At 51.9% G+C, this 57,671-nt stretch carries 50 protein-coding genes and 1 pseudogene (2 of these 51 cut by a window edge); 25 read left to right on the top strand and 26 right to left on the bottom strand.

Annotation, left to right across the window (positions count from 1 at the left end; genetic code table 11):
- A protein-coding gene (gene rsuA / locus Q1A69_RS06760) for a 16S rRNA pseudouridine(516) synthase RsuA (protein ID WP_299583015.1) crosses the window boundary here: on the top strand, positions 1 to 57 show its final stretch. 648 nt of this gene lie to the left of the window's left edge; the window shows 57 of its 705 coding nt (coding positions 649-705); its start codon lies off the left edge, out of view; it ends in the stop codon at positions 55 to 57.
- A 5-nt stretch (positions 58 to 62) separates the two neighbouring features.
- Positions 63 to 1,076, top strand: coding sequence for a methyltransferase (locus tag Q1A69_RS06755; protein ID WP_299583013.1), 1,014 nt, complete (start codon positions 63 to 65; stop codon positions 1,074 to 1,076).
- Between the two features lie 46 nt (positions 1,077 to 1,122).
- Here Q1A69_RS06755 and Q1A69_RS06750 read toward each other — a convergent pair whose 3' ends face one another.
- The 10 genes from Q1A69_RS06750 to Q1A69_RS06705 all read right to left on the bottom strand — a co-directional run bounded on the left by Q1A69_RS06750 (position 1,123) and on the right by Q1A69_RS06705 (position 13,125).
- Positions 1,123 to 1,578, bottom strand: a complete 456-nt coding sequence (locus Q1A69_RS06750; protein WP_299583011.1) for a hypothetical protein — start codon at positions 1,576 to 1,578, stop codon at positions 1,123 to 1,125.
- Positions 1,579 to 1,721: 143 nt separating this feature from the next.
- Positions 1,722 to 2,468 (bottom strand): methyltransferase domain-containing protein, encoded by a 747-nt coding sequence (locus Q1A69_RS06745; RefSeq protein WP_299583009.1) that lies wholly within the window; start codon positions 2,466 to 2,468, stop codon positions 1,722 to 1,724.
- Entirely contained in the window at positions 2,468 to 2,941 is a 474-nt protein-coding gene (locus Q1A69_RS06740) for a GAF domain-containing protein (RefSeq protein WP_299583006.1), read from the bottom strand. Before Q1A69_RS06740 ends, Q1A69_RS06745 begins: the two co-directional genes overlap by 1 nt.
- Before the next feature lie 140 nt (positions 2,942 to 3,081).
- Positions 3,082 to 3,534 carry a hypothetical protein gene (locus Q1A69_RS06735; protein ID WP_299583004.1) on the bottom strand — a complete coding sequence of 151 codons (453 nt, stop codon included), beginning with the start codon at positions 3,532 to 3,534 and terminating at the stop codon, positions 3,082 to 3,084.
- Between the two features lie 159 nt (positions 3,535 to 3,693).
- Positions 3,694 to 7,335, bottom strand: a complete 3,642-nt coding sequence (locus tag Q1A69_RS06730; RefSeq protein ID WP_299583002.1) for an SbcC/MukB-like Walker B domain-containing protein — start codon at positions 7,333 to 7,335, stop codon at positions 3,694 to 3,696.
- A gap of 158 nt (positions 7,336 to 7,493) precedes the next feature.
- The gene (locus tag Q1A69_RS06725) at positions 7,494 to 8,264 is read right to left on the bottom strand and encodes a DUF4194 domain-containing protein (protein ID WP_299582999.1); all 771 of its coding nucleotides are present in this window, start codon (positions 8,262 to 8,264) and stop codon (positions 7,494 to 7,496) included.
- Positions 8,257 to 9,684 carry a Wadjet anti-phage system protein JetA family protein gene (locus Q1A69_RS06720; RefSeq protein ID WP_299582996.1) on the bottom strand — a complete coding sequence of 476 codons (1,428 nt, stop codon included), beginning with the start codon at positions 9,682 to 9,684 and terminating at the stop codon, positions 8,257 to 8,259. Before Q1A69_RS06720 ends, Q1A69_RS06725 begins: the two co-directional genes overlap by 8 nt.
- A 15-nt stretch (positions 9,685 to 9,699) precedes the next feature.
- Positions 9,700 to 9,888, bottom strand: coding sequence for a DUF3012 domain-containing protein (locus tag Q1A69_RS06715; RefSeq protein WP_299582993.1), 189 nt, complete (start codon positions 9,886 to 9,888; stop codon positions 9,700 to 9,702).
- A gap of 96 nt (positions 9,889 to 9,984) precedes the next feature.
- Positions 9,985 to 11,364, bottom strand: coding sequence for a cysteine--tRNA ligase (gene cysS / locus Q1A69_RS06710; protein WP_299582990.1), 1,380 nt, complete (start codon positions 11,362 to 11,364; stop codon positions 9,985 to 9,987).
- A gap of 87 nt (positions 11,365 to 11,451) precedes the next feature.
- Complete coding sequence (locus Q1A69_RS06705; protein ID WP_299582987.1) at positions 11,452 to 13,125, bottom strand: glutamine--tRNA ligase/YqeY domain fusion protein; 1,674 nt, start codon at positions 13,123 to 13,125, stop codon at positions 11,452 to 11,454.
- 212 nt (positions 13,126 to 13,337) lie between these two features.
- Between Q1A69_RS06705 and Q1A69_RS06700 the strand changes: the two genes are divergently transcribed.
- Positions 13,338 to 13,847 carry a peptidylprolyl isomerase gene (locus Q1A69_RS06700; protein WP_299582984.1) on the top strand — a complete coding sequence of 170 codons (510 nt, stop codon included), beginning with the start codon at positions 13,338 to 13,340 and terminating at the stop codon, positions 13,845 to 13,847.
- Positions 13,848 to 13,882: 35 nt separating this feature from the next.
- Entirely contained in the window at positions 13,883 to 14,608 is a 726-nt protein-coding gene (locus tag Q1A69_RS06695; protein WP_299582981.1) for a UDP-2,3-diacylglucosamine diphosphatase, read from the top strand.
- A 23-nt stretch (positions 14,609 to 14,631) separates the two neighbouring features.
- On the opposite strand, the gene Q1A69_RS06690 is transcribed toward Q1A69_RS06695, so the two are convergent.
- The 4 genes from Q1A69_RS06690 to Q1A69_RS06675 all read right to left on the bottom strand — a co-directional run bounded on the left by Q1A69_RS06690 (position 14,632) and on the right by Q1A69_RS06675 (position 19,059).
- Positions 14,632 to 15,558, bottom strand: a complete 927-nt coding sequence (locus Q1A69_RS06690; RefSeq protein WP_299583099.1) for an NAD(P)-dependent oxidoreductase — start codon at positions 15,556 to 15,558, stop codon at positions 14,632 to 14,634.
- Positions 15,558 to 16,385 (bottom strand): glycosyltransferase, encoded by an 828-nt coding sequence (locus Q1A69_RS06685; RefSeq protein WP_299582978.1) that lies wholly within the window; start codon positions 16,383 to 16,385, stop codon positions 15,558 to 15,560. The genes Q1A69_RS06690 and Q1A69_RS06685 overlap by 1 nt, the downstream gene beginning before the upstream one ends.
- Positions 16,386 to 16,450: 65 nt before the next feature.
- On the bottom strand, positions 16,451 to 17,755 hold the full coding sequence (locus Q1A69_RS06680; protein ID WP_299582975.1) for a condensation domain-containing protein: 1,305 nt from the start codon (positions 17,753 to 17,755) through the stop codon (positions 16,451 to 16,453).
- A gap of 26 nt (positions 17,756 to 17,781) precedes the next feature.
- Complete coding sequence (locus Q1A69_RS06675) at positions 17,782 to 19,059, bottom strand: NAD-dependent epimerase/dehydratase family protein (RefSeq protein ID WP_299582972.1); 1,278 nt, start codon at positions 19,057 to 19,059, stop codon at positions 17,782 to 17,784.
- 397 nt (positions 19,060 to 19,456) lie between these two features.
- Between Q1A69_RS06675 and Q1A69_RS06670 the strand changes: the two genes are divergently transcribed.
- Positions 19,457 to 20,608, top strand: a complete 1,152-nt coding sequence (locus Q1A69_RS06670; RefSeq protein WP_299582969.1) for a saccharopine dehydrogenase NADP-binding domain-containing protein — start codon at positions 19,457 to 19,459, stop codon at positions 20,606 to 20,608.
- 316 nt (positions 20,609 to 20,924) lie between these two features.
- Here the strand turns inward: Q1A69_RS06670 and nhaA are convergent, their stop codons facing one another.
- Entirely contained in the window at positions 20,925 to 22,259 is a 1,335-nt protein-coding gene (gene nhaA / locus Q1A69_RS06665) for a Na+/H+ antiporter NhaA (RefSeq protein ID WP_299582966.1), read from the bottom strand.
- Between the two features lie 289 nt (positions 22,260 to 22,548).
- On the opposite strand from nhaA, the gene Q1A69_RS06660 reads away from it, so the two are divergent.
- Positions 22,549 to 22,770 (top strand): hypothetical protein, encoded by a 222-nt coding sequence (locus Q1A69_RS06660; RefSeq protein ID WP_299582963.1) that lies wholly within the window; start codon positions 22,549 to 22,551, stop codon positions 22,768 to 22,770.
- Here the strand turns inward: Q1A69_RS06660 and Q1A69_RS06655 are convergent.
- Both Q1A69_RS06655 and Q1A69_RS06650 read right to left on the bottom strand, forming a co-directional pair.
- Positions 22,767 to 23,207 (bottom strand): DUF2793 domain-containing protein, encoded by a 441-nt coding sequence (locus Q1A69_RS06655; RefSeq protein ID WP_299582960.1) that lies wholly within the window; start codon positions 23,205 to 23,207, stop codon positions 22,767 to 22,769. The genes Q1A69_RS06660 and Q1A69_RS06655 overlap by 4 nt on opposite strands.
- A 16-nt stretch (positions 23,208 to 23,223) precedes the next feature.
- The gene (locus Q1A69_RS06650) at positions 23,224 to 23,868 is read right to left on the bottom strand and encodes a hypothetical protein (protein ID WP_299582957.1); all 645 of its coding nucleotides are present in this window, start codon (positions 23,866 to 23,868) and stop codon (positions 23,224 to 23,226) included.
- An 866-nt stretch (positions 23,869 to 24,734) separates the two neighbouring features.
- Here Q1A69_RS06650 and Q1A69_RS06645 point away from each other — a divergent pair.
- Genes Q1A69_RS06645 through adiC form a run of 4 tightly spaced genes read left to right on the top strand, consistent with a single transcriptional unit; the run spans position 24,735 to position 31,978 of the window.
- Positions 24,735 to 26,408: an FMN-binding glutamate synthase family protein gene (locus tag Q1A69_RS06645; protein ID WP_299582954.1), complete on the top strand. Its 1,674-nt coding sequence runs from the start codon at positions 24,735 to 24,737 to the stop codon at positions 26,406 to 26,408.
- Between the two features lie 26 nt (positions 26,409 to 26,434).
- A complete protein-coding gene (locus Q1A69_RS06640) occupies positions 26,435 to 28,147 on the top strand; it encodes a thiamine pyrophosphate-dependent enzyme (RefSeq protein WP_299582951.1) in 1,713 nt (570 codons plus the stop codon).
- Between the two features lie 46 nt (positions 28,148 to 28,193).
- The gene (locus Q1A69_RS06635; protein WP_299582948.1) at positions 28,194 to 30,500 is read left to right on the top strand and encodes an Orn/Lys/Arg decarboxylase N-terminal domain-containing protein; all 2,307 of its coding nucleotides are present in this window, start codon (positions 28,194 to 28,196) and stop codon (positions 30,498 to 30,500) included.
- A complete protein-coding gene (adiC, locus tag Q1A69_RS06630) occupies positions 30,497 to 31,978 on the top strand; it encodes an arginine/agmatine antiporter (protein WP_299583096.1) in 1,482 nt (493 codons plus the stop codon). The genes Q1A69_RS06635 and adiC overlap by 4 nt, the downstream gene beginning before the upstream one ends.
- A gap of 527 nt (positions 31,979 to 32,505) precedes the next feature.
- Here the strand turns inward: adiC and Q1A69_RS06625 are convergent.
- The 3 genes from Q1A69_RS06625 to Q1A69_RS06615 all read right to left on the bottom strand — a co-directional run bounded on the left by Q1A69_RS06625 (position 32,506) and on the right by Q1A69_RS06615 (position 34,751).
- Entirely contained in the window at positions 32,506 to 33,483 is a 978-nt protein-coding gene (locus Q1A69_RS06625) for a hypothetical protein (RefSeq protein WP_299582945.1), read from the bottom strand.
- A gap of 88 nt (positions 33,484 to 33,571) precedes the next feature.
- A complete protein-coding gene (locus tag Q1A69_RS06620) occupies positions 33,572 to 34,201 on the bottom strand; it encodes a malonic semialdehyde reductase (RefSeq protein ID WP_299582942.1) in 630 nt (209 codons plus the stop codon).
- 88 nt (positions 34,202 to 34,289) lie between these two features.
- Positions 34,290 to 34,751: a DUF3429 domain-containing protein gene (locus Q1A69_RS06615; RefSeq protein ID WP_299582939.1), complete on the bottom strand. Its 462-nt coding sequence runs from the start codon at positions 34,749 to 34,751 to the stop codon at positions 34,290 to 34,292.
- 79 nt (positions 34,752 to 34,830) lie between these two features.
- Here Q1A69_RS06615 and Q1A69_RS06610 point away from each other — a divergent pair, with 79 nt between their 5' ends.
- Entirely contained in the window at positions 34,831 to 35,091 is a 261-nt protein-coding gene (locus Q1A69_RS06610) for a DUF3081 family protein (protein WP_299582936.1), read from the top strand.
- Between the two features lie 7 nt (positions 35,092 to 35,098).
- Here Q1A69_RS06610 and miaE read toward each other — a convergent pair whose 3' ends face one another.
- Positions 35,099 to 35,719, bottom strand: a complete 621-nt coding sequence (gene miaE, locus Q1A69_RS06605; protein ID WP_299582933.1) for a tRNA isopentenyl-2-thiomethyl-A-37 hydroxylase MiaE — start codon at positions 35,717 to 35,719, stop codon at positions 35,099 to 35,101.
- Between the two features lie 260 nt (positions 35,720 to 35,979).
- Here miaE and Q1A69_RS06600 point away from each other — a divergent pair, with 260 nt between their 5' ends.
- A complete protein-coding gene (locus Q1A69_RS06600) occupies positions 35,980 to 36,915 on the top strand; it encodes a hypothetical protein (protein WP_299582930.1) in 936 nt (311 codons plus the stop codon).
- A 20-nt stretch (positions 36,916 to 36,935) separates the two neighbouring features.
- On the opposite strand, the gene Q1A69_RS06595 is transcribed toward Q1A69_RS06600, so the two are convergent.
- From Q1A69_RS06595 to Q1A69_RS06585, 3 genes are all read right to left on the bottom strand, one after another.
- A complete protein-coding gene (locus Q1A69_RS06595; RefSeq protein ID WP_299582927.1) occupies positions 36,936 to 37,376 on the bottom strand; it encodes a hypothetical protein in 441 nt (146 codons plus the stop codon).
- The gene (locus Q1A69_RS06590) at positions 37,357 to 38,283 is read right to left on the bottom strand and encodes a lipid kinase (RefSeq protein ID WP_299583094.1); all 927 of its coding nucleotides are present in this window, start codon (positions 38,281 to 38,283) and stop codon (positions 37,357 to 37,359) included. The genes Q1A69_RS06595 and Q1A69_RS06590 overlap by 20 nt, the downstream gene beginning before the upstream one ends.
- Positions 38,284 to 38,401: 118 nt before the next feature.
- The gene (locus tag Q1A69_RS06585) at positions 38,402 to 38,857 is read right to left on the bottom strand and encodes a DUF1289 domain-containing protein (protein ID WP_299582924.1); all 456 of its coding nucleotides are present in this window, start codon (positions 38,855 to 38,857) and stop codon (positions 38,402 to 38,404) included.
- A gap of 306 nt (positions 38,858 to 39,163) precedes the next feature.
- Here Q1A69_RS06585 and acnB point away from each other — a divergent pair, with 306 nt between their 5' ends.
- The 9 genes and pseudogenes from acnB (at position 39,164) to Q1A69_RS06540 (ending at position 50,747) form a co-directional block, all read left to right on the top strand.
- Complete coding sequence (gene acnB, locus Q1A69_RS06580; protein WP_299582921.1) at positions 39,164 to 41,779, top strand: bifunctional aconitate hydratase 2/2-methylisocitrate dehydratase; 2,616 nt, start codon at positions 39,164 to 39,166, stop codon at positions 41,777 to 41,779.
- 1,721 nt (positions 41,780 to 43,500) lie between these two features.
- Positions 43,501 to 45,918, top strand: coding sequence for a hypothetical protein (locus tag Q1A69_RS06575; RefSeq protein ID WP_299582918.1), 2,418 nt, complete (start codon positions 43,501 to 43,503; stop codon positions 45,916 to 45,918).
- 705 nt (positions 45,919 to 46,623) lie between these two features.
- Positions 46,624 to 46,980, top strand: a complete 357-nt coding sequence (gene tnpB / locus Q1A69_RS06570; RefSeq protein WP_299582915.1) for an IS66 family insertion sequence element accessory protein TnpB — start codon at positions 46,624 to 46,626, stop codon at positions 46,978 to 46,980.
- 68 nt (positions 46,981 to 47,048) lie between these two features.
- On the top strand, positions 47,049 to 47,279 hold the full coding sequence (locus tag Q1A69_RS06565) for a hypothetical protein (protein WP_299582912.1): 231 nt from the start codon (positions 47,049 to 47,051) through the stop codon (positions 47,277 to 47,279).
- A 35-nt stretch (positions 47,280 to 47,314) separates the two neighbouring features.
- On the top strand, positions 47,315 to 47,644 hold the full coding sequence (locus Q1A69_RS06560) for a hypothetical protein (protein WP_299582909.1): 330 nt from the start codon (positions 47,315 to 47,317) through the stop codon (positions 47,642 to 47,644).
- A pseudogene (locus Q1A69_RS06555) lies at positions 47,641 to 48,317 on the top strand (transposase); the annotation flags it as partial. The gene Q1A69_RS06560 and the pseudogene Q1A69_RS06555, both read left to right, overlap by 4 nt.
- Positions 48,318 to 48,329: 12 nt before the next feature.
- Positions 48,330 to 48,554, top strand: a complete 225-nt coding sequence (locus Q1A69_RS06550) for a transposase domain-containing protein (protein ID WP_366525557.1) — start codon at positions 48,330 to 48,332, stop codon at positions 48,552 to 48,554.
- A 516-nt stretch (positions 48,555 to 49,070) separates the two neighbouring features.
- Positions 49,071 to 49,391 (top strand): hypothetical protein, encoded by a 321-nt coding sequence (locus tag Q1A69_RS06545; RefSeq protein ID WP_299582902.1) that lies wholly within the window; start codon positions 49,071 to 49,073, stop codon positions 49,389 to 49,391.
- A 309-nt stretch (positions 49,392 to 49,700) separates the two neighbouring features.
- Complete coding sequence (locus tag Q1A69_RS06540) at positions 49,701 to 50,747, top strand: class I SAM-dependent methyltransferase (protein WP_299582899.1); 1,047 nt, start codon at positions 49,701 to 49,703, stop codon at positions 50,745 to 50,747.
- A 7-nt stretch (positions 50,748 to 50,754) separates the two neighbouring features.
- On the opposite strand, the gene Q1A69_RS06535 is transcribed toward Q1A69_RS06540, so the two are convergent.
- Positions 50,755 to 51,492 (bottom strand): GNAT family N-acetyltransferase, encoded by a 738-nt coding sequence (locus tag Q1A69_RS06535; protein ID WP_299582896.1) that lies wholly within the window; start codon positions 51,490 to 51,492, stop codon positions 50,755 to 50,757.
- Between the two features lie 177 nt (positions 51,493 to 51,669).
- Here Q1A69_RS06535 and Q1A69_RS06530 point away from each other — a divergent pair, with 177 nt between their 5' ends.
- Together Q1A69_RS06530 and Q1A69_RS06525 are read left to right on the top strand one after the other, a co-directional pair.
- Complete coding sequence (locus Q1A69_RS06530; RefSeq protein WP_299582893.1) at positions 51,670 to 51,879, top strand: hypothetical protein; 210 nt, start codon at positions 51,670 to 51,672, stop codon at positions 51,877 to 51,879.
- A 364-nt stretch (positions 51,880 to 52,243) separates the two neighbouring features.
- On the top strand, positions 52,244 to 53,068 hold the full coding sequence (locus tag Q1A69_RS06525) for a sulfotransferase family 2 domain-containing protein (protein WP_299582890.1): 825 nt from the start codon (positions 52,244 to 52,246) through the stop codon (positions 53,066 to 53,068).
- Between the two features lie 99 nt (positions 53,069 to 53,167).
- Here the strand turns inward: Q1A69_RS06525 and Q1A69_RS06520 are convergent, their stop codons facing one another.
- Positions 53,168 to 54,529 (bottom strand): MFS transporter, encoded by a 1,362-nt coding sequence (locus Q1A69_RS06520; protein WP_299582887.1) that lies wholly within the window; start codon positions 54,527 to 54,529, stop codon positions 53,168 to 53,170.
- 918 nt (positions 54,530 to 55,447) lie between these two features.
- Here Q1A69_RS06520 and Q1A69_RS06515 point away from each other — a divergent pair.
- Entirely contained in the window at positions 55,448 to 56,389 is a 942-nt protein-coding gene (locus tag Q1A69_RS06515) for a peptidoglycan DD-metalloendopeptidase family protein (RefSeq protein WP_299582884.1), read from the top strand.
- A 596-nt stretch (positions 56,390 to 56,985) separates the two neighbouring features.
- Positions 56,986 to 57,671 carry the 5' portion of a sulfite exporter TauE/SafE family protein gene (locus tag Q1A69_RS06510; RefSeq protein WP_299582881.1) on the top strand. Its footprint extends 70 nt past the window's final position, so 686 of the gene's 756 nt are visible here — the first part of the coding sequence; the start codon lies at positions 56,986 to 56,988; the stop codon falls past the right edge of the window.

The raw sequence follows: 57,671 nt of genomic DNA, 5'->3' as shown, positions 1-57,671 counted from the left end.
CTCCCGGAGGGTGAATATCGCCTCTTAACCCCTGAAGAAATCGCTTCGGTACAGTAAATAGCATGTCTTCGCTTCTCCACCAGGCACTCCTCCAGATCCCCAGGGAAACCCTGTGGATCGCCGATGAAAATAGCCGAGTCCTGTTACAGCCAGGCTTTCAGTTCGATGGTGACCTGCTCACCAACCGCTGGGATATCGCCGAGCTCGCCCAGGGAAAAGTTTCCCGCAGCTTCTTTAGTGACTTCCACCTGGAAGAGCTAGACCGTAAATACCGTCGCATTATCTACTCGGTCTCCAAGGAGAAAGCGGTGGTTCATCACGTCATCGATCAGGCTCCTCGCTTTCTTGGCGAGGGCGGGGAACTGGTGCTACTGGGGGAAAAGCAGAGTGGCATCAAAAGTTATGCGGTAAAGGCTGCGGAACACCTCAGTGGTACCAAGCAGCTCCAAAAGCATGGCAATGAATATGTCAGCACTAACCGTGTGGCCCACCCCCGTGCCATAGAGCCCACCGGTGAAGCAGATTACCCGCATCTGCGCAGCCTGCCTGAGCTGGGTAACCTCTTCAGCAAGCCCGGCCTGTTCGGTTGGAACAAGATCGATAAGGGCAGCGCCCTGCTCGCTCAACAGTTCACCACCGAGTTACCCGAAGACGGCGCTCATGTAGTGGACCTCGGCTGTGGTTACGGTTATCTCAGCGCCCAATTAGCACCTTTGGGTAATTTCCACTTTGCCGCCACGGACAACAATGCCGCCGCACTACTGGCCTGCAGGAAGAATTTCCACACTCTCGGTATACCCGGCGTGGTACTTCCCTCTGATGCCGGTGATGAGCTGGAGAGCGGCGCGGCTGACTTGGTGCTGTGCAACCCTCCCTTCCACCAGGGCTTCCAGGTGGAAGGCGACCTGACCGACCGATTCCTACAACACAGCGCGCGAATACTAAAGAGTACCGGTATGGCACTTTTTGTCGTGAATGAGTTCATTCCTTTGGCAAAGAAGGGACCCCGATACTACTCCGAGGTGCAGCTCGTCAATAAAGAAAGGGGCTTTTGCGTATACCGCCTGCGCCCTTAGGGCGCAGGTAAATGGGCAGAGGCTGAGCAGCCGCCTGAAGGTTGGGCTAATAATCGCGTAAATTAAACAGGTTCATAGAGAGGGTGTGCTCCTCAAGTTCCTCCAGTTGCCGCAAGCGCTCAAAAGCTTCGCGGGCTGAGGGAGTCTCCGCGCCCTGGGCCAGGTCCCGATATTGATCGGCCAGGTAGATCTCAATATCCATAGCCAGTTTGGCAATATCGTCCAGATTATCGATATCAATGCTGCGCAGGCGTTGCAGGAACTCCTTCTCCCGCCCCTCCGGGGCAAATTGCACCCAAGTATGTAAGGCGCCTGGAGGCAGATCGGCGTGAAAATTCTCCAGCGAGTGCTTCATGGAGTCTTCCCGTCGTCGAAGCTGATCCAGCAGCAGCTCGACCCGCTTGTTGGTGGCAAGCTGCTCGTATTCCTCATACTGCAGTGACAATTTGGCGTGAAAGTCCCTTCCTTCCTGAATCACTTCCTCAACAGTTTTGTACCGCATCAACCGGCCCCAGAAAAAGTAAGTCACTTGTTCCAGTATAGGCAGCTTGTGACAAAGGGCGCCACTCAATATCATCAATGCGACGACAGTGGCACAAATACCACTACCTTTCCTTGCGTGGAACCCTCTTTAGCGCGCAAATTTCAACGCAAAAGTTTTATATGTGAATAAAGGCGACAAGTAGGGCTGCGCGGATTAATTTTTGCCGGGGCCCGAGCACTTAAATCCGCCATGGATAACGGCTTTCTGCTCACCGCCAGAATATGATTCTCATATTGGGGCATATGCGCCATCCAGGCGCCACGCAGTCGACCGCGCATCGCCTTGTGGCGCCAGGCGCTACTCTGCAATTCCTGGCGGTCGCCAAAGTTGCTCACCAATATCCCATCCCGATGCAATAGGCGCATCAATGAAGAACACCATGCTTTATCCGCAGGTATCGCTCGCTGCGCCACTCCCTGACCGTGCCCAAACAAATCATCGATGATCAGGTCGAAAGTGCCTCTGGACGGGTCGTTGAGCTGCTCGGCCACATACTCTCTGGCATCGGCACACACCAGCTCAGTATTGCGCACAGCAAAGAAACGACGCGCAACATCGAGATGTACCGGGTCCAGGTCCACGCCGACGATACGTTTGACAGAAGTGAATGTCTGTAGCAGGCGGATCAAAGCCCCCCCTCCCACACCGAGCACCAACACGGAGTTCAGGCGGTTTTCGGGAAGGAAAAAGGCCGGCAGCAGAAGCAGCTCCCACAGTGAGCCTTTTAGAGGGTCGCGGGGATTCCATTGGGAGTGGAAAACCCCATTGCTGTACAGGCGCACACTGGCGCCATGATTGCGGACCTGATAACAGGTGTCACCGACCTGCCTCTGCCAAAGCAGCGCCATTAACTTTGCGGCAGCTCAGAGGACTTCAGCAATACCTGGGCAAAGGCCTGCAAGCCCACTTTGTCCTCTTCGGTAAAGCGGGCGACGCTTGGGCTATCGATATCCAACACACCCAGACACTCTCCGCTGGCATTGTAGAGGGGAACCACTACCTCGGAAGCGGAAACCGCATCACAGGCAATATGGCCGGGGAATTCATGCACATCCTCGACCAGCTGCGATTCGCCAGTGGAAACTGCGGTGCCGCAAACACCAGCACCGACAGGAATACGGGTACACGCCGGTTTGCCCTGGAAGGGCCCAAGGCGCAATTCATCGCCGTGCAGGAAATAGAATCCCGCCCAGTTAATATCTTCCAACTCCATAAACAGCAGGGCGCTGGCGTTGGCAGTATTGGCCAGCCAGTCACTCTCAGTCGACAAAAGGCCCTCGAGCTGGCTATTGAGCGATGAATAAAATGGATTTAAAGACATTGGCCGGATCGCCCCTCAAAATCAGTGGCTGTGGACGGTGTTCGCTGCACACAGCAAACCCGCGAAATACCCGGCGCGGGATGCGCCAAGAGACCGGTATTTTGCGGGGTTTCGATCTGGAATCAATAGCAGGGTGCAAATTACTGATAGGGGTCCAGCACTTCCTCCTCCGAGGACTCCCTCTGGTAGGCGTCCGCATCGATCGTTGGGCGCGCCCAATCACTCTCTTCCGAACCCTTATTCCCACCGGATTGAATTGCGGGTCGGGCTGTAGTGACATCGGAAGCAATCAAGGCCCCGCGCTTTTTCTCAAAACGCGCTTCCACCACGGGCTTGGGTGGCATAGGTGCAGCGGCCTCACGGCGAATACGCTTGGCAATCGCACCCAGGTTGGGCCGGCGACGCTCGGCAAGCTTCACGGACTCAAGCTCACTGTTCAACCGATTGACCTCCGCCTGCAGGTCGCCCATCTGTGCCTGCAATTCGGTAATTTGGGTCAGCACGCCTTTTACTTTACGACTTTCCTTCTCGTATAAAACAGCGGCGCCGCCAAAGGCCAAAACAAAAATGACCAAAATGGAAAACTGACGCATAGGAATCTCCAGAAACTTCCCTTGTTATTTTAAAGGGCATTTTTACAGCAATTTTTGTGTGTCTTCCGAGAGATTGCGCATAAAAAACAAGTTCAAAGGCGAAGGGTCAACCACCCCTCCACCCTAGAATCCAATAAAGACGCCGAGCCGCCGAGCGCTCTAGCTCTCGACCAAATCCATAAAGTCCAACGACGCCTGTTGGCGAATGGTACGGCGGTGATTGGCCCAGAGTTCGGCGATGCGCTCTTGGTTGCACACCTTGCGATCCACATACACCCTGGTATTCAGTTGGCCGATAGGCTTGGCGCTCGGGCACTTGCTGAACACAAACTGGTTTGAGATCAGGTCCATAAAGGGCCCAGACTTGCTACTGGGCATAATGAACAGCAGCTGTAATCCCAGGGTTTCCGTAAGGTAGCGAATCACCTCCTTGGAGCGGGACTCATCCATTTTGGAGAAGGCCTCATCCACCAGCACCATCTGCAAATGGCTGCCGCTTTCGCCAAAGCGAAAGGCCGAAGTGACTGCGGCAGAGCGAATAATATAGGCCGGGGTTTCCAACTGGCCACCGGAGCCAGTGCCATACTGGCTGAGGGCGATAGGCTCCTTGCCTTCCGGTTCTTTATAGATCTCGTAACTGCGGTAGTTGCGGTAATCACTGATGCGATCCAGCTCGCGCCGCGCCACCTGTTCATCCTCACTCAACAACATATTGAGCAGGCGATCGCGCACCTTGCGGTGCTTAGGGGCCAGGTCCGTATCGAACAGACTCTGCTCTTCACCCAGATTCGGCAGTTCGATCACCGCCTTAAAGAAATTCCAGTATTCCTTAAATTCCGCTACCCACTGGTAATCAAAGCGGAAACGCTCGCGGTCGGCGCCAAAACGATGATGTTCCAACTCTTTGTTGAGGTCATCCAACACGCGTTTACCATCGTTAATGGACTGGTAAATAGCGTGGCACAAGTGCGTTACAAAAGTGGTGTTAAAGGATTTTTTCAATCCCAGCAGTTGATCGTGACGCTCTACCAACAGGTTATTCTTCAGGCGGTTACGCAGGGTCTCCACCTGATCACCGAGCCCGCGAACCAACTTGAACAGGGCATCTTTGTGACCACCCGTGAGATCGGGCTCAAACACCAGGGTATCGACGCTGGCACAGGTGGCGTTGTACTCCATCACCGCGCGATCCAGCTGGCGACTGTATTTTTCCAACAACCCTTGCCAACTTTCGATATCGGCAGAGAAATCAAAATTGTCTGCCGCGCGCTCCACCTGTTCATCAGCCGTGATTAAGACTTGCTCAGCATCAAAAGCCGGGTCGATGGCGGTAATGCGCCTGACCATCTCCTCACTTTCACTGGCGGCATCATCCAGGGATTCCAGCTCGCTGGACAGGGCGTATAAGAGTTTTTCATTACCCTTTAATTTCGTTTCCAGTGAACCGGTTTTCCGCTGTAGATCCGATAGCTGCTTCTGCTGGGTTTTTAGCTGGGCCTTGAGCTCATCTACTTGCTGTTCGAACTGCTCGAAATCCTTCAGGTCCAGGTTTTCCAGCGCACGCTCGGCGCTGCGCCACTCCCGCTGGGCCGATAGCGCGGAGTCTACAATTGAGAGCAGCTTGAGATTCACCAATCCCCGCACCGCATTGGTCACGCGGCGGTAGAGTTGATGGCGCTCGTTAACCAGCGCGGCCTCCTCAAGCAGTTGCTCCATGGCCCGCTGAAGCGCTGCCAGGGCGCGGGCGCGGGCGCCCTGACCGAATACCAGCTCGGCATCGTCCATATCACAACGCCACATGCTGTAGTTGCCACTGGCCATTCCGTCGGCGGTAAGACCGCGTCGGGTACCGCGCAGCTCGTGCTCATCCTCTACTTGAATCACCGCGCCGTAGGAAGCGCGCAAATAGTGTTCGGCGGTTTTATGGGTGAATTCCATCAATTCGATAATGGAATTGGCCGGGGTATCGAGACGCTCGGCATCCTTGCGGGCTTTATCCCCCTGGATAACGCGGGCGCGATTATTGCGCCCCGGCAGGCTGCGCACGATACGAATCGCCCGCGCCTCATATTCCGGCTCGACAATAATGGAGAAACGCGCGCCGCCCAGGTAGCCCTCTATCGCCATCTGCCAGCGTTCATCCAGAACTTCCACGTAATCACAAAGGACGCGCGGCTCCGCCTCAGGACACTGCTCGCGAATGGCCGTCAATGCCATTTCCACCGCCTGGGGGTAGCGAACACGGTTAGCCTGCAAATGCTGAATGCGACTTTCCTGGGTCCGCAACTGTTTCTGCAGTTGTTGTACTTTTTGCTCCCAGCGGGAAGCTTGGTGGGCGATTTGCTCTTTGGGGGAAGGCGCATCGCTGGCGGCACCCTTGCCACCGCTCTCCAGTAGATCGCAGAGTCGGTTCTGCAGGACTTCACTGCTGGAAGCCCGCTCGCGCAGGGGCTCCAGTGCAGCCAGGTCGATCCAGTCTTTACCCAGTAGTTTGTGCAGATCCGGCAGGTCTTCTTCCCGGGCCACCTGCTTGATCGCCTGAACCAGGGCCTTGTCGGAGAAAGCGGAGATTTCCAATTCGGCAGAAGTCGAATTGAGCAGATTTAACAACTCTTCGGCGGCCTCACGGTTCTCGTGCCAGCGCGCCTCTTCGGCTGAGAGGGGGGGGTGCTGCTGGGAGAGAAGGCTCAGGGCGCTGTTGATGCGCTGCTCCAACTCGTCTTTGTTGCGCAGCGCATCAATCCCCAGACGCTGGGCCTGCAGCTCTACCAGTTGGCCATTAAGCTGCTCCACCCGCTCGGAAGCGATACGCACTTCCCGTTCATTATTTTCCAGGTCGCTGCGCAATCTCTGCTGGTCGTTTTTGCCGCTCAGATAGCTTTTCTGGACCCGCCGCTGGCGTTGGCGTGCACACAAATATTCCTGTACACGCAGCTGTAGCCACTGCTCCCGGTAGAGTTCCACCGACTGGGCAATGGCCTCCAGAGAACTGACCCGCTCTACAATCTGACGGGCTTCCTGCTCCATGCTGTGAATGGTTTTCATCAGCTCGGAAACCGAGCGGATAGCATCGCCTAAATCGCGCTTTTCCAGCACCTCCTGGGCGACAAAATCGTTGATGCTTTTGACCGGTTTGTAGGCCATAAAATTGGCAAAGGTGCGCGCGGCGTGCATGGCCTCGCGATCAGAGACCGCGTCGCGGCGCCCACGCAAGGCACCGTAGAGTCGGCGAAGGTAGGCCTTTTTCTTGTCGTATTGTTCGATTTTTTCGAACTGCTTGCCCAGCACCTGATTGAATTTATCCAGTGGCAACAGGTGTTTGCCATCGGTGTAATCCCGGACAAAATCCCCCAGCACCAATTGTTCGCCAGGGAAGACAAAAAAGCGCAAGTCACTCTGCCGCGCCTGGGCGGGTTTGCTGCTACTGTCCAGGTGCGCGCGAATACCCATCACGGCGGTAAAGGGCTCTGCGCCGTCTTCACCGCTGGTGGGATGGAAAATACCGGCAATATAACAATCGGTGGGTTCCAGACGGGCGTAGCTGCCGTCATCACAGCCGAGTACATAGGAAGCCAGGGTGCGCACCTGCTTGCCGCCACGCCCGCGCTGGGTGGTTTCATCCTGCCCGGGGTTAAAGGTAAACAGGGTATCATGGGCGGCAGTCATCAAGGTCTGGATGGCATCGGCCGCTGTGGTTTTGCCGGAACCGTTGCCACCGGAAAACAGGTTGATAGGGCCAAAGTCATACTCCAACTGCGGAATATTGCCCCAGTTAATCAGGATCAGTTTTTTCAGGAACATAATCTTTTAAAAGCACCGTCTTTTCGCAGGCAGGAACCCGACAACCCTCTCCAAGGCTCCTGGATGCCGTTCGCGCAACTCAGGTGGTCGAATATTTTTTGATGATTCCTGGCTACTAACTTGTGGCTAGTGGCTAGTGGCCAGGAATTTTTTCTTTTTTAAGAGGAAGCTTCGCTCTCAAACAGGCTGTGGTCTTCGCTGTTCGGTGTTATCCGCTCGGAGGCCTGCGGGTCTTTCACTTCAACCTCTTCAGGTATATCAGACACCCCGGCGTCGGCGACATCACTCTCGCCCAAGGATACCGTTTCACCGTCCACCAACTGGCGTAATACCGATTCGCTGACAAAGTGGGCAATCGTCGGACGCACTCGCAACCAAACTTCCGCGCTGGTTTCCACTTCTTCACTGCTAAACTGCACTAGGCGCAACTGACGCAATTTTTTCAGCAGGTTTTTGCGCTCCGCATGCTTATCTGGCAGAGACATTTTCAGCAGGTTACGCATCCCCAGCTCCAGGGCTTCCAGGGAGAGTGCCGCGCACCCGTTTTCATCCACCTGCCCTTCCCGCAGTGCTTTGTCGTACTCAACCCGCAGGGCGAGAATCGCGGCTACTTCCTGCTGACCGAGCCGCGCACGGAATCCGCCGTGATGGGGTTCCTCCTGATCCGGCAGGCCGGGTACTTCGGCACCGGGCGGATACACGCGGATAAACTGGAAACGGCTATCGTGCTGTAAGCGCAACCCCAAGGGCGCCAGCCACTCGCGTACCAACGGCTCACAGCGCTGAAAGCGATCGTAAAGCGCGGTCTCAATCATGCTTTCATCCCGGCAGATCACGCCGTAATCCAATAGGCGTACTAGCAGTTCGGAAAACTCACTGCGGTTCAGGCGGCACTGCGCCAGCGCCTCATCCAAAGCCTCTTCAATCACTGCTTTTCAGCTCCAGAATATATTCGTCAAACTCGGTGAAATAATCGTTGCTGGCGATTTCACCGGTAAAGGTCACCTGCAGGTCTGCGGCACCACTCTGGTTAACCGCCGCCGCTTCGATCACATGGCTCATAGCGAGCAGGTCTCGCGCATCCCGCAGCGGCAGGTTGCGGCTATTGATCTGGCGGCCGCTACCGAGGGCACCCTGCAAATACTCCCGCAAGTGACTGTTATTGAAGTTAAACGCCTGATCGAGCAACTGTTGCAACTCGATCTCACGGCGATTCTCCTCACCGATAGGGGACTCTTCCTCGACCCGGGTATTCACCGGCTGGCGGCGGTTGCGCTGCCACAGCTGCGTTTGCTTGGGGTCAAACAAACGCAGCTGGAAACCACCCAACTCCTCGCCCAGCCGTTCGAGAAGTTGTGTTTTTTGCTGGCTATCGCCGAGACGCTGGCACAGGTCGGCAAACTCGCCCTCGGCCTGGCTGTGCAGGTAACTGAGCTGGCGGATAATAATATCGGCACGCTTGGTAAAGCCCTGCAAGGCGCGGCGCAACGCGGGCAACTTTACCTCGCAGGCGCGGCGCATGCGGTCCTCGATGGTATCGAGCATCAGCCACAATAGGGAAGAACCCTGCTGCACGAGTTCCGGCAGCAGTTGGCGCAGGCGCTTCTCCCACGCCGCTTTCTGCACATCCTCTTTGTGGCGAATACGCTCAATCACCCGGTTGATGGAGTCCCGGTGTTTTTCCACGCTGTCTGCCGAGAGGCGGATGGCCAAGTCTGGCTGAAAGCGGCTCTCCATAAAGGAGAAGAACTGGTCGGTAGCCTGTTGCACTAACAGCTGGGCTTCCACCTCGCGCACCATTTCCCGCTTGCGCTCTTCCAGCTCGGCGATCATATCGGTGAAATCTGCCACGATACGCTCGGAGTATTCCCAGGCATCGATCAAATCGTGGACTTCTCCACGGCTGGCAAAAGCTTCGAGGGCATTCAAGGTGTTGCGCGTATTGCGGTGGCGGGTGCGCACACGGGTGCCGTTCACTTCCACCAGAGGCTGGGTGAACAAACGGCCGCGACGGCTGAAAGGGAAAGTGGCCGTGAGCGTGGCGCTGTCCACCTGCTTTTCCAGCCAGCCGAATTCCACCAGGCTGTTTAATACCCAAACGGCTTGATCGCGCAGGTTGCGAAAGCGCCCTTCCGGGTCTTGTACACCCTCCTCGCTATCGAGCTGCGGTGCTCGGGTCAGGGCCTCGGCAAAAATTTCAAGAATCTGTTCGCGCAGCAAAGACTCACCGTAGTCAGCCTTGGCGGTGTACAGACGCTCATACAAAAGACGCAGACACTCCACCACCTGCTCGCGGTACTTACCGGTCAGCGGGCGGAAAAAGTGTTGATGGGGATCAACGAAGAACAACGACTGGATGCCTGCTTATTCTTCTTCTGGCTTTTGGTTGAAGACGCAATATTTGGTGTAATCACCCGTATCATCAAGCGTCCACTGCCCCTTGGGCACTTTATCCATTTTCTCACACCAGGCATCGGAGCCGCGTTTGGGCTCACAGGCAGTGAGAGCGACAAGGGCTACCGCGGAACTGATCAGGACGAGTACTTTTTTCATAGTCTGCTTCTACCAATGAAATTCGAATGGCACTTTCTCCCCGGTAGCCACAAAGCGACAAACCCGGGAGAAACCTTTAGGCAAATTTTGGGCGCTCTATGATTCCCGGCGCCACTTGGTACCCTCGCGGCTGTCCTCGAGAACCACACCCTTGGATTTTAACTCCTCACGAATTCCATCGGCGCGGGCAAAGTCACGATTTTTCTTGCTCTGCACTCGCTCTTCGATCAGGGCTTCGATTTCTTCCGCGGAAATCAATTCCTCGCCTCCGCGGGCCTGCTTAAACCAGGCTTCCGGGTCCTGTTGAAGGATGCCCAGCATATCGCCGGCAGCCAGTAGCAAACCTTTCAGACGCGGCTTATCGGCATCTTCTGCCTTATTCAGGTCGCGGGCAATCTGGTGCAGCTCACTGATGGCGATAGGCGTATTCAGGTCATCTTCCAGCGCCTTGATAAAAGCACTGCCGCTCAAGTCCGCGGTTTCGGCCTCAACCGCTTCGGTTTCACGCAGGGCGCCGTAGAGGGTATCCAGGGTGCGCCAAGCCTGATCCAGCAGGTCCGCACTAAAATTCAGCTCGGAGCGGTAGTGGGCCGACAGCAGTGCGAAACGCAATACCTCACCGGGGAATTGGCCCAGCAGATCTTTGACCATGCGGAAGTTGCCCAGGGACTTGGACATCTTTTCGCCATCAATATTCACGTAGCCGTTATGCATCCAGTAGCGCACAAAATCCACACCATTGGCGCAGCAACTCTGAGCGCGCTCGTTTTCGTGGTGTGGGAAGGTCAGATCGCGACCACCGCCGTGAATGTCGATGGTGTCGCCCAGGTGCTTCTTGATCATCGCCGAGCACTCCAGGTGCCAACCCGGACGACCGCGGCCCCAGGGGCTGTCCCAGCCCGGCTCCGCCTCTGAGGAGGGCTTCCACAGTACGAAATCACCGGCGTATTTCTTGTAAGGTGCCACTTCGACCCGCGCACCGGCGAGCATATCGTCAAGGGAGCGCCTGGACAGCTGGCCATATTCTTCCATGGATTCCACCGCGAACAGCACATGGCCCTCAGCGGCGTAGGCATGGCCCTTTTCCAGCAGGCTTTCGATCATGGCGATCATTTCCGGCAAGTGCTGGGTGGCGTAGGGGACAATATCTGGCTCCAGGTTGTTGAGCGCGGCCATATCCTCATAGTAAGCCTGCGCATAACGCGCCGATAGTACGCCGATTTCCTCACCGTTATCCCGTGCGGTCTTCATGATCTTGTCGTCAATATCGGTAATATTGCGCGCGTAAATCACATCGCTGAAATTTCGCTTCAGCATCCGGTAAAGGGTATCGAACACCACTACAGGGCGGGCATTGCCGATATGCACGCGGTTGTACACGGTGGGACCACACACATACATGCGCACCTGATCTTCCACCAGTGGTACAAAGGGTTCTTTCTTCCCGGTAAACGTGTTGTAGACCTGTAGAGGCATTTCTTCTCTCGAATTCTTTTACTGTCTGGGACGGGCCAATCATTGGCCCGCCCGCCAAAACTGCCACTCGGGCAATGAAGTGTTTGGTTACTTATTTTGTTCTTTGGCCCAGCTGTCGCGCAGACCAATGGTGCGGTTAAACACCGGCACCTCTGCACTGCCATATTTGCTGTCGCGACAGAAGTAACCATTGCGCTCAAACTGGTAACCCTGCTCCGGCGCGGCCTTGGCCAGACCGATTTCCGCCTTACAACCTTTGAGGATCTGCAGGTTGTCCGGGTTAACACAATCGAGGAAATTTTTACCGCCGGCATCTGGAGCGGAATCATTGAACAGGCGATCGTAAAGGCGCACTTCACACTCCACGTTGTTCACCGCAGATACCCAGTGGATCACGCCTTTCGGTTTGACGCCGTCGGCCGGGTCTTTACCCAGACTGTCGAGATCTACCGAGCAGATCACCTCGACAATCTCACCGGCATCATTTTTGACCACTTCTTCGGCAAAAATCACATAGGCGTTGCGCAGTCGAACTTTCTTGCCCAGCACCAGGCGCTTGTACTTCTTGTTGGCCTCTTCGCGGAAATCCTCTTTCTCAATATAGAGAGTGCGGCCAAAGGGAAGTTCACGGGCCGGCAGATCGTCGCGTACCGGGTGGCCCGGTGCGGACAGCATTTCTTCCCGACCTTCCGGGTAATTCTTCAGGGTGACCTTCAAAGGCTCCATCACACACATAGCGCGCGGTGCATTCTTGTCCAGGTCATCGCGAATGCTGTATTCCAGCATACCGACGTCCACTACGGAGTCGGATCGTGTTACACCGATCATCTCGCAGAAGTTGCGAATAGAAGTCGGCGTAAAGCCGCGGCGGCGCATACCCGACAACGTCGGCATACGGGGATCGTCCCAACCATCCACATGCCCCTCATCCACCAGCTGCTTCAGCTTGCGCTTGGACACCACGGTGTAGTTGAGGTGCAGGCGGGCAAATTCGTACTGGCGTGGACGCGAAGGCACCGGCAGGTTCTCGATCAACCAGTCGTACAGCGGCTTGTGATCCTCGAACTCCAGGGTACAAATGGAGTGGCTGATACCTTCAATCGCATCGCACTGGCCGTGGGCGAAATCGTAGCTGGGGTAGATACACCACTTGTCACCAGTCTGGTGGTGCGCCATTTTCTTAATGCGGTAAATAATCGGGTCGCGCAGGTTGATATTGGGCGCGGCCATATCGATCTTGGCGCGCAAGCTGCACTGACCCTCTTCCATCTCGCCATTGCGCATTTTCTCAAACAGCGCCAGGTTCTCTTCTACGGAGCGATCGCGGTACGGGCTGTTTTTGCCCGGTTCTTTCAACGTGCCGCGATAGTGGCGAGCCTCTTCGGCGGATAGATCGCAGACGTAGGCCTTGCCGGCTTTAATCAGGTGCAGGGCCCACTGGTACAATTGGTCAAAGTTATCCGAGGAGTATTTGGCTTCGCCATTCCACTCAAAACCCAGCCAGGAGACGTCGCGCTTAATCGCATCGACAAACTCTTCTTCTTCCTTGGCCGGGTTGGTGTCATCAAAGCGTAAATTACAGGTGCCGCCAAATTCCTGTGCCAGACCAAAATTGAGGCAGATGGATTTGGCGTGGCCAATATGCAGATATCCATTCGGCTCCGGTGGAAAACGCGTTGCCACCTGGGATACCCGGCCCTCTGCCAGGTCTTCGCGAATAAGGTTCTGTAAAAAGTGAGCGGGCTTGCTCTCGGATGTCATAGGATTCTCTTATTTACAGCTGTGCGAACTTAAACGGCGAATTATACCCTAGTTGAGCCACAGAATATCCTCTTTAACAAAGCGCCAAACCGGGAAATTCGCCGATGGCGCACACTTTTTAGACAATCCATTATGATATCGCGACTCGGCGTTTTACACCTCCTGACGAAAAGGTATCATGCCGGCCAAAATCAACCCCCATAGGACATTTTATGATCACCTTGCACACTACCCACGGAGATATCACTATCGAACTGGATTTCGACAAGGCCCCCAAGACTGCAGCCAATTTCCTGCAGTACTGTCGTGATGATTTTTACACTGGGACCATTTTCCACCGGGTGATCGATAACTTTATGGTTCAGGGCGGCGGCATGACCCCCGACATGGAACAAAAAGCCTCCCGCGATTCCATTGAAAACGAAGCCGACAACGGTCTGAAGAATGACACCGGTACCCTGGCTATGGCGCGCACCATGGATCCGCACTCTGCCAGCTCTCAGTTTTTCATCAATGTGAAGGACAACGACTTCCTGAACTTCCGCAGCAAAGACACCCAGGGCTGGGGCTACTGTGTATTCGGCAAAGTGGCCGAGGGCATGGACGTGGTCAACAAGATCAAAAGCGTAAAAACTGGCAGCAAGGGTTTTCATCAGGACGTCCCACTGGAAAGCATCGAAATCACCAGCATCAGCATCTCTGACGATTACGCAGACAAGTAATTTTACGAGTCCACACAGACTCTAAGGCGGGAACATTGTCTATTTATTTTATTTCCGATCTGCACCTCGACGAGAGCCGTCCGGAGATCACTCGGGCCCTGTTTGATTTTCTGCGCGGCCCGGCCGCCGGCGCCGAAGCACTATATATACTCGGTGATTTCTTCGAGGCCTGGATCGGCGATGACGACGATACCCCCTTGATCGATGAGGTTGTGCGGGAGCTGGACCGTTACAGTGGCACCGGGACAAAACTGTACCTGATGCACGGCAATCGAGACTTCCTGCTCGGTAACGACTTCGCCCAGCGCGCGGGGGCGGAGTTATTGCAAGATCCAACCCGCCTCACGCTTGCGGGCCACCGGGTATTGCTGATGCACGGCGATAGCCTGTGCACCCGCGACGAGGAATACATGACTTTCCGGCGCCAGGCACGAGACCCCGCCTGGCAGCAGGGATTATTAGTCAAACCGCTACAGGAACGCCGCGCTATCGCCGCACAAATCCGCGCCGCCTCAAAGGCCATGAACAGCCGCAAGGCAGAAGACATCATGGATGTCACCCCTGAGGAAGTGGAGCGAGTGATGGCTGAACAGGACGTGGACATAATAATCCATGGCCACACCCACAGGCCCGGTCGCCACCCATTCACCCTCAACGGCTCTCCGGCGGAGCGCATCGTACTGGGGGATTGGGAGAGTAATGCCTGGTGCCTGAAGGCGAGTGAAAATTCACTGGAATTAATGCACTGGCCGATCGGCTGATCCCCGCAGTGCCAACCCCTGCACTATTGGTAGAGCCGCCGCTCCAGCTGCACGGCTTCTGCCAGTAGACGCAGGCTATGGTGCAGGCGCTCCGTTCCACCAAAGTGAAACCCCTTGCCCTGTAAATAGGCGCAGTCCATTGCCGCTGGTGGCTCTCCCTCGGCTTCAGGCGGGAGGGGACTGCGTTTCCCCATCATAGACTGAAGAATCTCCGCCACCTCACGATACGTCACCAGGCGATCGCTACAATTTACCGCCTGCCCCTTGGCATCCTCCTCAGAAAGCACCAGCTCCACTGCCCTGGCAACATCCTCACCGTGCACTTCAGTCGCTGCCCTGGCCTTCGTATAGGGTTTGCCGCTGACAACCGCACGGGCAATGTCATACCACTTGCTGCGCTCCAGGGGATTCACCACGCCGTACACGCCGGTGAGGCGCAGAGATACCGCATGCCATTGGCGCTGCTGAGCCCAGGCGGACACCATCGCCTCCACCGCAGACTTATAGGCCCCATAAAAAGTCTCCGGGCGCGCCGCCTGATGCTCGTAGAGGCTGCCGCGCAAATGCCCGGTGGCATACACCGCCCTGCTGGAAATAAAAACAAACTTATCCACGGCCGCTGAATGCGCTTCCTGCATCAGTCCCAATGTGCTGTTCAGGTTGGACTCGAGATATCTTGAGAGATCTTTCCCCTCTCCACCGCGATAGCGGCCCGGTATGTGATCATAGGCGCAGTGCACCACGGCATTCAGCCCACGCACAAACTTCGATGAAACATGGCGATCGGCCATATCCCCCGCAACCCACTCAAAGCCACTACTCGTTGCGCAGGGAAATAAACCGGACTTGCGCCCCGTGCGCGAAAGCGCCCGCACTCGGTAACCGTGATCGAGAAAATAACGGACAATGAATTGCCCCACATAGCCACTGGCGCCGGTGATACCAATCATCACAAAACACCACCCGCTGACTGGCGCTGCTCACGGGCGAGCTGATCGATTCTTGCGCTGATATCACGGCCCTGATTCACCGCCCACCACAACTCGACCAGCGGCTTAAGCCGCTGGGTTTTGGCATGCGGTGCTTGCCAGGGTTTTTCATACTGGTAGTGGATGACATGAATACTGCTCCACAACCACAATTGCGGCAGATTCAGATAGAGATACTGCAAAGCGTTGTAGATATATGGCAGGCCGTGCCAACGGGGGAAGAATACCTGTAGAAACGTCTGATCCGTACGCCGCCAGAAAACGCCTGGCCTGTCCAACAATGCGAGCATTTTACGGTAAGTCGTCTCACTGGGCACGGCGGTAAACAGACCGGAATTCATGCGCGCGAACCCATCCAAACCCTCATACACGTTGGGCGCCGCACAAAATTGCGGATACTCCATCAGATGGTCAATATTGCGCAGTACTAAAATATCCGCATCCAGAAACACAACTTTGTCATATTCCGCCAGGCGCCAAAGCGCTAACTTACAAAAATTATTGAGCGGAATATGGAATTGGGGTTTAGTTCCACAATCGAATGGAGCCCGCTGATGGAGCCCTTCGCGCCCGTGACGCTGGATAAAGCCCGCAGAAAAATTCGGAGCTTGGACTTCCCGCACCAGACACCCGGACTGCTCAAGTGGCGCCGTGTCGACACTGCCCGCAACCACCATGGAAACCAAAGGGAAAATACTTGCCACCCGCTCCAGGGAACGCTTCAAGGCAACAGCACCGATCACATAGTCCTGACTATTAACGAGGGTAACAAAAGCACATCGAGGCATGGACACTACTACAAATTTATAGGATTTTAGTGGCTGAGACCTGGCGAGGCCCACAAGAGTGCCTCTTACAAGGAGGGCATTTTCTCCCCCGAGCCGTTGATCAAACGCATGCGCCAACGATTCACTATGCTCTCCACCAGTTCGCCGCTGAAGCAGTTCACATTATAGATAAAGCTCGCGCGCAGCTGACCGCCAAACACCGCCAATGAGAGGTAAATACCGTAAGGGGTCAGGCGAGTAGGCAAAGGCGTCGTGCGTATTTTTAACTGATCATTTACCGTCACCCAATCCGATATTTCACCCGTATACACTGCAGTGAACCCTTCCTGATGCTCTTCTGCCTGAAGAAAAGTAATCAGGAAGCAATTGGAAGCATTTAGTCCGTGTCCAATGCTGCCGTGGGGGCCAATGGAGTCGGCAGCGTAAGCACTGCGAATTGCCCGCCTAATCTCTACTGAAAGGCGATTCAGTTTTTCCTCCCAGGTTTCATTCCGGCAAACCGCTAAATTGGCGTAGCGGAACATGGGACCCAAAATAAACCGGTGTTCGCGCTTCAACCGCAGCGACAGATTGGTATTCATCCAAAAGTCGTGATGTAAAAATTCGCACAAGGTGAGCTGGTAGGCGGCGCATAAGTAGGCAAAAAGGCTCACCTGAGCGGCGCTAGCATTGGCCTGTATTTGTGCAAACTCCCCCCCCTCAATTTTGTGATTCACCTCAGCGCAAATGATCGAGGCTATTTCTTCGTCGGAGGCCTTCTCCACCGCCTCCCGTTGCAACTCCAACTTATTTCGCCAGTAATAATATGCCTTTTGCCCGCGTGTTGACTCCAGGTACATCTCCTCAAAATTGACATAGTCGGAAAAATCCGTGATTTGCACTTGGGATTCATAAACCTTGCCCGCCGACATACTCAGATAGGCCGTCAGGCATTCAGCCCAAAGCAATGACAGACTAATACCATCAGTAATAATGTGATGGCACTTGGTGAGGAAAATATATTCATCTTCACCGGTACGAAAAAGGCTTAGCCCAATTAATTGGTCCGAGCCCAAATCCATGGGGGAACTACTGAACTGTCGTAGAAAGCTGGTAATGTGGGCCACACTCATGTGGCGAATATCCATATAGTCCAGCTCTACATCGCCAAGACTGCGAACAACCGGTTCACCTTTGTAACGACAGCGAAAAATAGGATACGTATTTACAATCCCTGGCACGGCTTTTTCAAACAGTTCGACATCCAGGTCGCCTTTAATCTGCATGGCGCGTGCAATCAAATCCGCCAAGGACTTGCGGTGATTCAAGTTATAGATACCCTGCTCAGTTATCGACAGGGGTACCTTCGAAGAATCCTCCCAGCCCGCCATGTCTTTCTCCAGTTAGCCGCGAAGTTCTAGCCATCCGCAGGCCGAATTAAACCTGGGGGCCCCGCTAATACCCGACATAGATGAGGGGTCCGCGCTGTGCCAGCACCTTCCTGGGGGGCATTACCGGTACGCCAATAGGAGCGGCAGGGTATCAACTCTGGATTGCAGCGATAGGCATACTTTTCCGCAACTTCGGAGATTTCCTCCATCAACCCCTGAGCGAGATAGGTCGGCTTCAATCCCAGTTTGCACAGGCGGGCATTCTCCACAAACAATTCATTTTCCGCAGCCTCATTGCGAGGATTATCGACAAACGCCACCGGGGCTCCACTGGCATCCGCAATCATTCTGGCGAGATCGCGCACCCGATAAGTTTCGGTCATTTGATTCATGATACGCACCCGCTCACCGGGATCGGGCGGGGAGCTTATCGCCAGGTGGATACAACGCACGGTATCGGAAATATGAATAAAAGCACGGGTTTGCCCACCAGTGCCATGTACCGTTAATTCATGCCCGGTAGCCGCTTGCATCAGGAAGCGGTTTAACACCGTGCCGTAATCGCCATCGTAGTCAAAGCGGTTGATCAAACGTTCATCCAGGGAGGTTTCCACCGTTTGGGTACCCCACACGATGCCCTGGTGTAAGTCTGTAATTCGCATACCATCGTTCTTGTTGTAGTAGGCAAAGAGCAGCTGATCCTGGGATTTGGTCAGGTGGTAAATACTGCCCGGATTACTCGGGTAAAGAATCTGCTGGGAAATCCGCTGGCCATTATCCAGTGGAATTTCTACATCCAGGTAACCCTCGGGGATTTTCATACCCGCAGAGCCATACCCATAGACCCCCATAGTGCCGAGATGAACAATATGACTATCGACGCCAGCATCCACCACGGCAGCGAGTATATTATTGGTGGCATTGATATTGTTGGAAACGGTATAGCGCTTGTGGCGCGAGGATTTCATTGAGTATGGAGCGGCGCGCTGCTCAGCGAAATGGACAATAGCGGCGGGCCTGGTCTCAGCAATCAATTCAACCAAAGGCTCAAAGTCACAGGCTAAATCCAGCTTGAGGAGATCAATCGTTAATCCGGTCATCTCCCACCAGCACTGCAAACGCTGCCCCATACTCTCGATCGGTGTCAGCGACTCCACCCCCAACTCTTCATCGATACGGCGCCGGGAAAAGTTATCCACGATAGTGACGGCATAACCCTTGCGCGATAAATACAAAGCTGTAGGCCAGCCGCAGAAGCCATCACCACCCAACACTAAAATGCGGGAGTTACCATTTTGCCGCATATTTGCCTCCCCTGAGAAAAGTCTGCGCCAAACACTGAAAGACATGTATAAATAATATACACCCCCCCCCAGCTTAGCCGCTGACAGTGCCACTTATTAGAGGCAGCCATCCATTCCGTGGCGCGGCCAATGGCGGCGAAAGAAGAAAAAATAGCCTTTTTCACAACCTTTTGATGAATAAGTGCTGCTCACAAATTCTCAAAAAAAGCGTGATCGCCCCGCGCTTATGCATCACACATCAAGGAATATGCTCTTTTAGGCTGGGCGTCTTGACTGTACCCAATGAATCACAGCGACGACCTGATCGGCTGACCGCTGAAATCAAGATTCGCTTGATTTACGCCATCCCCTCATTGCATGATCCCCTCTGACCTCAGGGGAGAGGAGAGCGACCCAGGTGATTAACAACCTGAACAAACGCGTATTGATACTTGGCGGCTACGGAAACTTTGGGGCATGCATCGCGCATATGTTGCGTTCCGAACCCAATATCCAGCTGATTATTGCCGGCCGTAATAAGACCTTGGCGGACCAATGTGCCGAACACCTTGGTGAGCCCGCCGAGGGATTGCGCCTGGAGCGTGATGCCATCAACCTCTCTGCGCAACTCAAAGCGCTGCATCTGGATCTTTTAATCCACTGCGCCGGGCCTTTTCAAAGCGAAAGTGATTATCGGGTTGCCAAAGCCTGTATTGAATCCCGCACTCCCTATATTGACATCTCCGATGGACGCCGTTTTGTCTGCGATTTCCACCGCCTGTCTCCGGCCGCAGAGGCAGCGGGAATCGCCATGGTCTCCGGTGCCAGCAGCCTGCCCGGCCTGAGCTCCGCCGCACTCGCTGAAATCCAGCGGGAGTTGCCCGTGATCCATTCGGTGGACATTGCTATAGCGCCAGCACACCGCATCGACCGTGGCCTGGCTACCGTGCGCGCAGGTTTTGAATCCCTCGGTCACGGTTTCCCCCAGTTGCAACGCGGCTACTGGCGGGAATCTCACGCGGGAAATAATCTCCGTCCCATCACCCTGGCTCACCCGGTGGGCAAACGCTGGCTATGCGACTTTGACGTGCCCGACCTTGAACTCTGCCCAAAGCACTTTCCGGAATTACACAGCGCCCGCTTTGCCACAGGTCTGGAGCCACTCCCCCTGCAAGTCGGCCTGTCTGCCTGCGCCAAACTGGCGCGTCTTCACTTACCAGCAACCAGTGCGCGTCTCGCCCAACTGGGCCACAAGATCACTGACCGCTGGCCTAGGGGCACCCCCCATGGCGGTATGATCGTCCGTGCCGAGGGCGAAAACGATCATGGGGAAACCGCTACACGCTGCTGGCAAGTGCTCGGGTTGAATGGTGATGGCCCCTGGATTGCGGCGGCGCCTACTGCCGCCCTCGCAAGAAAGTTTCTCCACGACAAAGCCATTAAGGCCGGAGCAAGAGCCTGCTGGCAACTTCTCAGTCTGGATGAAATCCTCCTTGAACTGAATGACTATGCCGTTGTCACCGCAATAGAGACCCACTCGCGCGAACGTATGCCGGCCATCGCCAGCTAGGTGAGAGACGATGAACGTTCAGCCCTACCCAGGCAAACTGTTCGGCCAATTACGGGCGCACAGTAAGTCATTCAGCCCAACGGCTTGAAACGCGCCCTAATACCCCCCTCACTAAAATACAGCGCCAGCGGTCACTACGTTTTTGCGTGGTACCTCAGCTAAAGCCGAGAGCGTTGTAGAGAAAATTGCGGTGAAGCATTCCACCATAAGCCGCCATGGACAAATAAAGGCCATAAGGGGTAATTCCGGTGGGCAGATTGATCGAGCGTATTTGGGTGATTGACTGTTTTTGGGTAAATCAACCGCGACTCTATGCCTAAGGCGTTTTCCCACGCGCAGGCAGCCACATCAACAGTGTGAGACCCGCCACTGCGGAAAAAACGGATGCGAGGACGATTCCCAACTTAGCGCTGTCAATTAGACTCTTACCGAAAGCCATATTCGCTATGAAGAGCGCCATGGTGAAGCCGATTCCGGCGAGCAAGCTGCCGCCTATTAGCAACCGCCAGCTGAGTTCTGGTGGACGAATCGCAATGTGCGAGCGTATAGCCAGCCAACTAAACAACAGAATACCAACAGGCTTACCAAGTACGAAACCTAAGAAAATGGCCACTGTGACCGAATTACCAAGGCCGTTAAAAGTCAGCGGCAACCCGGCGTTGGCAAATGCGAAGAGCGGCATGATGGCAAAACCCACCCATGGATGTAGCCATATCTCCAGGCGCTCTAGTGGAGACAGCGTTTCACGTACGGCAACCTCGGCTATCTGCAATGTCTCTCGATCTTTAGTGTCTGCACTGCTTTCGTGAACGCCTGGATGCGCAATCACCTGATCCAGTATCTCGTACAATCGATTGTCGCTGACCCATCGGCGCGCAGGAGTCATCAACCCAAGTATCACGCCAGTGATGGTGGCGTGGATGCCGGACGCATCCACGGCAAGCCAGATGAGCCCGCCCACCAGGAAATAGAGCGGAAAACCGCGAAATCCGAGTATTGCCAAGGCACGTAAAACTACTAAGCCAAGTGCAGCCAGCGCCAAAGCACCCCAGACAATGTTGCCGCTGTAACCGATGGCTACGACAAGAATGGCACCGATATCGTCAACGATCGCTAAAGACAGCATAAAGACGCGTAAGCTTTGCGGTATGCGCGAGCCAAGCAGAGCTAGGCAACCGATAACAAACGCCGTGTCAGTTGCCATGACAGTGCCCCACCCATTTTGGCCGGGTTGACCTGATTGCAGCGCAAGATATATCAAAGCGGGGGCGATCATACCGCCCAAGGCGGCTGATATTGATAGAGCAGCCATACGAGGGTTGTTTAACTCTCCGAGAACCAGCTCGCGCTTGAGTTCCAATGCGACAAGAAAGAAAAACAGCGTCATCAGGCCATCATTAATCCACTCTCGCAGTGAGCGTGCAAACTCTAACGAGCTAACCCGGAAACCTATGGGTGTCTCCCAGACATGTTCGAACGAGTCGGCCCAAGGTGAGTTGGACAAAACGAGAGCGGCAACAGTGAACAATAGGAGAACAGCCCCTCCGGCTGACGCAATGTGCAAGAATCGTACAAAGGGTCTCTTCAGCCGATCAACCAGCTCCTTTGGCAATCGAGTGGTTTCTGGATTTTCTTTTTGATCTTTAATCATTAAAAGCTAATGAACTCCACTCAACGTCAATTGCTAAAGGATTAAAATTTGGAGTTTTAACTTGGAGTGAGCGACAGCCGTTAGAATTAGGTTGGCCATAACGCAGCCCATCGAATACCCAACCACCCAGTTGAGCGCTTAAAGCTTATTGTCCGTCCGCCCCATCAGGCAAACGTACCGGTACTGGCTCGGGTTGATTTCTTTGCCGTTTTACGTCATCCGACTCGAACGCTAGCTGCGCTGCGCCTAAATGAACTCGATCCTAATGTCGAAGTGGGCGTCCGTACCCATGGTGAAGGTCACCCTCTGCGATGCTTTAATCATAGACGGCGAGTATTCGATCGCCACCATCGTGCCCGGTGCCATAGGTGATATCGTGACCACGCAACTATCGATTGGTGTCATGGAAACCGCGCGAGAAGCGGTCTCAAATGCCAATTGTTCTGCGGCAGTTACGACAGCGAAAATCATTCAGTACAACGGTTTCAGACATTACAGCTTGGGCCCTTAACTCACTTGGTTATCCCAATAAACCTCATTCAACACGCTTAACATCTGCGTGACCACCCCAGCCAGATCACTGCTTGTGTCGCCAGTAATCTGCGGCAGTGCCGCCGGACGGTTGGCCACCTGCCAGCCGCTACTACCGTTGATATACAGCAGGCCGTCCGCTTTAATCAGGGCCACTTTTGCCGGGAAAAATTGCCAGTAGCCGGGGTCTGCCACATAGCGGGCCAGCTGGCCGTCTTTGCCAGCCCAGGTGCCGGTGCCTGTAGCAACCAGGCAGCGGTCACCGTCGTTGGCGGAGGCTGGAGGATCGTTCTGTATGGCTTGCACTTCCAGCTGTAGCAGCGCGTCTACTGTATCCAGGGCCTGGTTGAGGCTGGCGGCGGGGTCTAGGGTGCCCTCTTGTGCGTAGGGAATGCCGTTGTTCGGTGTGTTGCTCATGGTGTTTGTTTCCTGCTTATACGCTGATCTGTGCGGCCGGGCCTGGGCCGGTGATGCTGTTTAGCTGACTGACGGTGATCGTCGCGGTGCCTGGATCTGCGAGGTTGAGTGTGGTTGCGGTGGTGTCCGTGCTTTGGCTGTTGACCGTTACCCGGTAGCCGCTAAAAAACTGGCTTTGATCGTAGGCGGCGCGGCCGCCGAGGCGCCCTACTCCGAGCCATTGAATTACCAGCTGGCCATTTGTACGGTGCGCGCTGAGATTGGCCGGTGCGGATTCGGTATGGCTGGCGCCTGTAAAAGAGCAGCTGGTGAGGGTCTCTTTATCGCTGCCAATACTGGTGGCGCGGAAGGTGAGCGACTGGCCGAGGTTGTAGCGCTCGGTGGGAATGTAATTGAGCGTGTTGCGTTCCAGCAATACAAAGCGCGTGCCGGCTGGGTGGTTGGCTGACGTAGTGCCGAGGCGCCCACGTAGGAAATAACCCAATTCCCACACGCTGGGGCTGACTTCTTCGGCCTCGCCAAAACTGACAATTTCATTGCCAATCAGCGCCCTATTCTGGCGGTTGAGCAGATCCGCGAGGGTGCGGTTATCCAGTGCGTCGCCGCTATCGTAGAGGCGCAGTTGCACGCGGTAGGGACAAAACCACAATAAAAACAACATGTTAGTTAATATCTTCCGATTAATTGCCCCCCAAACAGTCAAGCACCCGTATTTGTCTTCTTTCGTTTATGACGATCCACCCCGAGGACGCATCGTTATAGATCGCCTGCAACCCCTCGTGCTGTACCTCCGTATTCAGGAAATCAACCCGTAGGTGCAAGGGGGTGGAAAATTATGCCGATGCTCCCATGGAGCCAGTTGAATCTGCAGCGTATGCCCTTCGTACGACAAACAGTATTTCCCTATATAGGCACTGTAATTTTTCCGCTCAAGTTTCCTCACCAATCAGGGGCAGATTTTCCTGAAGAACATGGGACCCAACACCTGCCCGTGCTTGCTTTCCCCCAGTGACAAGCGGATTCCATCGGTAATAATATGTCGGCATTTGGCCAAGAAACTGTATTTATCCACGCCCAGACTGAACTCCAGTAGTTGGTCCAACGCCAGCACAATTGGCGCATTACTCTATTGAGTCAAAAAATTGTTTTATCCGAGCATCGGTCATGCCATAGACATCAAATATATCCAACTTGATCTCTGCATAAATCCACCGAGTAGACCCCCTTGTGTTGCGACAGCGAAAGCATGATTCTCTCCAATGAACGCCCAATCCATCTTTTTTCTGCCAGTATTTTGCCAGGTAACGCTCACCGAGTATTACAGTCCTACCGTGTTCAGAAATAAACAGCGAACTGCACTTATCACGGGTAAACAACCCGAGAGCATAATTTACATGCCCATAAGGAAAGATTTAACAAGATTCAAACCTGGAGAGGCCTGTTTTGCGGCAGATCGAGGAGCGATAGCAGCAAAGGCGCGCTCGATGATCTAGGTTCATTATCGGAACTCCATGTAATGAGCTCACTATGATCATCTCCACGGCCTGGCGCGCCTACGCCAGTAGAAACGGCATCAAACGCGCGATCATTCCGGTGACCGCCCTAGTTCTCACTCCGATATTTCTAATACTCACCATCGCAGTCGATGCCTGGTGGGTAATCGCACTTCTCCTCAGCTTGTATCTCGTACTACTGGGAATTTATGACATGCTCCAACCCCGCTGGAGCCTGACGCGCAATTTTCCCGTGGCCGGGCGCATTCGCTGGATATTTATGAATCTTCGCCCCTATTTTCGCGCCTATATGGTGGAGGGAGACGAAGAGGGCAAGCCGTTTAGCTATGAGGCTCGGCGGCTTGTGTATGCTCGTGCCGAGGGCTATCCGGATATGCACCCGTTTGGCACCGAGCTGGATGTGCAGAGCCAGGAGTATATGTGGCTCACACACTCCATTAATCCCGCCAAGAATGCCGATGTAAAATCCCGTATCGAAGTGGGTTCCGGCCGCTGTGCCCAACCTTATTCGGCCACACTATTAAATATTTCCGCCATGAGTTTTGGCGCCCTTTCCGCCGCAGCGATCGAAGCTCTGAACAAAGGCGCCGCGATTGGGGGCTTCTATCACGATACCGGAGAGGGCGGCATCAGCCCTTACCACCGCAAGCACGGCGGTGATCTGGTGTGGGAATTGGGGAGTGGCTACTTCGGGACCCGCCGGGAGGACGGCAGTTTTGATCCCGACCTTTTTCGCGAAGCCTGCGATGACCAGGTAAAAATGACGGAGATTAAGCTGAGCCAGGGCGCCAAACCCGGCCATGGCGGTGTATTACCCGGAGCAAAAGTCACCCAGGAAATCGCCTCAACCCGCAAGGTGCAACCGGGGGTGGACTGCGTCTCTCCGCGCGCCCATTCAATGTTTTCAACGCCCATTGAAATGCTCGAGTTCGCCGATCAAATGCGCACCCTCTCCGGCGGGAAACCGGTAGGTATCAAGCTGTGTGTGGGCCAGGTTTTTGAGGTCCTGGCCATTATGAAAGCGATGCTCGAAACCGAGAAGTATCTCGACTTTATCGTTGTAGATGGCGCGGAAGGGGGCACCGGCGCAGCCCCTTTGGAGCTGTCCAACCATGTGGGTATGCCGCTTTTACCGGGGTTAATCGTGGTGCGCAATGCCCTGGTGGGCACCGGGTTGCGAGATAAAGTGCGCCTGGCCGCCAGCGGCAAAATCTACTCGGCCTCAGAATTGGCCGCCTGCCTGGCGATTGGGGCCGACTGGTGCAACGCCGCCCGCCCCTTTATGTTTTCTATCGGCTGTATCCAGTCACGACGCTGTCATACCGACACCTGCCCCACTGGCGTGACCACTCAGGACCCCCAGCGCCAGCGCGGGCTGGTCGTGGATGTTCAGAGTCAGCGCGCCGCAGCATTCCAGGCAAAAACCCTGGAGGCCCTGGGGGATATTATCGCTGCCGCCGGTTTAACCGAGCCGCGGGATTTACAGCCCTACCATCTTTACCACCGTATCAACGGCACCGAGTCTTACCCGATCGATCGCATCTGGCATTTTCTTGAAGAGAAAGCCCTGATAGATGCGCCCAAGGAGACGTCCTATGGGCACTGGTGGCGCGCCGCGCAGGCCAACTCATTCCTGCCCGCCGTAAAACTGGCCCATGACGACCACACCGCCTTGCGTCGTTTGTAGACACCCGCCTAATTTTGGAGAGTTCCATGGAGACCGTTTCGGAGATTATTGTCGATACCCTGGTCAAGGCCGGCGCAAAGCGCTGCTACGGCATCGTCGGCGATACCATCAACCATTTCACCTCTGCCGTGCGCCAGTCCAAGCTGGAGTGGGTACACGTACGCCACGAGGAGGTGGGCGCCCTCGCCGCCGGTGGTGAGTCCTATCTGAGCGGTGAGCTGAGTGTCTGTGCTGGTACCGCCGGTCCCGGTAGTCTGCATTTTCTCAATGGTATCTTCGAGAGTCATCGCAATGGCGCACCGGTGTTGTTGATTGCCTCCCGTATCGACCGCGCGGAACAGGGGTTGGGTTTTCCGCAGGATGTCGATCAAATCAAGCTCTATGAGCAGTGCTCAGTGTACTGCGAAACCCTTTCCGACCCGGAACAGGCTCGCCGTATTATTAGCCTGGCGGCCCAGGCAGCGCTCAACCAACGCGGCGTTGCGGTTGTAGAGATCAGCGGTGACATTTTCAAAACCAAGATCAAAGATTCCCTTCCTTGGTCGGTGCACCGCCCTAAATGGTTGACGCGCCCAGCGGACGGAGAGCTCGACACACTGGCGGACAAACTGAACCAGGCAAAAAATATTGTTATTTACGGCGGTATCGGCTGCCGATTTGCCCACGATGCGGTAGTAAAACTGGGCCAGCACTTGGCCGCCCCAATCGTTCATACCACGCGCTCCAAAGAGTTTCTGGAGTACGACAACCCCTGCAATGTGGGTATGAACGGCATTCTCGGCAATCCCGCCGGTTATCGTGCCATCCAGACCTGTGACCTGCTGCTGTGTCTGGGCAACGATTTCGCATATACCCAGTTTTACCCGGAAAAAGCGACCATTATCCAAGTAGATATCCAAGCCTCTCACCTGGGGCGCCGCACCCCGATCCACATGGGCCTAGTGGGGGATGTGGGTGCGACCGTAGAAGCACTGATGCCGAAACTAAAAGAGCGGAGCGATAAAAAATTCCTGGAGGATCTGCTCGAACGCTATCAAAAAGACCTGGAGCAATTGCAGGAGCGCGGCCACGAACCCGACCCCAAATTGATTCACCCCCAATTTGTCGCCCAAACCCTGGACAAGCTGGCGAGCGAAGAAGCCGTTTTCACTGCCGATGGGGGGTCGCCCATGGTATGGCTGCTGCGTCACTTACGCGCCAATGGCAAACGCTCCTTTCTCACCAGTTTGTCCCACGGCACCATGGCCAATGCCTACCCACAGGGCCTGGGTATGGCCAAGGCCAATCCGGGGCGTCAAACAATCGCCATGTGTGGCGACGGCGGCATGACCATGTTAATGGGCGATTTGCTGACCCTGGTTCAAGAAAAAATCCCCCTAAAGCTGCTGGTATTCAACAACCATTCCCTTGGCTTCGTGGAAATGGAGCAGCGTATCGAGGGATTGTTGGATAGCTACACTGGGCTGAAGAACCCCGACTTCGGCCGTTTGGCGGAACTGATTGGTATTCAAGGAGAGCAGGTTGAGAAAGCCGGGGACCTCGAAAGCGCCATGAAACGCTGGCTCGAGGCTGAGGGACCGGCTCTGTTGGACGTTACCGTCAATCGGCTGGAACTGGTCATGCCCCCCGAAGTAACCGCGCAACAGGTCTCCTCTACGGCACTATTTGGGCTCAAAGCCATACTCAACGGGCGCGCAGATGAAGTAATCGATTTACTGAAAGACAACTTCCTGCGATAAAACGGCCGCCCTGACGCGCCCGAGACTTAAACCAAGCGGGAAGCCCATGCAGCAGCTCGGAAAACCAGTGTCCAGTACCATGCTGGCCCTGCTCGCCAGCGGCGAAATCGTCAGCAACAGTGCACCGGGTCGCGCCGCCGCACGCCTGCAAGAGGAGCTGGCCCAGCGTCGCATCGACCTCATCACCACGGTCTCCAGCGACGACGCCGGTGCCATGCTGCGCGCCAACTCGGCGATCCAGTGCCTGCTACTCAATTGGGACCTGCCCGGCTGCGGTAATCCTCCTGCACTCAATGTGCTGGAACAGCTCAGGGCCCGCAATCTGCAGTTACCGGTCTTCCTGCTCACCGACCGTGAAACCGTCAGCAATATGCCGCGCCGCGCTCTGGAGCTGGCCAACGACTTCATCTGGATACTGGAGGACACCCCCACTTTTATCGGTGGACGTATTCAGGGCGCGATCGAGCGCTACAGCCATGCCGTCTTACCACCGATGTTTGCCGCCCTCACCCACTTCGCCCGTGTGCATGAATACTCCTGGCATACTCCCGGCCACACCGGCGGCACCGCGTTTTTAAAATCGCCAGCGGGCCGCGCCTTCTATGATTTCTACGGCGAAAACATGTTGCGCTCTGACCTGTCTATATCTGTGACAGAACTGGGTTCACTGCTCGATCATACCGGGCCCATCGCCGCCGGGGAGCGCTATGCGGCAAAGGTTTTTGGCGCCGACCGCACTTACTATGTCACCAACGGCTCATCCACCTCCAACCGCGTGATTGTGATGGCCTCAGTGACCCGCGGACAACTGGCCCTATGCGATCGCAACTGCCACAAATCGGTAGAGCACGCCATTACCATGTCCGGTGCCATCCCCACTTATTTGGTCCCGCTACGCAATCACTACGGCCTGATCGGCCCGATTCCCCCAGATCAGCTGACGGAGGCCGCGGTAGCGCAAGCCATTCAGCGCAACCCCCTGGCGAGCACTGCCGACAGCCAGCGTGCCGTGCATGCGGTGATCACCAATTCCACCTATGACGGCCTCTGCTACAACGTACGCCGGGTCGAGGAGTTACTGGGCGAGTCCGTTGACCGGCTGCATTTTGATGAAGCCTGGTACGCCTATGCGCGCTTTAACCCCATTTATCGGGACCGCTTCGCCATGTACGACAGCGACGCTCCGAAGTCCCACAATGGCCCGACAAAATTCGCCACGCAGTCCACCCATAAATTGCTGGCAGCTTTATCACAGGCCTCCATGATCCATATTCGTGACGGGCGCAGCCCCATTGAGCACGGCCGCTTTAACGAAGCGTTCATGCTGCACGCCTCCACCTCCCCGCTGTATTCCATCATGGCCTCCAACGATGTGAGTGCGGCAATGATGGACGGGCCCGGAGGCACTGCACTCACCGGCGAGTCCATCGTCGAAGCGGTGGCCTTTCGCCAGGTATTGGCGCGGCTCAAGCGAGAGTACAACGACAAAGGGGAGTGGTTTTTTGACGGCTGGCAACCGGACCGGGTGATAGATCCATCAAATGGGCACAAACACGCCTTTCACAGCGCACCTGCAGAACTCCTCTGCAATGAAGCCAGTTGCTGGCTGTTAAATCCCGGCGATTCCTGGCACGGCTTTGGCCAGCTGGAAAAAAACTACTGTATGCTCGACCCCATCAAGGTCTCTATTACTACACCCGGTATGCAGCGCAATGGCCAGCTGGCAGACCGGGGCATTCCCGCCAGCATCATTAGTAAATACCTGGACAACCTCGGGATCATTGTGGAAAAAACGACGGATTTCACCATCCTGTTCTTATTTTCCATTGGTATTACCAAGGGCAAATGGGGCACCCTGATCAACGCCCTGCTTGCCTTCAAACGCGATTACGATGCCAACCAGTCCCTCAGCCAATGTCTTCCAAACCTCCTGGCCAAGTACCCCATGTATGCCGAATTGGGTCTGCGCGACCTCGCCCAAAAAATGTTTGCCCGTATGAAAGAATTGCGCAGTACCGCGAAGATGTCCGCCGGCTTTTCCGCCCTGCCCGACGTAGATTGCAGCCCAGTGCAAGCCTATGAGGCCCTGGTGCGCGACCATGTGGAAGTGCTTCCCCTCAACCTACTCGCTGGGCGCACTGCGGCAACGGGTGTTATTCCCTACCCGCCCGGCATTCCCCTACTGATGCCAGGGGAAAAATTCGGCCAAGCGGGCAGCCCCGCGCTGGAGTACCTACAAGTTCTGGAATCTTTCGATCGGGAATTTCCCGGCTTTGGCCATGACAACCATGGTGTCGAGGTGCGCGATGGGCGTTACCACATTTATGCCCTGCGCCGGGAGGCCGCGCCATAGCCCCCTGTAACCCCGAGAGCGCTAAGATTGGTCTGCTACCGGCTACCCTGATGGTGGCCGGTAATATGATGGGCTCCGGAGTCTTTATGCTGCCGGCCAATCTGGCGAATGTGGGCAGCATCTCCCTGATCGGCTGGCTGATCACTATTGTCGGCGCCGTCGCACTGGCATTGGTTTTTGCCCGACTCGCCGCCTTGGACCCCGCCGCGGGAGGCCCCTATGCCTATGCGCGCAAAGCCTTTGGCGACTATATTGGCTACCAGACCAACCTGGTGTACTGGCTCGCCAATGTGATTGGTAACGTCGCGCTGATTACTGCCGGATTAGGCTACATCACCCATTTCTTCCCACCCTTGAAAGACCCCCTTACCTTTGCCCTGGCTCAAATAGCGCTCATCTGGCTGCTCACCTATGCAAATATCCTCGGGCCCCGCACTGTTGGACGTATTCAGTCGCTCACCACCAGCCTGGTGCTGATCCCAATTCTCGGCACCGCACTCTTCGGCTGGTTTTGGTTCGACAGCCAGACATTCAGCGCGGGCTGGAATGTCTCCGGAAAGAACGATACCAGCGCGGTCATGGCCACGCTCACCTTTACCTTGTGGGCATTTATCGGCGTGGAGACGGCCTCGGTATCCGCCGCTGTAGTGAAAAACCCTAGCCGCAATGTACCTATTGCCACCGTGGGCGGTGTGCTGCTGGCATCGGTGGCCTATGTGCTCAGTTCCTCAGTCATTATGGGCATGCTGCCCAACAAAGCGCTGATCGCTTCTTCCGCGCCCTTTGCCGATGCCGCGCGGTTGGCACTGGGCAATACCGCGGCAAATATTGTCGCCATTTGCGCGGCCATTGGTTGTATCGGCTCACTGGGCGGCTGGATTCTATTGGTGGGTCAGTCTGCCAAGGCCGCAGCGGATGACGGTCTGTTCTCCAGTCTCTTTGCAAGGACCAACCGCAAAGGAGTACCCTCCACGGGTTTAACGCTGGTGGCAATCCTGATGTCCCTGCTGGTGCTCGCCACGATATCCCCCAGTGCCAGCCAACAATTTGGCAAAATTGCCTCGGTGGCGGTCATCATGACCTTGCTTCCCTATATTTACTCGGCCGTGGCGCTTAGGATACTCGCCTACGGAAAAATGCCTCGGCATCAATACACGCTATTTACCGTTATTCTGCTGATCGCCGCGATTTACTGTCTGGTGGCCCTGGTGGGATCAGATGGCCAGCAAACACGCTGGTCACTGATTTTTGTTATTACCACCGTCATTTTCTATGCGCTGGTATTAAACCGTCGGCGCAGCGTCGAAGAGGGGCACCTGCTGCCCGGTGGCCCTGAGCCCAAGTGGGTACACTACTTTACCCTCGGCACAACAATTATCGCACTCTGTGTATTCTTCTGGTTTTCCGTTGGGCAATATACTGATTTATCGCTTCGTCCCCGTGCCCCACAGCCACTTGAACACTCTAATAACCGCTAAAAATCCGCTGAATAATCTCCGCCATCCTCTGGGGTATCCCTACGAATTTGATTCTCGACGAGCGACTACATTTAATACTTCGGGTTTAATGACATCGCTAAAATTCCAACTTTTCTCGCAGAGCGCTTCTTTGAATTCAACGACAAGAAAAGACTTGCGCATCATCCGGCATCACTGGATCGTGAAATCAGTACCGTCACTGTAGGGGTTACTGGCTTGCTGGGTGGTGCAATAGGTATGGCTGATGATCAATCCAGCCTGAATACAACGGGCTTCCGGACCCACTTCTAACCGTTTTTTTTATGACTACGGGTTCTCTACTTACAGTATCCATTGCTACGTCAGACCAGCACAGAGAATAACAACAATAAAATACAAAATTATGCGTGCTTGGTGTCTTTTAGCGGCGCTGGCTTTCCCTCTGACAGTTACTATCGTTTCCCGACGGTCTCCAAGCCCGCTTTCTAGCCGCAGATACCGCTCTGCTAAGACCGGTCAAATAGGGAGGAGGCTAGGAGCGGAGTGTCTCAACGCCCTCCCCTTAGAGTTTTATAACTCGCTCTTTGGCCGAGATCCTTCCACTGCCGTTTAAAATCATCCAGCACAACACCAACGATAATCTCGGCGTACTCCTCAGAGTTTTTACTCAAGCGCTTTAGTGCCTCTTTTTTACAGAGAGGGATAATGAGGGCGGATTTTTCACGCTTATCACACTTGAGTAAACGACTGCGAATCTGCTCGGCCTCACCACCGGTACAGCTAGCATCGGTCAGCACAAAAATGTTGATATCACTGTCGAGATTCGAAGCAATGGTGTGCCAATTCGTATCAAACTGCCGGAATACTACCCCGCGAAAACGCCCTACCCCAACCTCATTTCCGGTAATAAAGGGCCAAGCATGAGCCAAAGTCCAAAGATAGGATTTGCTTAGAACATACTGTAAATGCTGGTTGCGCACCAACCCCAACTGACACTGTCTTTTGAAGGTCTCATCATCCAGTTTTGCTTTGCTGCAGATCGACTTGGGAATGAGTTCCCCCTTGTAGCTTGTGGTTGGAATCACCACGACAAAATCTTCCACCACTTTCTTTTTCTCTAACGTTTTTTCGATCGCCGCCTGTAAATGCAAAACAAATTCCTCTGTCGTGATTACGTCACGAGGAAAACTTGTTCTGACACGCCCCAGGTTCATATAGAGAGACTCATTGCGATAGGCTTTAATAATCGGCTCTAACTCTTCTTTACTAAACAACAATTGTTTGCCCAGAACTGTTTTTTTATTGATTTTTCTTGCGTAACAATCCAATAACAATTGGTCCGCTCGATAAATACCCACATTCTCAGAGGCGACACAACGTGAATATTCAATATCCTGCAAACCGAGAAAGCGCTCAACAACAGTTCGGCTGATATCACGCCCAAAAAGCTCGTATAAAACGTCCTCCTCCCTAGGTAAAAAACAGTCGCCAGCGGGAGGTAACTTTTGTGATTTCTTATCAGCCATCAGCGCAGACGATTTTCAGACTGCGAGGAAAAACCTTGAAACGGAAGGAAGTTATCCAGAAACCCAAACAAGCTGTATCTCCATCAACTCAGAGGACACTACATACTTCGTCAAATTCAAAGCGCGGGTTGCGTGGGTGAAGTTTGGCATCTACGCCATAGCCCAGGTTACACAAAAAATTAGATTTTATATGGCCCCCAGGGCAATGCTCTTGCATAAACCCCGGTGCAGAGGACGGATCACTGAAAAATTCCTGATCAACAAGGGCGTTATCAAACCCCGACATGGGGCCACAATCGAGCCCCAGGGCTCTGGCCGCCAAAATAAAATACCCCCCTTGAAGCGAGCCATTGCGAAATGCCGTCTCTTCTGTAAGTTCGGGATTACCGACAAACCAGTCCCGCACCGCTGCATGGGGAAACAACTTGGGAAGATGTTCGTAAAATCGCATATCGTAAGCAATGATCGCTGTCACCGGAGCCGACAGGGTTTTCTCAATATTTCCCTCGTTCAACGCCGGCTTGAGCCGCGCCTTCCCCTCCTTGCTCACAATAAAAACAATCCGCATCGGGCAACAATTCGCACTGGTGGGTGCCATTCTGACCAAGGCATACAATTTCTTCAGGAGCCCTTGCGGCACAGGCCTATCCTGCCAATAACTATAGGTTCTGGCCTCAAAAAATAACTGGTTGAGTGCTGGGGTGGTTATTGGCTCCATTCCTGGTATTCCTATGTTTATTTTCTGGTAAAAGTCTAGTTCCCGCCCCATTACTGGGAGAATAAACAGACCGCGAAGACAAACCGTGTTAAAGCAGCACAATCATGCCGAGATGACAGCCAATAACGAGATAGGTGACGATACCCCGTGTGCGGAAATACTGCTCGCGGCCGGGTAGGTTCGGGTTCAGGCGCGCCTCCATCCAGGCCACAAAGGCAAAGCCCACCGCGAGAATAGGCAGTCCCCAGACGGTCTGGTAAAGCAGCAGTGCAACCCACCCGGCCAAGGCCACCAGATTGCTCAGGAATACCAAAGCCATCCGGTGTGGATGCCCTGGGCGGTTAAGTGCACCCCCCCACCAAATACCGCACAAAAAACTGAGAATCACCGCGCTGTAGGCGCTAAAGAAAAGACGGCCACCAATTCCCAGGAAAGATACTCCCACAAGCTCTATGAGCAAGCCGATCACAAATGGGCATAGCCCCAGATATGCCAGAGCATCGAACAGGCGGGTATCCACCACCGACGGCTGATAGCCACTACTATCCATCTTGTCTAAGCTTCCATTGCTATGCGGGTGAAAAATTCCGATAACAGAACAACAAGTCTAGAGGCGTGGGGAGAAAGATATGGAAGAGGAGCACAAAGTAGACGTCAAACAGGCACTGCGGGTATTTGACCGTGCCACCCGCGAGGGGCGCAAGGAGGCCGATGGCTGGCACTATCAGGGGCTGACGGTCAGCACCGACTTTGACGGCTATACCGTCTTTATCAACTCAGCCAAAGTACGACTGACCGTATTTTTCCACAATAAATTTGCCGTGGACTATTCGAGCGACAAAGATCTCCAGGATTTTATCCGCCTACTCGCCAGCCTGGACCAGAGCTAACTCGCCCTTATCCTTTTCCCGGTACACCGCTATGAAAACGGAACTCGCCATCGGCGCTCTGCACAAGCTCCCGTTCCAGCTGTAACAGGGCGGTGACACGCGGTTCTATATTTTCATCAGCCGCCTTTTGAGCGAGATGCAGGTAGTCGCGGAAGTGGCGGGCCTCCGACTTCAGCAGCGATAGATAAAATTTCTGCAACTCGTCATCCAGGTGGGGCGCGATACGCGCGAAACGTTCACAGGAGCGCGCCTCGATAATTGCGCCACAAATCAGAGTATCCACCAAACGCCCCGGCTCTGCCGTGCGTACTTCTGCGCGCAGCCCGGCTGCATAGCGGGAAGCGCTCACATGGGGATAGACAATGCCGCGCTTTTCCATAATGGCCAGTACCTGCTCGAAGTGGCGCAACTCCTCGCGTGCCAGGCGCGACATCTTGTGCAACAGCTCAAAATCCCCCAGATAGCGGAACATCAGATTGAGCGCGGTGCCCGCCGCTTTTTTCTCGCAGTTGGCGTGATCTACCAGCATCATTTCCGGCTCGGCCAGCGCGGCCTCAATCCAGGCGTCAGGGGTGGCACACAGCAGAAACGCGTGAATCTCGGATAAATCGGGAACTTGGGCACTCATGGGATAGGTATTTCATCTGGGATAAATCAATAGGCGCGGGATTATAGCCGCACAGCGGGAGAAAGGCAGGTTCCGAACGGAAATAGGCCAACTTCCCACAGCCCCGGCATACCCTCCCACCACTGTGCCCGGCTCCCAAGATACACACTGGTAACCCACTCTGCCCGAGTTCCCCCTCGGGGTGATAGGTTTTCAACCCAAGATTGATAACGATTTATTAAGTGGATTAAAATAAACATACTAAACTGTGGAAGAAAGCGATGACAGACTACCGGGAACTGGCGAGGACCATACCTCCGCTGCTGGAACAGCTTCACAGGGGCGCCTCAGATCTGCGCGACGCCCTTGAGCAGCTGCAGGATGCCGGAAAGCCCTGGCAGCACTATCTGCTGCAACCACCATTCGCTCAGGAAGCTGCCCAGACACTGCAAGCGAGCTTCGAACGCCCCTTTTCATTGGCCGCTGCCCTCTATGCGCAACTGGATTATGCCGAACCTCTCGGTTCGGGTGCGGACGCCCGCGCAACCCTGCAAATTCCCGGACTGCTCGCTGTACCGGAAAAGACGCTGAACCTTGCCAGGCAACTCAACAACCACAAAGAGGCCTTTGCCAATGCCATCGCCGAGTACAGGTCGGCTCTAGAGGCCCGCCCGATGGCGGAACGCGACCGCAATGTGCGTGAGATACTGGCCGGGGCCGGCTACCCCCGCGCCCACCTGCGCCAGTGCTACCGCTTGGTTTTACTCTGCCGTGAGCGGCCCGACGCCCTCACTCTGTCTTGGATAAAAGCGCGTAAATCGATACGCAAAGTGACCGTTGAATGGTGTGAGAAAAAGCTGGTCCAATTGGACCCAACGGGCGCAGACCCCGGCATCCAATATCAGCGACAACTGCTCGCCGGAGTACCTAAGAGCCAACAGGAGGATCTGCGCCAGGTACAAGTGCAAAGCCGCCCCAACCTTCAGGTTGCGGAAATTTTCTTTAGCCAGGAGGTGGATGAAGAGGAGCGATACCATCAGGTGGGTTACTCCTCCATGCCGGTACTAGTGTCCGCCAATGAAGCCGGGCAGCTGCCGGAATTTACCCGAGTCGATCATCAGCCCAGCGCGAGCCGGCGCCGGCAGAGGCGGGACCTGGCTATCGCCAACGAGCCTTTCCTGCCTGCCCTAAGAGTTTTTTTGCGCCAGCCGCGTTAAGGCGGATTCGCCAGGGAGGATCACTGTAGCCGCTTTTCAAGCCATGACAGTGATTTCTCAAGATGACTGCGGCACTCTTCCTTGAGACCCGAGTGGGCTTTTTCCAGGGCGCCCAACACCTCATACCCCATATAGTCCAGCAGCGCACGATCGGCATCGAGGCGCTGCTGATAGACTTCCCTGGTCTTATCCTCGGCCAGCAATGGCCCAAGCTTCTGCAAAAATTGCTCGCCAGCTTTGAGATCCGGGTCCGGCTCCGAGGGTAAACCGCCTTCAGCGCGAATCGCCTGTTCCACCCGTCGCGCAAGCGCGTGTCGTTGAGAGGCTATTGCGCACAGAAAATCGGCCGCGGCCTTCTCTTCGAGTTGCTCGGCGGCAGCCCGGTAGTCATCCTCACTGCGCGCAAAAGCAACGAACAGATCGTTGAGCGCGGCCTGGGATTCAGTGCGAATCAGTGTCATTGTCTTTCTCCCTATCACTGAGGAGTTCATCTGAGTTGCGCGGGACCAGGATTTGCAGTGCCGCAGGGATCACCTTAAAAGTTGCCGGAGTCTCCGTAACCGGTTCGCCATCGGCATGGATCTCCAGGCCCGGCTTGGTCTCGATTTCGATCCGCTCGGCGCTGGCACTAAAAATTCTTTTCGCCAGATGGTGTTTGCCGTTGCGTACCAACAATGCCATACCCAGTAATTCCATCAGACCGCGCGGGCGCAGGCAGTAAAGATCGAGCTTGGCATCGTTTATACGCGCCTCCTCCGCCACGAGGTTACCGCCACCGTAGTAGCGGCCATTGCCCACGGCCAGCTGTATTGAGCCCATGCGGTAACGCTTGTCGTCCAGCGTCAAATCCACGCGAAATTTCTGCGCGCGCCCCAGAGCAATAAAAAAAGCCCTCAGGTAGCTGAACACTCCCCAGCGTTTTTTAATGTCGGAATCCTGGGCCTCGGTAACTTTGACCCCCAGCCCCATATTGGCCACATTGAAAAAGTAGTGGCCATTGACCACACCGAGGTCAATGGCCTGCCGGTGGTTATCGATGATGACATCAAAAGCCTGTCCCAGATCGACAATACCGAGGGACCGGGCCAGATCATTCGCGGTACCCAGCGGCAAAACAGCCAACGGCAACTGACTCTCTATGAGTACCCGGGCAGTAGAGCTGACGGTGCCGTCTCCACCGCCGACAATCACTAAGTCCAAGGATTTGTGCTGCTGCCGGATTGCCGCCTCGGTTTCCTGGGGCCCTTGGGAGCATAGGGTTTTCACCGCAATCCCAGCTGCCTCTAAACGCGCCAGACCACTGTCAAGGTCTGCCTCGGCACCATTTCGACTGTTCGGATTGAGCACCAGCAGCGCCCGCCGGGAAATTTCATGATTTGAGCTGATAGCCGGCTCTCCATTACCGGGGAAGGAGCGTAATTCTAAAGGGATAAGCTGCCTCAGGAAAACAGCAGCTGTGTTATGCCGTGAAAATGCGGGTGGCGCATCAGTCCCTAAATAGGCCTGGGGCGATATAGCGCTGGTAATAGGCCACTGACAGAGCGTAGAAATCTTCATCAATACGCCGGCGGATTTCCACCAAACTGACGCCCTTCGCCAGAGGGGTTGGACAAAGCCCGTAAGCACTCAAATCCTCAATCTGGCTGGCCCCCGCACGCAGGAGTTCAAACACCCAACAGTAGGCATTCTGACTGTCATCAAAGCGTATCTGCTGGTGGCGCAGCTGCGTGAGCAGCAGCGGCTGATCCACAATTTCCAGCTGACTGCGCACCGCATTGATTAAATAACCCTCTCGCCTTGCGGCAATGATGCGACGCTGCTCCTCGGTATAGGCATTCCAGTCGATCACCTCGTGGGCGAAACGCTTACAGCCACGACAGACATCATCACCAATACCTGTCGAGCAGACACCAATACAGGGGGTACGAACCTTTTTGTACATCAATCAACCAGATTTAGCCGTTCAGGCAGCGAAGGCCTGGATTAAAATTGCGCGTAGACTATTTTGTTTCAGCCACTAAGAAAAGAGGCAGGATAGCTGTTGTCAGCACACTAAAATTCGCCCTGCAAATAGTCGAAATTCACTTAAATTATTGATTTTTCGATAAACTTAACAGCTCTAGGGCTTTCCTGTAGTATTCGCCACCCCGCCTTCAGCGGCCTCGAAAAAAAAATCCCGGCAGAAGTACAAAGATCGGGAATTACACCCGCTGTTGGTGCCACCCCACACACCAAGAGGGACTTATCCGTGCTTGAAGCCTATCGCAAACACGTCGCAGAACGCGCCGAACAAGGCATCCCACCGAAGCCGCTCGACGCAGAGCAAGTAGCCGGCCTGGTTGAGCTGCTGAAAAATCCGCCAAAAGGCGAAGAGCAGGAATTGGTTGACCTGCTCACCCACCGTGTACCCCCGGGTGTTGACGAAGCCGCTTACGTGAAAGCCGGCTTTCTGTCCGCCATTATCAAAGGTGAAGCGGAATCCCCGCTGATCGACCGCAAGCACGCGGTAGAGCTGCTGGGTCAAATGCTGGGCGGCTATAACATTCACACCCTGGTTGAAATGCTGGACGACAAAGAGCTGGCTGAGCTGGCCGCAGAGCAGCTGAAAGGCACCCTGCTAATGTTTGACGCCTTCCACGATGTGGAAGAAAAAGCCAAAGCCGGCAACGAATTCGCCAAAGCCGTCATTCAATCCTGGGCAGACGCCGAATGGTTTACCAAGCGCAACAAAGTGCCCGAGAGCATCAAAGTTGCCGTGTTCAAAGTCACTGGCGAAACCAACACCGACGACCTGTCCCCGGCTCCCGATGCCTGGTCCCGCCCGGACATCCCCCTGCACGCGCTGGCCATGTATAAGATGAAGCGCGACGGTCTGGAGCCAGAAGAAGCCGGCGTTACCGGCCCACTGAAGCAGATCGAAGAAGTTAAAGCCAAAGGTCTCCCCGTTGCTTTCGTTGGCGATGTAGTCGGCACCGGCTCTTCGCGCAAATCCGCCACCAACTCTGTGCTGTGGTACTTCGGTGAAGAGATGCCGGGCGTACCCAATAAGAAGGGTGGCGGTATTTGTATCGGCGGTAAAGTTGCCCCTATCTTCTACAACACCATGGAAGATGCCGGCGCACTGGTATTCGAAGCCCCCGTTGATGACCTGGGCATGGGCGACATTATCGAAATCCGCCCTTACGACGGTAAGATCCTGGCCGAAGACGGCAAGGTCCTGTCTGAATTCGAACTGAAGTCCGACGTACTGCTGGACGAAGTTCAAGCTGGCGGACGTATCAATCTGATTATCGGTCGCGGCCTGACCACCAAAGCGCGTGAGTCCCTCGGCCTGCCCGTTTCGGATCTGTTCCGCAAGCCCGATCAGCCAGTAGATACCGGCAAGGGCTACACCCTGGCGCAGAAGATGGTCGGTAAAGCCTGTGGCGTTGAAGGTATCCGTCCAGGCACCTACTGCGAACCGAAAATGACCACCGTGGGCTCCCAAGACACCACTGGCCCCATGACCCGCGATGAGCTGAAAGATCTGGCTTGCCTGGGCTTCTCTGCGGATCTAGTGATGCAGTCTTTCTGTCACACCGCCGCTTATCCAAAGCCGGTGGACATCGACACCCAGCACAAACTGCCAGACTTCATTATGAACCGCGGCGGCGTTTCCCTGCGCCCGGCGGACGGCATCATCCACAGCTGGCTAAACCGTATGCTGCTGCCGGACACTGTGGGTACCGGTGGTGACTCCCACACCCGCTTCCCTATGGGTATCTCCTTCCCGGCGGGTTCCGGCCTGGTAGCCTTCGCCGCTGCCACCGGCGTTATGCCACTGGATATGCCTGAGTCGGTATTGGTACGCTTCAAGGGCGAGATGCAGCCCGGTATCACCCTGCGTGACCTGGTACACGCCATTCCACTTTACGCGATCAAGCAGGGACTGTTGACTGTAGAGAAGAAGGGCAAAAAGAATATCTTCTCTGGCCGCATCCTCGAGATCGAAGGTCTGCAGGATCTAACCGTTGAGCAGGCATTCGAGCTGTCCGATGCCTCTGCTGAACGCTCTGCAGCCGGCTGTACCATCAAGCTGTCTGAAGAGACCATGTCCGAGTACCTGCGCTCCAACATCACCCTGTTGCGCTGGATGATTGCCGAGGGCTATGGCTCCAAGCGCACCCTGGAGCGCCGTGCGCGCGCCATGGAGGAGTGGCTGGCCAACCCGAAACTGATGGAAGCCGACGCCGACGCCGAGTACCTCGAAGTCATCGAAATCGACCTGGCCGAAATCAAAGAGCCTATCGTCTGTGCACCGAACGACCCGGACGACGCACGCCTGCTCTCCGACGTCGCTGGCGACAAGGTAGACGAGGTATTCATCGGCTCCTGCATGACCAACATCGGCCACTTCCGTGCCGCCGGTAAGCTGCTGCAAGAACACAAAGGCGGCATCTCTACCCGTATGTGGATTGCTCCTCCCACCAAGATGGATGAGCACCAACTGATGGAAGAGGGTTACTACAACATCTACGGCGCAGCCGGTGCCCGCACCGAAATGCCCGGATGCTCCCTGTGTATGGGTAACCAGGCGCGCGTGGCCCCGAACAGCACTGTGCTGTCCACCTCTACTCGCAACTTCCCCAACCGCCTGGGCGACGGTGCCAATGTGTACCTGACCTCCGCTGAGCTGGCTTCTGTAGGCGCCATCCTGGGTAAACTGCCGACTCCGGCTGAATATCAGGAATACGCCAAGAACCTGGATTCCATGTCCAGCGAGATCTACCGCTACCTGAACTTCGATCAGATTGAAGACTTCCAGAAGTCTGCCGAAGAAGGCAAGCGCATTGCCGCCACCGAGATCCAGGAAGTTGTTGTTTAAGCAATAACCTTATCTCACTAAAAAGCCCCGCTATCTAGCGGGGCTTTTTTATTTCTATTCCCACATTATTCTCAAGAGAAAATTCCCTACCCAGCGGTAAAGTACTCCGAATGAAACCCCCTCCCAAATGTTCAATGGAGTAATCTAATGCAATCCAGATCCAAAAAATATTTTCTTTCTTATCGAAACTGATGCTCTACCTTTACCCTAAACTACGCCTTGATTTTTTTAACCCTAGCAACTTACTCGCTCCTGGGAGAGGCTTTAAATAGCCTGACGCCTTTCCAATGTGCCGCACCCACCATTAAACTATAATTCTTCGCGTTGCTTCGCACCTGTGCGACAAGAATCACCTTACATTCTCCCCTCTTCACTATGCAGCAATGATCCGTCGCAGTAATATCATGATAGTTATTGGCTTCTGTATCGATACCATCAGTCAGTCCGAGAGTGCCATCTATTCCGGTATGCACTCTCATTCCAAAGCGCCAGTGATTACCCTTTTAGTCTGATACCTTTAAGGTTTTCATGCCTTTTCATATTCCTGATGGAATTTTAAGCTGAGACAATAATCGCATCCACCATGGTGCCCTCACACAGCACATTGCTGTTTCATCTGAATATTAATTGACTTGCTCAGACAGACCCGCGCCCAGATAACTCACTTCCAAAAGGTAACAAAAGTTAAAAATAGTTAACTAGCTTGGGATCTAATCGCTCGTATTCAATCAGAAAATTTACGGGTAGTTTTAATCTCAAATAGCACACCTTCCACAGCAATATCGCAGAGACTATAAAAAACTGCATGCAATCAATGCGAAGAATGACGCCGTATAAATACGACTAAAGGCTACAGCTTCCCTGCAGACAGCAAAAGGCTATCCAAGCTTCCAGATGAGGCCATAAAGTGAGTATATCTGCCTGGAAAAGGAGCTGTTCTCGACGGGTTTTACGGCGCTTCAGAAAACACTCTGTTTTAGAAAAGGTGAAATGGAACATGATGCATCACAGTTTTTACAGATTGCAGAATAGAATCTATAGTGCAACAGACATCACCCCGATAACTATCGCACCAATCTGCCCGCCTGAAGAGGTTGTTCGCACCATCACAACCGACAATAGAAAAGAAATCATGGAGCATAGAAAATTAGTGCAATTTCAACCCGAAATCTATTTTGCTCCGCCTTAAAATTTATAGGGACGCGGGAAAATTGAAAGCACTAACCGTTTGCCACTTTAAGACTCCCTGAAAATGCAGACATTAAGAAAGCATCACCGAGCGGGACAAGAGGACAGCAAGAAGGTAGCCACCGTACCCAAGAAAAATATTGGATACAAAACACCAAATCAGTTAATGAGCTGTCAGAAGGCGGAGTTATCTAGCTGGACTGTAATTCTCCTCAAATACGAAAACAAGCCGCTCACTTTCCACCAGTTAACTGGTGAAAATCCATACGGAATAATTTAATCGAACAAATTTGCGACCCCGTCGCCCAGATCCACTTTTACCAATAAAACATATAGGCACAAAATTAATAAAATCTGGCCATTTTCATTTTGGGCCTCATAGAAAGTAGCAGCGCTATTGGTTTCTTGTAACTGGCACCATAGATTTTACAAATCTGGCTCTAAACAGAGCCGGCTCTATCTTGCTAAAATCATGTAGCTACAAACAGTTAGCCGATCAAATTTTACAATTATTCAGATAGGATCTAAGCACTATGAGCTTTCTTAGGAAGATTGGACTGTTCACAGGGATTGCCCTCGCAATATCCCACCAATCTAGTAATGCGACCGAGCTAACCGGGGCCTGCTATGATTACGCTACAAGAGAGGCCAAATCGGCTGTGGCATACGATAGCCAGGCAGTAGGGATTCTTCTCGCAAATAATGTTGTATCAACGGCACTGGGGGCTTCAGGTTCTTTTTCACTACTCGCAGGCTTGTATCCTTTTGTTTATAGCGCAACAAACGGTGGGATATTTGAAGAGACGACAGATGGTGCAGACCCACAAATCGTAGGCTGCCTAGCACAGCTTGATAATAGAATTTCGAATTTGGAAGCTGCTTTTCTTGAGCAAGATCTAATCGAACTTAAATCTATTCTGTCTCTTGCAAAATCAAACATTATAGACTTAGGAAATTTAGCATATCACAAAACGACTGCGGATAAATTTCAAGCCCTAGCAGTAATAATCGGCGAGAGAATATCGACAGAACTGGATAAGATCAATAGTGAAACTGCGGCGAAAACTAAAGCTTCTTATGACTCCATAATATTTAATGTCGCACCGGCTTACCTCTCTATTATCCAGATGGAATTACTGCACAGAAAAGAGTTTAATCGTTTCTGCTACAGTCAGGCCAACTATCCGACCTGGGCTGGCATAGATAGCGATCAACTCATTAATCCTATAGTTTTAAAAGCTATATTAGCTGAGGATTCATTATCAATTGATGATTTCTTAATAACACCTGATGGATCCCCGACGGGATGCAATGCAGACTATAACACCTATTTGACATTCAATCGGATCGTGGGTGAAGAATTCGACTCCTATAAAAATATAATAGAAAAACTGGGTATAACAATTGTAGAAAATGATAGTTTTCCCGGGCTAATCTCGACATCAGTCAATATAGGAAGTTCGGACTTAAATGCATATAGGGAAACCTTTATAACCGAATGTAACGGCAATAAATATACAGACAATTATTACAATAAAACGTATGATGCCGGCTCCAACTCTCTCTGCAATCAATGGCGCGACACATATCTAGAAAGAATTCGTGATGGAAATGTGTTTGATCTTGAAGCTGAAAGAAATCTCATTATTGAAAATCTAGCATCTATTGTGGATTCATGGGATTGGTATAACCACGTTTTACCTGAGTTTGTCGCACAGATTGAGGAAGATACAGCAGAACTTTACGAAGCATTTGCGGTTGAAACATATAGCGGGGTAAGACTGAAGCATAGACCCACAAATAAGTGCGTGGGATTAGATGGCAAAGTACAATACATTTGTAATTCAAGCCAAAACCACTTTATGATTCAACCTTACCTAGATGGATTTAGGATTGCTAGAGTCACTGATAATCGCAATTTCAAAGATAAAGGTGCAGATTCAGACGGTTTTGTTATACGCTCTAGTCTAGGGACAGATGCGGTTTGGAAACTACCTAAGACTACATTATTCGATGCGTATTCTCCCATAGCCAATGAGAATACGGGAAGATGCTTGATTGTTGGTGAAAATACAGAGCTCACAATGGGTGATTGTGCTACCGCTGATCCTGATGCCTGGGAGATTAATGGAGTAGATATTCCCACCCATGGGCCGTATGTTCGCCTGCGCCACACTGGAGAAAATGTCTGCATAGCTAGTCACGGAACAATAAATTGTGATGACAATGCTCTTATTTATCAGCTGCACCCATATAACAATGGTTATCGTGTAGCGCTTGGATCAAAGAACATGAAAGATAAGGGCGATGGAATACGCTTTTTAGATGGATTGGGAGACGTAGCCACCTGGGATCTTTTTGACCTAGATACCGATGGCAACTTTAGCTTGAGAAATCGACAGACCCAAGATTGTCTAGCTTATGAAGAAAATATAGGTTTTGTTGCAGGTACCTGTGAGTTTCTCCCATCATTAGGAGAGTTATTTGCTATTGAAACAGTAGATTTACCTACCGCTGAGAATGCAAGAACCATTAAGATTCTAGCAAGTGGATTTGGGGCCGGCAATCAATGCTTAAGTAACTTAAGTGGCACAGCAGGACAATCTACTGCATTTAGAATAGGTCACTGTGGATTAAGTAGAATCTCAGCCTCTCCATATAATGGTGGTTATTTAATCATTGACCTAGAAAATGATAGCTATATCGAAGATACAGATAATGGCTTTAGTTATACAAGCTTAGCGATGAGTGAGAGTACAATCAATTCTACCACTTGGGATTTTATTGGCCCATTCCAGCACTCTGATGGCAGTAGTTTTTTTCAAATAAAAAATAGAGCTACTGGACATTGCTTAGCACCTGAACTCAATGGATCAGTCTCTTTACTTGGAAAAACTGATTGCTCTAATGACACATCAAAAATTTGGACTTATTATAATGATCAAGAATAGAGTTAGATAAAACCGCAACAACTGAAAGGCGTTCGCTCTCGTGAGCGCCTTTCAGTTACCATTAAAGGATTTATACTTAAATTATTTTTCTGTGTAAATCAACAACTTCCCAACAGATCGTTATATTTAACATTGAGAACACATTTATCAGCTAACATTTTTCTTTCAAAGGGTTTCCGCCGAGTTGACTATTTCACACTCTCTCCCTAAACATCAGTATCAATCTTTTGATACCTGCCAGTCGCTCAATATCCCTTTGCCATCATTTGAAATGGCTTACGCACACCCACAAAAAACACTTCCCGCACACCAAGTCATTGCAATCTCCAACGTAAGCGGTACATAAACTACATTATTCAACTTGCTCTGACGAGCTGCCATGATACCCACTCTATCAATTTCGGAGGGAAGCCCCATGAATCAGCAGCAGTGGCAAAGTCATGTCAGGGCCTACGAGAAAAGCTCTCAATCCAAGCGCGCCTATACTCATAAGCACAACCTAAACTACAGCCAGCGCCTCTACTGGTACCGCAAACTAACTGAACAAACTTCGGTGTCTGATACCCCTGACTTTGTTTCGTGGATATCAAGTCCCTTATGGTCACAACGGGAAACCTGAGTGTATTAGCGTTCCCTAATGGCATAAGGCTGGTGATCAATAGCCCGGTGTTGTTGGCGCAAATTCCTGGCCTTATGGACCTGTAAATGCGATGTGGCTACCATTTAATACCAAAATCTGGTTTTACCATCAGCCGATCGATTTTCGAAAACAGATTGATAGTATCTGTGCTTTTGGTGGCTGATACGTTATACAAAGATTCAACATCCGGTCAGCTCTTTGTCTTTCGCAATAAAAAGGCCGATAAAATTCGTATGCTCTACTGGGAAGAGAGTGGATTCTGGCTCGTTTATAAGCGAAATGAGAAGTCGAGATTTATCTTTCCTGGCATTTCGAATGATGCCATAGAGTTGTCGGTTTCACAGTTTCAGCGGGTGCTTTCCGAGTTGGATTTTATTCAGCAAGAAGAACCAGAAAAACTCTATTTTTCACGCTTTTATTGATACGTATAGAGCCTGAAAAATAGTTACCCATGACATTATCCACACATAAATTGTCATCGGAAAGCCCAATGACTACCGATGATACGCTACAGTGCCAGGTTGAACCGCTTTCATGTAAACTTAAACGCTCACGCCAACGGAGTGAGCAGTTTGAAAAAGCTTACAGTCCGCTATTGTTTCTATTCAAACAACGGCAACGTTTTCTCTATGAAAGTTCCTTAGAGGAAAACGAGGCTGATAACAACAAAGACCAGGATGATGTGCTTAGTATTGCAGCACACAAGCATCTTAAAAAATAAAGAAGATCTTTGCCGAGCACTTACCAAGAAAAGAGGTGGTAATTCCTGTCTCAGAACAGGATAAAACCTGTGCATGTGGCTGCCAAAAGAATCTCGTTGATTATGAACGTCATGAGCGCTTGAACTACAGGCCCCCGGTATATGAAGTGATTGTCGAGTGGCGGGAGAAGGTTGAACGCCTCAAAGGCTGTGCAGGCCAAATAGTTATTGCTTCCAAACCAAAGCATATCCTGCCCAAGGATAAGATTACCGAATCCGTTCTAGCCCACCTCATAGCCAGCAAGCTTGATGATCGACAGCCGTTCTATCAACTGGAAGAACAGTTTGAGACCCCGCCGGCTTTAGCTTTCCTCGTCAAACCATAGCTCGTACTGTTATCGATTGTGCCACTCCCCAACAACCACTGATCAATTTTCTAAAAGACGGCGTCATTGGCTACGATATTGGGGCTTTGGATGCCACGTCATTCCAAGTTCTTAATGAACCTGGCCAGCCAGCAAGCCGAAAATCTTATGTCTACTACTGTTTCCGAGGTGGCCCTCCGGGAAAGGAAGCGATCCTCTATGAATATAATGCCCTTGATCACAAAAATTTTGTGAATGACTGGTTTGCCGGCTTTAAAGGCACACTACATTGCGATGCTGACCCATTTTTTGAATTGTTGCTTGAGCAGACAGCTGTAAGCCCAAATCATTGCAATGCACATGCCCGGCAAAAATTCGAACCCATAGCGAGAGCGGCGCAAGGGGATGGGCTGGCAAAACGGGCAATGCGCTTTTATAAGAAGCACTACCGGGTTGAGAGGAGGGCCAAAGAGAATCAGCTGACCGCAAAGCAGCGACACGATCTGCGAGAAGAGAAGTCCAGGCCGATTATGACGGCCTTTAAGTGCTGGCAGGATGAGCACTATCCGCAAGGCTACCCAAATCCCCGCTGGGCAAGGCAATGAAGTACTGCCTGAAGTATTGGAATGGGCTATGTGTATTCCTCAACGATGGCCGCTTAGAAATCGGCAACAATTTGACTGAACAGGAAATCAAACCCTTTGTCATGGCTCGAAAGAACTTCCTACTTGCATCTTCGGTCAATGGCGCTAAAGCATTATGCCTGCGCTTCAGTTTGATTCGCACTGCCAAGATTCACGCCCTTGACCCCTACAGGTATTATGTGGAGATACTTGAGCAGATTCCTCACTGCCAATCCGTTGGGGATTATGGGGCACTGCTACCCTGGCATATCCAGCTTGAGAAAGTTGGGATGGCCGCAGCCGCATGATATAGCGATGCTGCCCGCAAGAAGGCGAGCGTCTGTTGAATAGCCGTATTTGTCTGTTGAAGAAACGGCCCTTTAAGCCTTCCATGAATTGGCATTCTGCGATGCCATCCCAGTACTTTAAATACAACCCTTACCTACGATCTGGTGAGATCGCTTGCAAAGAACAGGACACACCGATTCGATCACTTCTGGTACCTCCCACCCAGGCACCACCTGGTACGTTGTCTCTTTCTGGGGGGAGGAGACCCCACGTAATCATAGTTCAATCAGCAGGGGCGCCACTGAATAAGCGCCCAGCATGGGCTCCTGCGACCATGACCTGGGAATGGCCAAAAAAGATCGACCAGTGGGCCATTGCAAGTGCGATTTAAGCACACCGGGTGCGCCATTGATTGGTCCAATTCAGATAAAGCATCGGGTTGCTGGAAGAAATATTCCTCCCACAGGTCTTTTATTCGCCTTACACTTCCGAACAGCTACCCGGTAATCACAATCCAACACTGGTGAGTCGCCAATATGCTCGGCATTCATCATATGAGCGACACGCTGCAGTGCGTCGATCATCATCGTCTGTTCTCATTCATGCGGATCGCCGAACTGTCGCGCGAAATGATCCTTGAGCGGAATGGGGGCGTCACTCAATACCTCAAACCTGGTGTTGTTTCCAACAGTAAATTGCAATCCCCCGGCTCTTTCTCTATCTCTCTCTACCAGGGGCGAATTCCATCTGCCAGTGATCTAAACCGGTCAGCATGCCGGGTGGGATTTCTCACAGCCGCCACCGGCCGCCAGGCAATCAGCCGATGCCTGGACCACAACGAGCGAGTGTTCAGATAAGGAGGGAGGTGGCCCGCACGAACGCAACCGTAGCGGACCGGTGGCCGATACAACTCCGCTCCGACTGTGGATTAACCGGCGAGGAATACGTTACCCAACAAGCCTGGCGAGATACAAGCTTGACATGCTGCCCACTGCATCCCAAAGGCGGCTGTGGTTTTGCCCGTCACGGCACCCATGCACAGGTGAGAATTACACCACATAGTCCAGGTTCGGCAAGCCCCGTCGATAGAAACCAGTAAGGGGCGCCACTCGGAACAGGCCGTTTATAGGCTCTATACATGAATTCTGGAGTGAGGAGCTAGAAGAATGAGGAAGCAAAAAAAAATTCAATATTTGCCACGCTTAAGCTTTGATGACTACAGCAAGTGGATGGTACGTAACCATCAAAAATTCTCCACGGCTGTTTGGTTTGATCATCGAGATTTGAAGCTCTTACTGGAGGACCTGCTGTCCATGAGCAATGAGTTTGAAGGCAATGATGACACAGGACGAGGTGAGTCTTACCGTGAGTCCCAAAAAAATATTGCGGCTCGGGTGAAGGGCATAAAGAGTTTATTTGAAATTATTTTTTCTTCTCAAGATCCAAAGTCTCTTCCAGAAAATTTTATTGTTCTTGATGTTTTGGGTGGAAATGGAACTCTCTTTAGAGCTTTTGAATTGATCTATGGGACTGAAATTCAAAACCCTATGTTTACCAGTGATATGGCCGGGGAGATGATACAAAGTGCCTATGGATTTGGAATTCCCTGTATTCGTCAAAAGGCGCAGAATCTCCTTTTGAAAGACCAATCAATGGATGGAGTAATTTTAGCTTACGGAACTCATCACATCCCAAAAAAAGAACGCCTACAAGCTGTGCAAGAGGCTCACCGAGTTTTGAAAAATCTTGGCAATTTGCTGATTCACGACTTTGAAATTGGTTCAGCTATGGATCACTGGTTCAAAGAAGTGGTTCACCGCTACTCACCCACAGGTCATGACTACCCGCATTTTAGTAAGGCGGAGATGAACTCGTACTTTATCGAAGCGGGCTTTCGTAATCATGAAATTATTGAGCTGTACGATCCTTTTTGTGTCAGCGCAACCAGCGAAGAATTGGCTATTGATGCCTTATTAGATTATGTCGGAAATATGTATGGCTTGCACAAGCTGGTGGGAGAAAAACCTTTTCAGTCAGAAAAAAAATTTCAATTACTCAAATTGATTGAAAAATATTTTCGCTACTCAAATTTTGATTCGGTACTCGGCGCTGGCGAGAGTGCGACGAGGGAATTGAGCATTAAAAAAACGGGGGATCAATTCATCGCAGAAATACCAAGGGTCGCCTTGGTCGGGCTGGCTAAAAAAGATTAGTTTTCAGTTATGGATCGCCTGAGGACTTCTCGAAAGGAGTCTTGGGCAGCTTGAGGTATTTCCTAAGGTGATTCTCCACTCGGGAAAATTCCGATTTAGGCATAATAATGGTCACCAGCCCGAGGTCTTCGTTGCCAAGCGCTTCTAGTTCGGATTTATTTAAGTTACTTTTGTAGGCCCTACTCGAAGGCATTTGGTATTGCTCCAGGGAGTCCACAATATCGAAGAGTCGATAAGCCATTTTAAGACTAGGTTTGTTGTTGGCCTTGATCGTAAAAAGGACTCCTTCTGCTCCAGGGACTTGAGAAACCATCTGCAACAATGCTAAGCCAGCTGCCTTTATTCCCAACCCCCTCCCTAGGGAGTTGGGTCCCATAAAAATACTCAACTCCAGCCAGTTTTCCAACGAGCTTATGATTTGAGGAGGGTGATCTCCATGGAGCTTTCCTAAAAATTCTGGCCTCGATTTTCGAATGGAAAAAAAACCGATCAATTGCTGACTATCAGTATAGATTCCATAGATTTTTTCTTTGTTGGAATGACCAATGGGATCTTCTTTTTCAGCCTGTGTTAAATTTAAAGCACGGCTTTTAAACTTCTTGGCAGCTAGACTTTCACTGTTACCAATGTTGGTACAAAAACGCCTTACCATTGGATGAGTAAAGATACTAATGAAGGCTTCTTGATCTTCATTTGGAATTTCTTGTATCTTAAAAGGAAAATTGTGTCGGTTTTCCAATAACATTGATAGCCCATTTCAGAGTTTCTTTAAGAGTAATTATAGGGCGGCCCCAGTTCTTTGTCTGGTGACAATTACGGTGACCGGTCCACGACAACTATCTTAGCCGGTTGATTGACACAATCCCGCACCTGATATTCGCAGTCGGAGTTATCCATCACTCGACGACAAGAGGCGTTATACATGCAGCCTCGTAAACAAGGGCACACCCAGGCCTTCGCCGCCGCCTTGGTCGCCAACCTGATCGACAGCGGCATCCGCGTCAAACTCTTCTCTGCCACGGCCCTGGTGCAACTGCTGCAGCTGGCCAAACGGGAGTTGGATCTACTGGTGGCCATGGCGCACCTGGAAAACTACTGGGTATTGGTGATCGACGATATCAGCAACGTGTAGAAGACCGAGGCTGATACCCCCGTACTGTTCGAGCTGATCGCCCACGACCCAACTTGAATGCCTCGAACAGAATCCTCACCTGTGTCCTAGTAAAATTGCTTACACCCCAACAAAATTAGAAGTTGTACTGTCGAATTAACATGCCCGACCCTGTGCTTGATGTTAGATTCATCATAATCGGATTATGTAGATTGCCTTACTTAAAAATTAAGTTTTATATCAAATCGGTAAATCTTAAAAATAGATCCAAGCCATATACGTTAAGCTTGACGATGCTTAAGGTTGCCAAAACTTAGCAACAAAAGTAAAATCCCAGGTTGCACTATGACATTAGATTTTTAACCACCAAGAAAAGTAATTTTTAGTGAAAAAACTCTTAAAGAAGCGGGCACAGCCACTCCCGCCAGAGCCAACAACTCCTGCAGAGCCACCTCACCCGCCAAAGATTTACTTCTGTCATGTTCCTAAGTGTGCGGGGTCGTCACTAAATTCAGCCCTCAAACAACAACTCTCAAACCCAAATGAAACTGCTCATTTCGATATTAAATTACGTGAAAGTAACCGTGCCGCTAAAATTTTAGACACGTCGATGATGTCTGTCAGGGAAACCATACTCGCCTACAACCTATCTATAAAATCTAATTTTTACGGTCGCGGGCATAGCTACTGCCGTCCGGATCTCGTAAGCAAGTTCTCTGATGAGTGGGATTTTTTGACGATATTAAGAGACCCCATTGAAAGATGGATATCACTTTATACCTACAACACCTTCAAAGAGAGTGAATGGGCAAAAAACACACTCCCCCTGAATGACTATATGAAGTCTCAAAAAGGAATTTCTGCCGGCCAAAGCTTCATTCACTATTTCTCAGACTTTAGCCTTTCCCCAAACTCAAACCCCTCAAACTATATTGATCAAGCCATTCAAAACCTACAACAATTTTCCATTGTTGGAATAACTCAACATCTTGACCTGCTGGCCCAACAAATCAATAAAGACTATAAAATAGAATTAGAGATTCCTAAAAACAACGTAAGCCCCAATCACACACTTGCCCAACAGATCCAGGAAGAATCTAAAACAATCAAACAAATTGAGCAAATTTGCGCACATGATATAGAGATTTACAAAAGATTTACCGGAGAGTTTGGGCCTATTTTTTCAAGAAAATCTCAAAATACCGCCTAGCACCCCAAGAAAGCCAACTTCACTCTGGCTGATCCGATCAACATTGACACCCCGAATACCAACTTAGAGATTAAGCCCCCTAGTTGGCCCCGACCATATTCAGTTCCGTTTTTTTCCATTGATAAAGAATGCACTAACCACCATCCCCAGCAAGGCAAGATGGGCATTCATTAGAAAGGCACGACCGATACCCGTTGCTAAGTCCGGAGCCAAGGCCACAATCGTGGTGTTCAGACCCAAACCTATAGCACCCCCGATAATCTGGAACATATAAATCGTAGCCGCGGCGAGACTCGCACGATCATAGCGAAGGATTAGAATTGCCGCCGTAGTAATTGTGGGATAAAACAACCCCATGCCAACCCCCATCAGCACCAATCCTGGTATGAAAATTACCGGCTGGAGCTGTACAGTGAGCTTAGAAAGCACCAACATACCAGCCCACATGCACAGCGCCCCCATACAGGCCAATAACTTAGCACCCAATCTTTCGTACAAATACCCCGATACAAAAGAAATTACCCCAAAAAATAACATCATTGGGAGCAATGCGAATCCAGACTGTAAAGCCGAGAAATCCCAAACCTTATTGAGAAACTGGGGAACAAACATGAGCGCGCCAATAAAGGCTACGGAAACCAATAAAGTCGCCACCCCCTCCGCAAGGAACCTTTTATTTTTCACCACATCCTTAGGAATGAGAGCCTCTCTTGATGTGTGATAATCCAACCAAATAAACACTAAGAGAGAAAAAGCAAACCCCAGGAATAACAGGAGCACCTGATAGCTCCCGAACCCCTTATCGATCGCTAAATCCAAACCAATGAGCAAGGCTAATAAAGATAAGGAAAGGAAGAATAAACCTGCTATATCGACATGCTCGCCAGCGGTCGTCGGGCGGTCACTACGGACCAACCTCCAACAAACCAACATCGCTACCATCGTCACAGGAAGGTTCAGAAAGAGTATCCAGCGCCAACCCAAGGTATCTGTTAAGATCCCACCAATGATTGGCCCCAGGGCGTTCGCGGCTCCGCACCCAAGCATCAGTAAGCCCCCCGCTACACCGGCATGCCTGTTTTCCAATAGGTGATAGGTCATTCCTATTACAGAAGGCCACATCATAGCGCCGCCAATGCTTAATAGGACGCGACACCCCATCAACATCCAGATAGTGGATGAAAAACCACCCAGCAATGAAAATAGAGAAAAAAGCGACGCTCCTATAAAGAAGGTTCGCCGTCGGCCCAGCATATCCGCTAAGCGCCCACAAGAAATGACAGAAACCCCAAAAGCGAGCGCATATGCATTAACCAACCACATCGTTGTAGTGATATCTACGCCGAATTCTTTTTGGATGGCCGGCAGGGCAACGGAGAAGGCCGTATAGTCATAACCAATAAGAAAAATTGCGGAGATTAACGCCGCCAGGCCCAGGCTTCTCGCTTCAACTATATTCAACGCTCCCAAGTGCATTGCTATCACTCATCACAGGGGGACTAACGCAAAACCCCATAGAATTTATATTCAGGAATTACTGAGTGAACCGCTAGACTGATATTCGAGGTTCTCACAGCTGCCCTATAGGCTCCATCGCTACCAAGCCATACCATATGCGAACCCCAAAAGATACTGGAAAACCTATAGCGGGGGACAAAGTGCAACAAAATATTGATTCGCTCACCAATTCAGAACAATCCTCCCCAACCATCCCCAACCATCCCCAACCATCCCCAACCATCCCCAACCATCCCCAACCATCCATAAGACTACACGAAATATGGAATCCTATTATTTCTTCTACATACTCTGGCCGGCCATCATTTATACTAGCAAACTCCTGAGACACTTAGGCACACCCACAATTAAACATACCTTCCGCTTATAATCGCCCTCTGATAGAACCACCCCAAAAGTAAAAAACTGAACTGTTCACTCGAAAAGATATAAAATATATTATTTAAAGCAACACAGTCTAGATTCAAGTAATAATGGCTAACCACAGCAAATAGCATTCCAAGAATACGAGAACAAGCAGTACTTTCCCGGCAAGGAGAGATGATGTCTATACAGAAGATTCACCCTATGGTTTTAGCGTTGGTCAGAAATCAGCAAAATACCAGAGAATATTTTTTAAAACATAAAGAAAACCTGGGCAACCCATTTGTTAGTGTGTAAAGCTATTATAAAACCCGCGCATTTAGACCAACCTCTATCTCCCCCTCAGATTCCCCCATTACCATTCGGTCGCCAGGCCCTATTGGGGCAATTTAAATCTTACATCCCACATTCTATCGAGTGCCGGCTAACGGCCACTCAAGATTTCTTTACTTATTTATAACAGATTAGTAAAGTAACGGGTTTAGTAATGATCGCCAAATGAAGATAAAAATGTTAACGCTGAGACACCTCCTCCTAGTAGCCTCTTTCATGTTCACACAAAATGCACTTTCCGGGCAGATTTATAAATTTAAAGATGAAAATGGCAACTGGACTTTTTCTGACAAAAAACCAACTAGCGAACTTGAGTTGGAAATCATAGAAAGAAGGCCGGCCATGGTTAAAAATAGAAAACCTAAAATTTATTTATCCGAAGGATCTAATAAACACACAATCTCCGCTATCAATCCCTATCATGCACCCATTGAAGTTGAAATAAAAATTATTTCAGAAAAAAGCGAAGAAATAACCTTCAGAAAAGTTATGCCCCCCTCCTCCAAAATCAGTCTCTACGATAGCAAGGACGTAGTTGACCGTTTTTTATACTCCTGGGTCTTGGGATCCCCGCAAACCACCGAAAGTAGTTATATCTACCACTTACCAATATCTTCTTTACAGGAACATAGAATCAGTCAATCTTTTAATGGAAATTTCTCGCATCACAAACCCTCAAATAAATATGCTGTAGATATTGCCATGCCAATAGGGACCTATATCAGTGCAGCCAGGGGGGGAACTGTTATCTGGGTAAAAGATGATTACCATATGGGCGGAGCAAAGAAATATTTCTTAGATAAAGCCAACTATGTATCGGTTTTACACAGTGATGGAAGCTATGCAACTTATGCGCACATACTACAAGAAACCGCCATGGTAAAACCCGGTGATAAAGTAAAGGCTGGAGACATTCTAGCGAGGTCAGGTTCATCAGGCTTCTCAACCGGCCCACACCTCCACTTCGTTATCCGAAAAAATATTGGTTTCTCTGCAGTATCCGTACCATTTAAGTTTTTAAATGAGGATGGTGAATCATTTGTACCACAGAAAGGGATGATGGTTTTCAACCATATGGCTCCAATTCAAGAAATCGAAACCTTATAAGGAAACATAAAATTAAGCTCTGTATGTCTATATAAGTTAGTTCAGGAGATCCTCTGGAAGGAATATTTGACGGAAAACCATAGAAGCCTATGAGCCGGGTCATGCTATGGCTGTGCACCTCAACACACCACTAGGAATCCCGTTGATAAGTGCTATAAATGCGCCTTCTTTATCCTGTTTATGTGCATGCCCAACAATACTCAGTGGCAGGCTCATGTTATCAATACCACATATGTAACTTTTCTTTAACTTACTGACTCCTAGATACGTCATTTAATTTAGGCCGCGATAAAAACAGAGCAGCATCAAGCCTATCTATCAAAGATAATGCTTGACGGCTTAAATATGCGTGTGTTTTTATCAGCCTGTTGGCTATTGGCTATTGGCTATTGGCAGCAATATGCCAAGAAGTACTCCGGAGAATTACATCTCATCATCTATTAAGCCATTGTAGGTTTATCCACGTTTTTACACAGAATTCAACCTATTGACACAATAATGCTTTCCCTCATCATTGGCCGCTAGTCTTTCCGTTTTTTTGTGCTTTCCTTTTATGAATAAAGATGCTGATCCAAGGCACGAGAAACTACAAACTTATGATTATCAGCCTTCTCCTTATTTTCGGTATAGTGACTGGGTATATCTCAATTATGGCTGCAGGCGGGGGCTCGCTGCTATTGGTGCCAGTGGTGAGCTTCCTAGTTGGACCGCATCTTGTTGCCCCAATCTTGACCACTGGAAACGCTATTGCATCACCCTTTGGGCTTTATTTCTTTTGGCCCTATATAAACTGGAAAGTAGCCCTATGGCTACTGCCCGGCATTATCCCCGGTGCCATTCTTGGTGCCTATGTTTACACACAGATGCACCCTTTATTAATAGAGTTCCTTGTCGGGCTATTCTTACTGTCGACCATTTTTCAGTATGGTTTTGGCCATAAAGAAAAATCGTTTGTTATGCGTATTCCGTATTTTCCTATATTAGGATTTGTCACCACACTCTTCTCGTCAATTATTGGCGCTGTCGGACCCGTGCAAAATCCTTTCTTTTTAAATTATGGGCTTAATAAAGAAAGCTTAGTCGCCACGAGAGGCGTTAGCTCTCTAATGATGCATTCCACGAAACTCGTTGCCTACTTTCATTTTGGCGCCCTAAATCCAGAGTTGATTATTTTTGGCGTTGCAATTGGCCTAGGAATAACGTCTGGAATGTTTATTGCGAAACATTACCTACAAATAATAAGCACCCAGAGATTCAAAAATTACACCCTTTCAATTATGTT

It is taken from the genome of uncultured Microbulbifer sp., assembly GCF_947498635.1.
Classification (GTDB): domain Bacteria; phylum Pseudomonadota; class Gammaproteobacteria; order Pseudomonadales; family Cellvibrionaceae; genus Microbulbifer; species Microbulbifer echini.
This window is presented reverse-complemented; position numbering and strand designations above follow the sequence as displayed.

Coding starts and splice junctions, on each gene's coding strand:
- Q1A69_RS06595 (WP_299582927.1), bottom strand. CDS start 37,376: ATGACACTGATTCGCACTGAATCCCAGGCCGCGCTCAACGATCTGTTC.
- Q1A69_RS06620 (WP_299582942.1), bottom strand. CDS start 34,201: ATGGAGCCAATAACCACCCCAGCACTCAACCAGTTATTTTTTGAGGCC.
- Q1A69_RS06675 (WP_299582972.1), bottom strand. CDS start 19,059: ATGCGGCAAAATGGTAACTCCCGCATTTTAGTGTTGGGTGGTGATGGC.
- cysS (WP_299582990.1), bottom strand. CDS start 11,364: ATGCCTCTACAGGTCTACAACACGTTTACCGGGAAGAAAGAACCCTTT.
- Q1A69_RS06730 (WP_299583002.1), bottom strand. CDS start 7,335: ATGTTCCTGAAAAAACTGATCCTGATTAACTGGGGCAATATTCCGCAG.
- Q1A69_RS06645 (WP_299582954.1), top strand. CDS start 24,735: ATGATCATCTCCACGGCCTGGCGCGCCTACGCCAGTAGAAACGGCATC.
- Q1A69_RS06585 (WP_299582924.1), bottom strand. CDS start 38,857: ATGTACAAAAAGGTTCGTACCCCCTGTATTGGTGTCTGCTCGACAGGT.
- Q1A69_RS06740 (WP_299583006.1), bottom strand. CDS start 2,941: ATGTCTTTAAATCCATTTTATTCATCGCTCAATAGCCAGCTCGAGGGC.
- Q1A69_RS06735 (WP_299583004.1), bottom strand. CDS start 3,534: ATGCGTCAGTTTTCCATTTTGGTCATTTTTGTTTTGGCCTTTGGCGGC.
- Q1A69_RS06755 (WP_299583013.1), top strand. CDS start 63: ATGTCTTCGCTTCTCCACCAGGCACTCCTCCAGATCCCCAGGGAAACC.
- Q1A69_RS06750 (WP_299583011.1), bottom strand. CDS start 1,578: ATGCGGTACAAAACTGTTGAGGAAGTGATTCAGGAAGGAAGGGACTTT.
- Q1A69_RS06700 (WP_299582984.1), top strand. CDS start 13,338: ATGATCACCTTGCACACTACCCACGGAGATATCACTATCGAACTGGAT.
- Q1A69_RS06685 (WP_299582978.1), bottom strand. CDS start 16,385: ATGCCTCGATGTGCTTTTGTTACCCTCGTTAATAGTCAGGACTATGTG.
- miaE (WP_299582933.1), bottom strand. CDS start 35,719: ATGAGTGCCCAAGTTCCCGATTTATCCGAGATTCACGCGTTTCTGCTG.
- Q1A69_RS06540 (WP_299582899.1), top strand. CDS start 49,701: ATGAGGAAGCAAAAAAAAATTCAATATTTGCCACGCTTAAGCTTTGAT.
- Q1A69_RS06650 (WP_299582957.1), bottom strand. CDS start 23,868: ATGTTGTTTTTATTGTGGTTTTGTCCCTACCGCGTGCAACTGCGCCTC.
- Q1A69_RS06515 (WP_299582884.1), top strand. CDS start 55,448: ATGAAGATAAAAATGTTAACGCTGAGACACCTCCTCCTAGTAGCCTCT.
- Q1A69_RS06530 (WP_299582893.1), top strand. CDS start 51,670: ATGCAGCCTCGTAAACAAGGGCACACCCAGGCCTTCGCCGCCGCCTTG.
- tnpB (WP_299582915.1), top strand. CDS start 46,624: ATGCGATGTGGCTACCATTTAATACCAAAATCTGGTTTTACCATCAGC.
- Q1A69_RS06610 (WP_299582936.1), top strand. CDS start 34,831: ATGGAAGAGGAGCACAAAGTAGACGTCAAACAGGCACTGCGGGTATTT.
- nhaA (WP_299582966.1), bottom strand. CDS start 22,259: ATGATTAAAGATCAAAAAGAAAATCCAGAAACCACTCGATTGCCAAAG.
- Q1A69_RS06705 (WP_299582987.1), bottom strand. CDS start 13,125: ATGACATCCGAGAGCAAGCCCGCTCACTTTTTACAGAACCTTATTCGC.
- Q1A69_RS06565 (WP_299582912.1), top strand. CDS start 47,049: ATGACTACCGATGATACGCTACAGTGCCAGGTTGAACCGCTTTCATGT.
- Q1A69_RS06655 (WP_299582960.1), bottom strand. CDS start 23,207: ATGAGCAACACACCGAACAACGGCATTCCCTACGCACAAGAGGGCACC.
- Q1A69_RS06615 (WP_299582939.1), bottom strand. CDS start 34,751: ATGGATAGTAGTGGCTATCAGCCGTCGGTGGTGGATACCCGCCTGTTC.
- Q1A69_RS06550 (WP_366525557.1), top strand. CDS start 48,330: ATGGCTCGAAAGAACTTCCTACTTGCATCTTCGGTCAATGGCGCTAAA.
- Q1A69_RS06600 (WP_299582930.1), top strand. CDS start 35,980: ATGACAGACTACCGGGAACTGGCGAGGACCATACCTCCGCTGCTGGAA.
- Q1A69_RS06545 (WP_299582902.1), top strand. CDS start 49,071: ATGCTCGGCATTCATCATATGAGCGACACGCTGCAGTGCGTCGATCAT.
- Q1A69_RS06575 (WP_299582918.1), top strand. CDS start 43,501: ATGAGCTTTCTTAGGAAGATTGGACTGTTCACAGGGATTGCCCTCGCA.
- Q1A69_RS06715 (WP_299582993.1), bottom strand. CDS start 9,888: ATGAAAAAAGTACTCGTCCTGATCAGTTCCGCGGTAGCCCTTGTCGCT.
- Q1A69_RS06625 (WP_299582945.1), bottom strand. CDS start 33,483: ATGGCTGATAAGAAATCACAAAAGTTACCTCCCGCTGGCGACTGTTTT.
- Q1A69_RS06535 (WP_299582896.1), bottom strand. CDS start 51,492: ATGTTATTGGAAAACCGACACAATTTTCCTTTTAAGATACAAGAAATT.
- Q1A69_RS06635 (WP_299582948.1), top strand. CDS start 28,194: ATGCAGCAGCTCGGAAAACCAGTGTCCAGTACCATGCTGGCCCTGCTC.
- Q1A69_RS06680 (WP_299582975.1), bottom strand. CDS start 17,755: ATGGCGGGCTGGGAGGATTCTTCGAAGGTACCCCTGTCGATAACTGAG.
- Q1A69_RS06745 (WP_299583009.1), bottom strand. CDS start 2,468: ATGGCGCTGCTTTGGCAGAGGCAGGTCGGTGACACCTGTTATCAGGTC.
- Q1A69_RS06640 (WP_299582951.1), top strand. CDS start 26,435: ATGGAGACCGTTTCGGAGATTATTGTCGATACCCTGGTCAAGGCCGGC.
- Q1A69_RS06690 (WP_299583099.1), bottom strand. CDS start 15,558: ATGATTGGTATCACCGGCGCCAGTGGCTATGTGGGGCAATTCATTGTC.
- Q1A69_RS06660 (WP_299582963.1), top strand. CDS start 22,549: ATGGTGAAGGTCACCCTCTGCGATGCTTTAATCATAGACGGCGAGTAT.